General features: G+C 71.0%; 29 protein-coding genes (1 of these 29 cut by a window edge). 1 reads left to right on the forward strand and 28 read right to left on the reverse strand.

Annotation, left to right across the window (positions count from 1 at the left end):
- The 5 genes from FVS66_RS27355 to FVS66_RS27375 form a co-directional block, all read right to left on the reverse strand.
- Positions 1 to 1977, reverse strand: partial view of a galactose oxidase-like domain-containing protein gene (locus FVS66_RS27355; protein WP_149183901.1) — the 5' portion only. 447 nt of this gene lie to the left of the window's left edge; 1977 of the gene's 2424 nt are visible here — the first part of the coding sequence; it begins with the start codon at positions 1975 to 1977; its stop codon lies off the left edge, out of view.
- A complete protein-coding gene (locus FVS66_RS27360) occupies positions 1974 to 3167 on the reverse strand; it encodes a glycosyltransferase family 2 protein (RefSeq protein ID WP_149183902.1) in 1194 nt (397 codons plus the stop codon). The genes FVS66_RS27355 and FVS66_RS27360 overlap by 4 nt, the downstream gene beginning before the upstream one ends.
- Entirely contained in the window at positions 3164 to 4810 is a 1647-nt protein-coding gene (locus FVS66_RS27365; RefSeq protein WP_149183903.1) for a phospholipid carrier-dependent glycosyltransferase, read from the reverse strand. The genes FVS66_RS27360 and FVS66_RS27365 overlap by 4 nt, the downstream gene beginning before the upstream one ends.
- Positions 4807 to 6063, reverse strand: a complete 1257-nt coding sequence (locus FVS66_RS27370; RefSeq protein ID WP_149183904.1) for a glycosyltransferase — start codon at positions 6061 to 6063, stop codon at positions 4807 to 4809. The genes FVS66_RS27365 and FVS66_RS27370 overlap by 4 nt, the downstream gene beginning before the upstream one ends.
- A gap of 294 nt (positions 6064 to 6357) precedes the next feature.
- Positions 6358 to 8382, reverse strand: a complete 2025-nt coding sequence (locus FVS66_RS27375) for a thioredoxin domain-containing protein (protein WP_149183905.1) — start codon at positions 8380 to 8382, stop codon at positions 6358 to 6360.
- Between the two features lie 127 nt (positions 8383 to 8509).
- On the opposite strand from FVS66_RS27375, the gene FVS66_RS27380 reads away from it, so the two are divergent.
- Complete coding sequence (locus tag FVS66_RS27380; protein WP_149183906.1) at positions 8510 to 9946, forward strand: S41 family peptidase; 1437 nt, start codon at positions 8510 to 8512, stop codon at positions 9944 to 9946.
- A 41-nt stretch (positions 9947 to 9987) separates the two neighbouring features.
- On the opposite strand, the gene FVS66_RS27385 is transcribed toward FVS66_RS27380, so the two are convergent.
- The 23 genes from FVS66_RS27385 to FVS66_RS27495 form a co-directional block, all read right to left on the reverse strand.
- Positions 9988 to 11244, reverse strand: a complete 1257-nt coding sequence (locus tag FVS66_RS27385; RefSeq protein WP_262387237.1) for a DUF1015 domain-containing protein — start codon at positions 11242 to 11244, stop codon at positions 9988 to 9990.
- 63 nt (positions 11245 to 11307) lie between these two features.
- A complete protein-coding gene (locus tag FVS66_RS27390) occupies positions 11308 to 12771 on the reverse strand; it encodes an amidase family protein (RefSeq protein WP_222946988.1) in 1464 nt (487 codons plus the stop codon).
- Positions 12764 to 13486 carry a thioesterase II family protein gene (locus FVS66_RS27395; RefSeq protein ID WP_262387238.1) on the reverse strand — a complete coding sequence of 241 codons (723 nt, stop codon included), beginning with the start codon at positions 13484 to 13486 and terminating at the stop codon, positions 12764 to 12766. The genes FVS66_RS27390 and FVS66_RS27395 overlap by 8 nt, the downstream gene beginning before the upstream one ends.
- Before the next feature lie 217 nt (positions 13487 to 13703).
- A complete protein-coding gene (locus FVS66_RS27400) occupies positions 13704 to 15692 on the reverse strand; it encodes a BTAD domain-containing putative transcriptional regulator (RefSeq protein WP_187645716.1) in 1989 nt (662 codons plus the stop codon).
- Positions 15693 to 16246: 554 nt separating this feature from the next.
- Positions 16247 to 17023 carry a class I SAM-dependent methyltransferase gene (locus FVS66_RS27405; RefSeq protein WP_316248224.1) on the reverse strand — a complete coding sequence of 259 codons (777 nt, stop codon included), beginning with the start codon at positions 17021 to 17023 and terminating at the stop codon, positions 16247 to 16249.
- A gap of 90 nt (positions 17024 to 17113) precedes the next feature.
- Positions 17114 to 18421 (reverse strand): acyltransferase, encoded by a 1308-nt coding sequence (locus FVS66_RS27410; RefSeq protein ID WP_149183912.1) that lies wholly within the window; start codon positions 18419 to 18421, stop codon positions 17114 to 17116.
- Positions 18414 to 19409: an alpha/beta hydrolase gene (locus FVS66_RS27415; RefSeq protein WP_149183913.1), complete on the reverse strand. Its 996-nt coding sequence runs from the start codon at positions 19407 to 19409 to the stop codon at positions 18414 to 18416. Before FVS66_RS27415 ends, FVS66_RS27410 begins: the two co-directional genes overlap by 8 nt.
- A 138-nt stretch (positions 19410 to 19547) precedes the next feature.
- Complete coding sequence (locus FVS66_RS27420; RefSeq protein WP_262387239.1) at positions 19548 to 20765, reverse strand: sensor domain-containing protein; 1218 nt, start codon at positions 20763 to 20765, stop codon at positions 19548 to 19550.
- Positions 20762 to 22099, reverse strand: a complete 1338-nt coding sequence (locus tag FVS66_RS27425; RefSeq protein WP_149183914.1) for an ABC transporter permease — start codon at positions 22097 to 22099, stop codon at positions 20762 to 20764. Before FVS66_RS27425 ends, FVS66_RS27420 begins: the two co-directional genes overlap by 4 nt.
- The gene (locus FVS66_RS27430; RefSeq protein ID WP_149183915.1) at positions 22093 to 22860 is read right to left on the reverse strand and encodes an ABC transporter ATP-binding protein; all 768 of its coding nucleotides are present in this window, start codon (positions 22858 to 22860) and stop codon (positions 22093 to 22095) included. The genes FVS66_RS27425 and FVS66_RS27430 overlap by 7 nt, the downstream gene beginning before the upstream one ends.
- 111 nt (positions 22861 to 22971) lie before the next feature.
- A complete protein-coding gene (locus tag FVS66_RS27435) occupies positions 22972 to 23619 on the reverse strand; it encodes a response regulator transcription factor (RefSeq protein WP_043435572.1) in 648 nt (215 codons plus the stop codon).
- 47 nt (positions 23620 to 23666) lie between these two features.
- Positions 23667 to 24653 carry a TauD/TfdA family dioxygenase gene (locus FVS66_RS27440; protein WP_149183931.1) on the reverse strand — a complete coding sequence of 329 codons (987 nt, stop codon included), beginning with the start codon at positions 24651 to 24653 and terminating at the stop codon, positions 23667 to 23669.
- Between the two features lie 11 nt (positions 24654 to 24664).
- The gene (gene sbnA / locus FVS66_RS27445; RefSeq protein WP_149183916.1) at positions 24665 to 25675 is read right to left on the reverse strand and encodes a 2,3-diaminopropionate biosynthesis protein SbnA; all 1011 of its coding nucleotides are present in this window, start codon (positions 25673 to 25675) and stop codon (positions 24665 to 24667) included.
- Positions 25676 to 25703: 28 nt separating this feature from the next.
- Entirely contained in the window at positions 25704 to 26735 is a 1032-nt protein-coding gene (gene sbnB, locus FVS66_RS27450; RefSeq protein ID WP_149183917.1) for a 2,3-diaminopropionate biosynthesis protein SbnB, read from the reverse strand.
- A gap of 16 nt (positions 26736 to 26751) precedes the next feature.
- On the reverse strand, positions 26752 to 27729 hold the full coding sequence (locus tag FVS66_RS27455; RefSeq protein ID WP_399226415.1) for a TauD/TfdA family dioxygenase: 978 nt from the start codon (positions 27727 to 27729) through the stop codon (positions 26752 to 26754).
- Between the two features lie 2 nt (positions 27730 to 27731).
- Complete coding sequence (locus FVS66_RS27460; RefSeq protein ID WP_149183918.1) at positions 27732 to 30788, reverse strand: amino acid adenylation domain-containing protein; 3057 nt, start codon at positions 30786 to 30788, stop codon at positions 27732 to 27734.
- A gap of 78 nt (positions 30789 to 30866) precedes the next feature.
- On the reverse strand, positions 30867 to 31694 hold the full coding sequence (locus tag FVS66_RS27465) for an ABC transporter permease (protein ID WP_262387241.1): 828 nt from the start codon (positions 31692 to 31694) through the stop codon (positions 30867 to 30869).
- Positions 31691 to 32623, reverse strand: a complete 933-nt coding sequence (locus tag FVS66_RS27470; protein ID WP_149183919.1) for an ATP-binding cassette domain-containing protein — start codon at positions 32621 to 32623, stop codon at positions 31691 to 31693. The genes FVS66_RS27465 and FVS66_RS27470 overlap by 4 nt, the downstream gene beginning before the upstream one ends.
- A 4-nt stretch (positions 32624 to 32627) precedes the next feature.
- The gene (locus tag FVS66_RS27475) at positions 32628 to 32840 is read right to left on the reverse strand and encodes an MbtH family protein (RefSeq protein ID WP_149183920.1); all 213 of its coding nucleotides are present in this window, start codon (positions 32838 to 32840) and stop codon (positions 32628 to 32630) included.
- The gene (locus FVS66_RS27480) at positions 32837 to 36472 is read right to left on the reverse strand and encodes an SDR family NAD(P)-dependent oxidoreductase (protein WP_222946989.1); all 3636 of its coding nucleotides are present in this window, start codon (positions 36470 to 36472) and stop codon (positions 32837 to 32839) included. Before FVS66_RS27480 ends, FVS66_RS27475 begins: the two co-directional genes overlap by 4 nt.
- Positions 36469 to 37257, reverse strand: a complete 789-nt coding sequence (locus tag FVS66_RS27485) for a thioesterase II family protein (RefSeq protein WP_149183921.1) — start codon at positions 37255 to 37257, stop codon at positions 36469 to 36471. Before FVS66_RS27485 ends, FVS66_RS27480 begins: the two co-directional genes overlap by 4 nt.
- A 60-nt stretch (positions 37258 to 37317) precedes the next feature.
- Positions 37318 to 47331: a non-ribosomal peptide synthetase gene (locus FVS66_RS27490; RefSeq protein WP_149183922.1), complete on the reverse strand. Its 10014-nt coding sequence runs from the start codon at positions 47329 to 47331 to the stop codon at positions 37318 to 37320.
- Positions 47331 to 51965 (reverse strand): non-ribosomal peptide synthetase (locus FVS66_RS27495; RefSeq protein WP_149183923.1); only part of this gene is annotated, 4635 nt, incomplete at its 5' end. The genes FVS66_RS27495 and FVS66_RS27490, both read right to left, overlap by 1 nt.

Here is a 51965-nt window from a genome sequence, read left to right on the forward strand (position 1 = left end):
GTCGACCACCGTCATCGGCAGGTCCACGAACCGCTGGTTGGGATCCGAGGAGTGCGTGACGGCGGCCGGGCGGATCAGCTCGGCCCGTACGACCGGCCGGTCCACCTTGACGCGCTGTGTGTCGCCGTACGCCCACCGCTCCTCCGCCACGGCGGTGATCTGCGGGCGCGGGCCCTTGAAGAGGTACGGCGGGGTGTAGACGGACACCTTGTCGGTGAACGAGCCGTCGCCGGGGTTGTCGCCCACCGCCATCACGCGGCCGTCCGGCAGCAGGAACGTCGACGAGTGGTAGCCGCGGTCGGCCGGGTCCGTGGCCATCCCGGCCTGCCAGCTGTCCGTCGCCGGGTCGAACATCGACGCCTCGTAGACCGGGTCGGCCCGGTTGTGGAGGGCGCCGCCCGTCTCGAAGACCTTCCCGTCCGGCAGCAGGACCGCGGAGACGTACATCTTGCCCTGCGCGCCGGTCTGCGGCGCCGGCGGTGCGCCGTTGACCGACTGAGTGCCCTGGGGCAGCAGCGGCCCGGGCCGGTACGACGGGTCTGGCTCCTTCAGGTCGATGATGTCGACCAGCCGGTTCGCGTCCGGGTTGGTCTCGATGTTGCCGCCACCGATGGTCAGGACGCGCTGGTCCTGGGCGGGCGGCAGCAGGACGCTCGCCGACTGGTCACGCTCGTCCTTGTTCTGGAGGCCCGGCACGTCCGTGATGGTGTTGGCGTCGTAGTCGTACACCGACGCACCCGTACCCGGGGTGCCGTTGCCGAAGACATGACTGCCGGAGTAGAAGAGCCGCCCGTCCTGCATGAGGATCATCGACGGGTAGAGGCCCCAGTACGTCCACGTCTGGTTGACCTCGCCGAGCGACAGCCACCGGTTGCCGGCCGCCGACCACCTCTCCGCCGTGACGGAGCCGGTCGAGTCCTCGCGCAGCCCGCCGAAGGAGATCACGTCGCCGTTGCCGAGGACCGTCGCCGACGGGTACCAGTGCCCGTCGTTCATGTCGTTGGTCCGGGTGTACGTCTCGGTCGCGGGGTCGAAGAGGTACGAGTCCTTGTAGCCCTGGTAGCCGATCTTGCCGTCGGCGGACGGATAGCCCTTGTTGCCGCCCATGATCAGCACCTTGCCGTCGGCGAGCTGCACATGGCCCGCGCAGAACAGGTCGATGGGCGTGTCGATCTGCTTGAAGGAGCCGTCGGCCGGGTCGTACACGGCGGTCTCGAAGCTGCCCGCCGCGAACCGCTCCGGGTCGTTGCCGGACCCGGCGACCAGCAGCACCTTGCCCGTCTTGAGGACGACGGCGTGGATGGCGCGGATCGGGTTCTTGAACGGCAGCACCTCCCACGCGCCCTTGGTGCACGCCTCACCGGCCGTGCAGACCTCGCCCTCCGCGGGCAGGGTGGCGTCCTCCATCGTGTAGTCGTCGGTGGTCAGCGTGCCCGCGCCGTAGAGGGAGACGCCCCACGAGATCTGGTCCGTGCCGGGGGGCACGGGCGGGGTGCGGACCTCCGCGCGCCGGTACGTGGTGCTCGCCGGCGGGGTCATCACATCCGTCCAGTACACCCAGCCCTGGCGGGCGTCGCGACGGAACAGGGTGACGGCGATGTCGGGGCTCGTCGACTTGTACCAGACGGACAGGTCGTACTGGTGGCCCGGCGTCACGTTGGGGGCGCACGACGGGGTTTCGTACATCATCGCCTTGTGGTCGCCGTCGACCCGGCGGCTCAGGGTGACCTCCATGGCGCGGGCACCGCTGTGCGCTTCGCCGCTGACCTGGAAGGTGTGGTCGTTGTCGCCCCAGCCGTAGATGTCCCAGCAGCGGGGCGTGCCTTCCGGCTTCAGGCTCTCGAACCCGGGGTTGACCAGGAGGTTCACCCCGGCTTCGGCCCGCTCGGCGGTGGACAGCGAGAGGCCGCTCGCCGCCAGGGCGAGAAGAGCGGTGACGGCGAGGGTGCGCCGCCACCGTCCGTTTTTCCGTGTCATGAGTCGTCCCTTCCTCCTTCTCCACGGGGTGTGTTCGCACGGGGCGTGCGTCGCGGTACGTAGATCAGCGCCTGGGTCGCGGCGAAGCGCAGCACGAACGTCGCGACGAGCGCGAGGGCGGTCGCGGGCAGGACCGCCATGCCGAGACCACCGACGAGCGCGGCGATCAGGGGGATGCGCAGCAGCAGATCGGCGTTGGCGAGCAGGGCGAACCGCGCCCAGCGGTCCGCCCAGTGGCGGTGGGCCCGCTCGCGGTGGAACAGCAGGGCCTCGGTGAGCAGCAGGTTCCAGGTGACACCGAACTGGTTGGCGAGCACCTCGGCGGGCAGGTAGTGCAGTCCGGCACCGGTCAGGACGTACAGGGCGGCCAGGTTCGGCACGAAGCCGGTCAGACCGATGAGCCCGAAGACCACCAGCCGGGACAGCGCCGTGCTGGTGCGCAGCCCGGCCAGGTGCTGGAGGAAGCGGAGTCCCTCGCGGGCCGTGGACTTGGAGCTGCCGGCGAACCGCTCCCGGAAGGCGAACGGCACCTCCGCGACGGAGCCGATCGTGCGGGGCCGGCAGCGGACCACCAGCTCCAGCAGGATCTTGTAGCCCAGCGGCTGGAGCCCGTCCGCCTCGACGGCGGCCTTCCGGACCGCGAAGAAGCCGCTCATGGGGTCGCTCACCCCGCTCAGCCGGCGCGGGAACAGGGTCTTGGACAGCAGCGTGGACGCCCCGGAGACGAGCAGCCGGTAGCCGCCCGCGAGTCCGGCCCGGCTGCCGCCCCTGGCGTACCGGCTGGCCACCACCAGGTCGGCGCCGTCCTGTTCGCCGCGGGCGACGAGCGCGGGGATCAGCTCGGGAGGGTGCTGGAGGTCGCCGTCCATGACGACGACCCAGTCGGCGGCCGCCGCCCGCAGCCCCTCGACGACGGCGCCGCCGAGCCCGCCGGCCGGCTCGTCGCGGTGGATGAGCCGTACCGGGAAGCGGAAGTCGGGGGCGGCGGCGCGGACCACGTCCGGGGTCTCGTCGGTCGAGTCGTCGACGAACAGCACCTCGTACGGCAGGTCTCCGGGGAGCGCCCGCGCGATCCGGGCCAGCAGCTCGCGCACGTTCCCCGCCTCGTTGAAGGTCGGGACGACGACGGTGACGGCGGCCGGGGCGGCGGTGGCGCGGAGCCACGGCTCGTGGAAGAGGGGGATGGTCACCGGGCGCCACCGCCGACGGTGCGGCGGATCTCGACGCGCTGCTCGCCCTCGCCGAAGGTGGCGACCGGCTCGGAGTTCCGCAGGACGTCGGCGGTGGTCGGCAGGTCCGGGGCGTCACGGCGCACGGTGGGTGTGGCGACGATGTAGTCGATGTCGCGCCAGCCGCCGTCGAGGACCTCGCTGACGGCCGGGTCGAGGTCCGCCTTGTAGAACCAGATGGCGCCCGTCCCGGGCCGGTAGCCGGCGTGGACCAGGTCCAGCCAGAGAGTGTCGTCGACGAGGACCCGGGTGCGGGCCGGGTCGGTGACGTTCCCGGCGGCCGGGTCCAGCCAGGCGGCGGCCGCGCGGAACCGGGCGTTGGGGTCGTCGGTCATGGCGGTGCGGGTGCCCTCGTGCCAGTGGGGCGCGGTGTACGCCGTACTCGCCAGGAGCAGCAGGGCGAACGCGCCGGTCGCCGCGGCCTTCGGCAGCCGCCGGTGGAGGAGGCCCCGGGCGGCGACGGCGACGGCGGCCAGGCACAGCGCCAGGAACGGCAGGGCCTGGATGATGTACATGTCGGGCAGATAGCCGGAGCTGCGGAACGCGGCGACCGCCGCGAGCAGCACGACGGCGAAGGCGGGGCCCGCGGCCGCCCGCGCGGTCACCGACCAGCGGTGGCAGGCGGCGAGGAGCAGGGCCGCGGCGAGCCCGGCGAGGGGCAGCACCTTGTCGTAGTACAGCCAGGAGTCGAGGACCCTGTTCGCGCCTGTGCCCTCGACGAAGATCGAGCCGGAGCCTGGCCGGGACAGCTGGTAGACGACGCCGTCCCACAGCGACACATGGTCCCTGCCGGGCAGCAGTTCGTTCTTGAGCAGCGCGAACAGCGGATACAGCAGGCCGATGAGCGCACATGAAGTGAGGGCGCCGGTGACGGCGAACTTCCGGGTGTCGCGGTGGCTGTGACGCCACATCGTGAACATCAGCGCGGGCAGCGCCAGCAGGATGGTCTCCTTCGACAGCACGGCGACGGCGGCGCATATCCCGGCGGAGAAGTGGTGCCAGAGGTGGCGGCTCGGTGAGGCCGCCAGCACGAAGGCGGCGAGTATCCAGGCGACGGCGATGTTGTCGAGGAAGATCTCGCGGTGCAGTTCGACGGAGAGCGGGGACAGCCCGAACAGCGCGACGGCGAGTCCCGCCGCCCAGCGCGGCAGGGCGATCCGGCGGGCCAGCACGTACAGCAGGGCGGCGGTGACAAGGGTGACGCACAGCATGACCGCCCGGACGGAGCCGACGGTCATCGACTCGGGGGCGAGGAGCGCGGGGATCCAGGTGAGCAGGGCGATCTGGATCCAGCCGAGCGGCGGATGGTCGTACCAGTACTCGTAGTGGGCGAGGCCCTCGCCCTGCTGGACGGCCCACGCCTGGGCCAGATAGGTGCCCTCGTCGTCGCTGAAGGACGGGAACCCGGCGATGTTGACGCCCTGCACGATGGTGATCACGCCGAGCAGGGCCAGGCAGAGCAGCTGGTCGGGGCGCGAGGACCAGAGGCGGAAGGGCGGCGTGGGCGGGAACGGGGCGATGGTGACGGTGCGCGGCGCCGCGCCGCCCCCCTCTGACGTGGGGCGGGGCGGGGTCGCGGAGGTCAGGGTGGGCGTCGGCGTCATCGGGGCGCCTCCTCACGGGAGAGGTGGGCACCGACATGGCTGGTGAGCTCCCAGTCGCTACGGCCGCGCTGCTCGCGCCAGACCGCCCGGACGGCGGCCCCGGCGAGCAGCACCTGGTAGAAGGGGCCGCCCAGAACGAGCTTCAGGTAGTGCGTGAAGCGGACGCGCAGCCCGTACTGGGTACCGAAGTCATGCAGTCCCACGACCTCGAAGACAAAGGTGACCATTGCCGTGAGCAGCGGAAGGAAGGTGACGACGGCGATACCGACGGGCACGTCGAGGAAGACCGCGACGGCGATGTTGACCGGGATGACGACGCCGGTGAACGCCTGCATGAACGGGGTCATGAGGGTGTAGCGGGCGAGCATGCGCCGTCCCCGCGTGGGCAGCCACCGCCAGTCCTTCTTCCGGTACACCTGGAGGAAGCCCTGGTTCCAGCGGGTGCGCTGCTTGAGCAGTGCCATCAGGGTGCCGGGCGTCTCCTCTCGGGTCACCATGTCGGCGTCGTAGGCGACGACGACCCGCTTGCCGGCGGAGGAGAGCCGTACGCCGAGGTCGCAGTCCTCGGCAAGGCAGTCCTGGTCCCAGCCGTCGGCCTCGCGCAGCACATCGGTGCGGACGAAGACGGTGTTGCCGCCGAGCGGGATGAAGCCCTTGGCGGCGTGCAGGTGGAGGCGGCTGCGGAACCAGAAGAAGTACTCCAGGCAGTTGCGCAGGGAGTACCAGCTGGAGTGGAAGTTGATCAGCTGGACGCCGCCCTGGACGACATCGGCGCCGGTGACGGTGAAGGCGTGGTCGACATGGGCGAGGAGGTCGGGATGCACCTGGTCCTCGGCGTCGAAGACTCCGACGACGTCGCCCCGGCAGTACGGCAGCGCCGTGTTGAGGGCCTTCGGCTTGTTCTTCTTCTCATGGGTGTCGACGACGACCCGTACGCGGCCGGGGTCGCGGGCCGCGGCCCGTTCGGCGACCCGGGCGGTCCCGGGGTCGTCGTGGCCGACGATCACGATGATCTCGAAGTCCTGGTGCCGGGACTCCCGGAGCCGCTCGATGGTGTGCTCCAGCACCAGCTGCTCGTGCCGGGCGGGCAGCAGCAGCGAGAACGACAGCCCCTGCGCGCCCTCGGGGCTCTCGAAACGGGTGGCGGCGAGCGTCTCCGGCGTACGCCACGCGTGCATCTGCCACCACAGGGTGAAAGCGGCCATCCAGAACAGGGCCAGCGAAATGGCCGCGATGAACAGCGATAACAGCACGTATTGCCCCCTCGGTCCGCCGGGGCCGGCGCGCACAGGTGCATGCGTCGTCGGGTGTCGCGCGCAGGACGGTGCGCACGGCCGCGGCACGGACGTTTCCCACATCGGTCGCTGGACGTAGTGAGTGATCGGTTCAGGGCCGGAACGCGGCAGGACCCCCCTGGCCGGCGTCGCCCATGGTCGACATCCGCGCACGCCTCCCCAGCCGCGGCGGATCCCCCTCCTCGAGCGATGAGGATAGAGGCAAGTGGTGACAGAGAGGAGCGGGCCCGTATAAAGGCCGTGTTCCCTACGTCAGTTGGACAGTTTCTCGGAAAGCGCCGATACGTCCGTGGTAGGGGCGTCGCAGACAAAGTGCCTGCAGACGTACGCGGTGGGCCGGCCGTCTACCAGGACACGGTCGCTGAGCAGCGGAAACTCCCCGCTGTCGGGGGCTCCGACGGCGACGACGGCGCCGGGCGCCGTGCCGAGCAGGGCTGTGCGGTGCAGCTGCCGGGTGGCGCTGTCGTCGCGCGGGCCGGCGACGGCGATCTCGCGCGGCCCGTCGAGAAGTGCCTCGGCGATGGCCAGACCCCAGCCGATGAACCGGGGTACGCGCGGTCCGAGCGCCTTCACCACCGCCAGTGCGCGCTCCGCCGCGCTCCGATGCGCCTCCGAGCCGGTGTGGGCGGCATAGCCGAGGAGGGCGCCGGCGGCTGCCGTCCAGCCGGAGGGCGCCGCGTTGTCGGTCGGGTCCTGGGGGCGGCGGATCAGCCGCTCGGCGTCGTGGGCGGTGTCGTAGAGCGCCCCGCCCTCGCCCTGGAACTGGTCGAGAACGATGTCGAGCAGGAAGCCGGCGAACTCCAGCCAGGCCCCCTCCCCCGTGACGGCGGCCAGCGCGAGGAAGCCCTCGGCGACATCGCCGTAGTCCTCCAGCACGCCCGCGTTGGCACCGACGCGCCCGTCCTTGGAGGTGCGGACGAGCCTCGCGGAGTCGTCCATATGGAGCCGTACGAGCAGGTCGGCGGCCTCCGTGGCACGTTCGACCAGGTCGGGCCGGTCGAAGTAGGCGCCGGTCTCGGCGAGGGCGGCCACGGCGAGCCCGTTCCACGCGGCGACGATCTTGTCGTCGCGCCCCGGCCGGGCGCGCTCCGCGCGGGCGGCGAGCAGCCGTTCCCGGATGCGCCCGAGACGCTCGGCGTCCACGACCCCGGCGCCCTGCGGCAGTTGGAGGACGGAGGCGCCGTGCTCGAAGGTGCCCTCGTCGGTGACGCCGTAGAACCGGGCGGCGTACGCGGCGTCCTCGTCCCCGAGCACGTCCCGCAGCTGGTCGGGGGTCCACACGTAGAAGGCGCCCTCGACCACCTTGCCCGTGCCGTCGTCGGAGTCGGCGTCGAGCGCGGAGGCGAACCCGCCTTCGGCGGTGCGGAGCTCACGCACCATGAAGTCGGCGGTCTCCAGGGCGACCCGCCGGGCGAGGTCGCTGCCGGTGGCCCGCCAGAGATGTGCGTAGACGCGGCACAGCAGCGCGTTGTCGTACAGCATCTTCTCGAAGTGGGGCACGGTCCACTCACGGTCGACCGAGTACCGGGCGAAGCCCCCGCCCAGCTGATCGTAGATGCCGCCCCGCGCCATCGCCTCACATGTGTCGGCGGCCATCTGGAGCGCGCCCTCGGCCCCGGTACGGGCGTGGTGGCGCAGCAGGAACTCGACGGCCATGGACGGCGGGAACTTGGGCGCCCCGCCGAAGCCGCCGTACCGGTCGTCGTACTCGCGGGTCAACCCGAGCAGCGCCTGCGCCAGCTCCTGCTCGCCCGGCACGCCGTCGCCGCCGAGGGCCAGCGACCGCCCGGACAGCTCGCGCACGATGTTCCCGGCGACTTCGCCCACCTCGTCGCGCCGGTCCCGCCAGGCGACCGCCACACCCTCCAGGACCTGCTGGAAGGACGGCATGCCGTGCCGGGGCGCGGGCGGGAAGTACGTACCGAAGTAGAACGGCTCCGCGTCGGGCGTCAGGAACACCGTCATCGGCCAGCCGCCCTGCCCGGTGGCGGCCTGCACCGCCTCCATGTAGACGGCGTCCACGTCGGGCCGCTCCTCGCGGTCGACCTTGACGGAGACGAAGTGCTCGTTCATGTACGCGGCGGTCTCGCCGTCCTCGAAGGACTCGTGCGCCATGACATGACACCAGTGGCACGCAGAGTAACCGACGGACAGCAGAACGGGCACGTCCCGCCGTCGCGCCTCCTCGAACGCTTCCGGCGTCCAGGGCCACCAGTCGACGGGATTGTCAGCGTGCTGAAGCAGATAAGGCGAGGTCACACCAGCCAGCCGGTTCATGTGATCCAGCCTCTCACAAGGCCCGACCCGGACCCACGAAGCCCGTGTTCGGGTTCGGATTCCCGCACCCGAACACGGGTGAACACCCCATAGTGTCGGAGGTCGCGCTCTCCGTAACGTAAAAGACATGCCTCTCACGGTCCGTCGCAGGCGCGCCCCGTTCCGCGCCGCCGCACTCGCCCTCGCCCTCGCCGCTCTCCCCGCCATGACCAACGGGACGCTCGGGAACGCCGCGTCCGGGAACCCATCGCTGGAGGGACTGTGGCAGAGCACCGGGTACGGCACCGTCATCTCGGTCAGCGGACGCCACCTTCGCTCCTACGAGACGACGCGCGTCAGTTGCCTGCCCGGCAGCCTGGAAGCCGAGCAGAGCGGCTCGCCCCGGGCAGGCGGCGCCGTGGATTTCACGCCGGCCGTCAGCGAGGAGGCCGGGCGTATCACCCTGGCTCCGGTCACCGCCGGCAACAGCGATGTCATCAGGCTCCGCTTCGCGGACAACGCGGGGTTCCGCACCCTGCGTCGCGTCCACGAGCTTCCCGAGAGGTGCGGTCAAAGGCCGCCCACGGACCCTCGCGCCGTCTTCGACACCTTCTGGCAGACGTATGCGGAGAACTACCCCTCGTTCACGGCCAAGGGCGTCGACTGGGAAGCCGTACGTGACCGCTACCGGCCCACCATCACCGCCGGCACCACCGATGCCGAACTGTTCGGCATTCTCGAAAGCATGATCGAGCCGCTGCACGACGCCCACACCGCGATCAACGCAGGCGGGAATCAGCACTTCACGGGCCATCGAGCAGGCACGAAGGTGCCCACGTCCGACACCGTCACGAAGATCGAGAAGGCGACGACCGCGAGCGTGGGCACGCCCCAACAACGCTGGGGGCGGGGCGCCATCGGCTACGCCGACCTGCCCGAACGCATCGGCTATCTGCGCATCACCCGTTTTGCCGGCTTCACCGAGAACGGTGACTACGCGAGGGACCGGGCCGAACTCGACAAGGCCCTCGACGCCATCTTCACCGAAGCGCGCACACGCGGCTCCAAGGCGCTGCGCGCACTCGTCATCGATCTGCGGTTCAACGGCGGCGGATCCGACGCCCTCGGGCTACGCATCGCCTCCAGGCTCACCACCCACGCGTACACCGCTTACACGAAGCGAGCCCGCGACAACACGGTGGGTGGGGAACGGTTCACCTCCGCCCAGCCGATCGGGGTGAGCCCGCGGTCAGGCGGTCCGGTCTACACCGGCCCGCTCGCCGTGCTCACCGGCCGCCTGACCGTCAGCGCGGGCGAGACCTTCACCCAGGCCCTCATGAACCGCACCCCGGGCCCCGTCCGTATCGGTGAGAACACCCAAGGAGCTCTCTCCGACACCATGGACCGTGTCCTGCCCAATGGCTGGTCCTTCACCCTGCCCAACGAGAAGTACCTCGCCCCGAACGGCGCGGCTTACGACGGGGCCGGTATCGCACCCACCATCCGCGTGCCTGTTTTCACCGATGACGAGCTCGCGGCTCGCCGCGACAGCGCACTGACCCGGGCCCGCGAACTCCTCGGCTGAGGCAGGCACGCGCGTCCGTCCGCGTTCGGTGGGGCGGGTGCCTACTCAGGAGGAAGGCGCATGTGCTCCAGGCTGTGCAGGATCAGGCCGGAGGCCGGCTTCGGACCGAAGGAGGTCGACTTCCGCGGCATCGTGATGCCTCGGCGCGCCAGGTCGTGGACCACTTCTTCGCGTACCGGATGCATCAGCACGGCCGTGGCGTCATGGAGCTCGGCCTGTGCCACCGCCGCCTCCGCGTCGTGGATGTACGCGATGGAGTCGGCGGCATCCGGGACGCGCCACACCCGGGCCAGGAGGGTTTCGTGCAACACCGCGGCATCCAGGGCGCGCCAGTCCGACGGACGGTCCTGCCTCATCGTACGGGCGAGAAGCGCTGGGTCCGGGCTGTCGAGGAGGTGATAGGAACCGTCGCCCGCGAGAAGGAAGGCGTTGCCGGTGGAGGCGGCTTCCTCCAGGGCCGACATGGCCCGGGCAAGTGAGGTGTCCAGACGTCGGACGCGGAAGGAGTCCCCTACCGCGTCCAGCGCCTCCGAGACCGGAAGCCGGTGGAGGAGCCGGTGGATCGCGTTGACCTGGAGGGGGTACAGCGCCGTGTCTACGAGGAGAACGAGCCCGTAGTCCCAGAGGCTGGGCGTCACGGCCTGCTCCCGCTGCAGACGGAGGTACGTGGCCCAGCGGTGGTGGCCGTCGGCGATGAGAGCCTGGTGGCCGGCGAGGTGATCGGCCACCTCGCCGATATCGGCCGGGTCGGTTATCGACCACAGGCGATGGTGGAAGCCGTCCTCCGTGGTGGTGACGAGCAGGGGAGGACGGGCTGTCGCCCGCTCGACGACGGACGTGGCACCGGTCGGTCCGGCAGTGCCCCGGTAGCTGAGCAGCAGTGGTTCGAGGTGGGCGGCGGTGGCCCGCACCAGGGCCGCCCGTTCCTCGAGGACGTGCACGATGACGTCCTCGTGGGGAAGAACGATTCCTTCCTCGGGCGGAGAGAGCTCCAGGGCGCCGATGACGCCGCGCTGCACAACGTCGCCACGCGCTTGCTCGTACACGTACAGGGCCGGTTCGGCGTCGGAGGCGAGGATGCCTTCGGCGAGCCACGCGCGCAGCGTCTCCGATGCCTGCCGTCGGCGGGCCTCGGCCGTGTCCGCCTGCGGGAGGATCAGGCGGACGATGCTGTACGGATGCGCGGGCGCCTGCTCGTCACGCCGGACCACGCCGTCGAGCGGTGGCGAGGTCACGGCTGCCAGGCCGCCGACTTCTTCCGGGACGTAGCGAACTCCGCGCAGCGGGAGCAGCCTCAAACCGCGGGTCCCTGACGGCGGTGCGGGGTCGTCCTTTCCGGGAAGGAGATCGAGCACGGTCGTTCACCTGACGCCGGTCGTGGCACCGGGCGGGCGACGGGACGGCCTCGTCCGCTCGAAGACGTGCGCCAGACGGAACAGAACGGGTTCGCTGAACGCCCTACCGGTGAAGGTGATTCCGACAGGCAGGCCCTCCGTCCAGCCCGCCGGCACACTGATGGCGGGGTAACCGGCAAGGCCGGGCACGAGCGCGGCTCCGTGCGGATCGGGATCGCCCTCGACGACGTCGATCGGCCACGGCGGCGGGCAGGTGGGCATGACCAGCGCGTCGAGTCGGCGCTCGTCCATGACGGCGTCGATGCCTTCCGCCCGTGCCTTTCGCCGCACGGTGGCCAACGCGTCCCGGTAGCCCGGGTCGTCGAGGTCGGGGGCGTGTGCGGCCAGCATCTCCAGGATGTCCTGCTCGTACAGCTCCAGCTCGACCGCGGCGTTCGCCCGGTTGGCCTCCACCAGGGCGGCGATGGTACGCGGGTGGCTGCCGGGCGTTCGGGCAAGGTACTGCCCCAGGCCGTGGGCGGTCTCGTTCACCACGACGCGGCCGAAGGACGGATCGGTGGTGAGCTCGTCCACTCCCGGAATGTCCGTGTCCTCGACGATGACCGCGCCAACCCCGCTCAGGGCTTCCAGAGCGGACTCGGCAACAGCGTCGGCCGCTTCGCTGTAGCCGAAGAACATTTTTCGAGGCACGCCGATGCGCACACCGCGCAGGTCCGTGGCGCCGAGGAAGCTCAGGTAGTCGAGCACGGGCACGCCGTCCGTCGCGGCGTCGAGCGGGTCGGGCCCGGCGATCACGGAGAGGACTTCCGCGGCGTCGGCGACCGAACGCGCCAGGGGTCCGATCGAGTCGAAGCTGGGGATACCGGGGATCATGCCCGCCCGGCTGGTGAGTCCGGTGGTCGGCTTCACACCGACAAGGCAGTTCGCGGCGGCGGGCCCCAGGATCGACCCGATGGTCTCGGTGCCGATCGCCACGGCGCACAGGTTCGCCGAGGCGCCCACCGCCGAGCCCGAACTCGACCCGTGCGGCGATCGCGTCGGGTCGTACGGATTGCGCGTCTGGCCACCCCGGGCGCTCCAGCCCGCGGGCCCGAGAATCCACGACGTCTTGTTCGCCTTGCCCAGCAGCACGGCTCCGGCGGCTCGCAGCCGAGCCACGACGGTGGCGTCGCGGTCCGGCCGGGACCCGAGCATGACCGTCGAGCCGCTCGTGGTGTGCATGCGATCGACGGTGTCCAGGTTGTCCTTGAGGAGGACGGGGACGCCGTGCAGCGGACCACGGATCGGGCCGGCGTCCAGCCGGGCGGCCTCTGCCTCGGCATCCGGATTGACCTCGATGACCGCGCACAGTTCGTCATTAAAGCGCTCGATGCGGTCCAGATACCAGCGGGTCAACTCGAGGGCGGTGAGACTCCCGTCGCCGAGTGCCTTCCGCAGTTGAGCCACTGTCGCCTCGGTCGGATCAAGCACAGGACACCTCCGGCAGAGAGGAGAGCTCACGCAGCAGTGCTGCCTCGTGGTCGGCCAGGTAGAAGTGGCCGCCGGGAAATCGGTGCGCCGTGAAGGGGCCCGTGGTGACCTCGGCCCAGGCGTCGACGTCGTCCGCCCGGGTATCGGCGTCGTCCTCGCCGTAGAACGCGCGCACCGGGCAGCCGAGCAGGCTCGGCTGCCGGCCCGCACGGTAGTTCCGTACGAGTGTGAAGTCCGCCCGGATCGGCGGCAGGACGAGGTCGCGCAGCTCGGGGTCCTCGAAGAGCTGGGCGTCGTATCCGCCGAGCCGTTTGACCTCCTCGATGAGCGCTTCGTCGCTGAGCTCACCGCTTCCGTCGCCTCGGCGGGCCGATCCGGGGCGCGCCGAATTCCGTCGTGAGGGCGGTACCTGGCCGGAGACGAGCAACGCGCGCACCGGCATCCGCTGCGCCACCTCGTAGGCGATCCACGCGCCCATGCTGTGCCCGAACAGGACGAGCGGCCGGTCGCGCAGGGGTGCGAGTGCCTCCGTGACCGCCTCGACCATGGGCTCCATCCGATCGAGACAGGGCTCGGTCACACGGTCCTGCCGCCCTGGATAGCGCACGACGAGCACCTCGACGTCGGAGGGCAGCGAGGCGGGCCAGGTACGGAAGGCGCTCGGGCCCCCGCCGGCATGCGCGAAGCAGACCAGGCGGACCCGGGGCTGTTCCACCGGTCGGTATTTCCGCAACCAGATGCTGGTCTGTTGAGCGGCAATCAAGGTACGCCTCCGAAGAAGTGTTCGAGTAGGGGGCGCGGCGCGGCCCGGACCCTCCCCGCCGCTCACGGAGACCGGCGCCGCGGCCCGACGGCGGTGTCCGCCGCGGACGGGGACGCGGCGGACGGGCACCGTGGAAACCTGCCGAGTCGCGGGCTCGGCGAGAGGGCGGTCAGTCGACCATACGAAGGGCCGGTATCGCCCTGCTATCGGCCGGGCACTTCAGGTGGGAAGTGCCCGCTGCCAGCACTCGGTCGCACGCCGCCTTGCGGACGGAGGCGGCCACCTCCGTATGAGCCGTCTCTTCCGCGTGGAGAGCGTGCAGCGTGGGCAGACGGTACCGGAACCAGCCGTCCGGGCCGGTGTCGGCCACTTCGATCAACGTGGCGTCCACCAGCTCCTCGAGCAGCCGCTGTGCGGCCATCGCGCCGACTTCGAGAAGGGCCTGAGCCTCCCATACCGCTATGCACTCGCCGTTGATGAGACCGAGCCGGGCGTACAGGTCGGCAGCCGCGGGCGACAGCGTCCGGTACACGCTGTCCAGGACCCGACGGAGCACGGGGGCGCCCGCGCTGAGTTCTTCTAACCGGTGCCGGCGATCGCCGAGCCTGGTCAACAGATGGGGAAAACGCCAGTGGGGCTTGGCGACGAGGCGTGCGGCCGCCGCGGACAGGGCGAGCGGCAAGTGGTCGCACAACGAGGCAAGGCGGTGCGCGGCGGCTTCGTCTTCCTCGACCCGTCCGTCGTCCACGAGAGAGCCGAGCAGCGTCACGGAGTCCGCCGGGGTCAGTTCCGGCACGCTCAGCCGGACCTGTGCTGCGGTCGCCAGTACGCGTCGGCTCGTCAGCAGAACGCAGCACCTCCCCGCCTTGGGGATGAAGTCATGGGCAACGTTGTCGTCGGGGACCCCATCGAGAATGACCAGGAGCCTCAGGTCCCCGATCTGTCGGTGGAACTCCCTGAGTCGGTCCCGGTAGTTGCGAGGTATTTCAGGGTCAGACATGCCGAGGGCTCGCAGGAGGGCGGCAGGGGCGTCGGCGGTGCCGGTCCTCTCGAAGTCGACATAGAGCTGCCCATCGGGAAACGCGTGTGCCGCCCTGCGCGCCCAGTGCAGCACAAGGGCGGTCTTGCCGATTCCGGGGCGGCCCACCACCAGGCCCACGGACGACATGCCTTCGCGGGCCCGGCGAAGCAAGGCGTCGAGAGATCGGATCTCGCTGTCCCGGCCGACCAATTCGCCTTCCGGCGACTCGAGTTGCGGCGAAGCGGTGACGATGTTTAGTGGTCCGGTCGTGTCCGTGGGCGGCATGAGGTCGGAGGCTTCCCGAAGGATGGCCGTGTGCAGATCCTGAAGGACACGGCCGGGTTCGAGGCCGATCTCCTCGCGGAAGACCCGCTGCGCCTGGCGGAAGAGGGCGAGAGCCTCGGACCGGTGACCTGAACGGTAGTGGGCGAGCATGAGCGCGGCTCGCGCCTGCTCCCACAACGGCCGGTCGTGCACGAGGGCCCTCAGCTCGGCGATGACCTCACGATGCCGGCCAAGCTGCAGTTGCAGGGTCGCGTACTGCTCGTAGGCGGTGAGCCTCCGGTGATCCAGGAGTTCCGCCTCCGTCTCGAGAACGGGGCTGGACATGTCGGGCAGAACCGGGCCTCGCCACAGCCCGAGCGCCTGTCCGAGCCGGTCGGCGGCAGCACCGACGTCCCCGTGGCGTGCGAGCGTCTGCGCGGAGTCCACTCCGGCCGCGAACTCGGTCGAGTCGATGTGGTGTCCGGCCGAGTGCAACAGGTATCCGGGCGCGGAAGTGCCGATCAGCTCCCCTGTGAACCCAGCGGTCCTGAATGCCTTGCGCAGGCTGGCGACGCAGATGGCGATCTGGGTGCGGCATGTGGTGGGCGGCCGTCCGTTCCAGACGGCTTCGACCAGTTGATCGATCGATACGACCCGGTCCGGTGCCAGGAGCAGCATCGCCAGCACGATGCGCTGCCGGGGCCCGCCGATCTCGACCTTTCGCGGCCCCACCCACGCCTCCAGCGGGCCGAGGACCTGGAACGAGATGTTCGGCTCGGCCCGGCCGGCGCTTCTCTGCTGCGCCCGGATATGCGGAGGAGTTACCTCCGCTTTTGGTGGTTTCGCCAATGAAACTGCGGCCGCATGATGCATTACTGAAGTCCCCGTTAAATACCGCTTGAGTAAAATCTTGAGCTCGTCCTGGGCAAGCTCGGTCAGTTCACATACCTTCGCAATCCGAAGGGTTCCCCGACGTGTTCGGCAGCTTTTCCGTCGCCTCCTCTTCGGCCGCATCCAGACCGCGCCGAGGCGGATTCACAGGACGAAACTCCAACACTTTCCTTTACTGCGCGTCCGATCGAAGGACACCGACCGCCGCGGAGGCGCTTCCCCACCTCACGGCCGCTCCCCTCTCGCACACGCCCGCTTGCGACCGCCCCACACCTTCGCCATCAGGTCAAACGGCACCGAGGTAGGGGGCGATGTCGCCCTCCACAACTTACTTCCACCGGTCAACCCGGCCGTACGGAGGATGGCCGAAACCATCGTGATCTTGGTCTCACATCCCCCTTCCTCCCCGTCGCGACCCTTTGCGTTTACAGTTCCGACACTTTTTGTCCACATCACCACTGCTCGCGGAACGAAGTTTCGGTGGTGGGCGCGCCCTGAACCGGGCGCACTCACCACCGAAACCTGATCACGCGGTGTTATCCGAGAGTGAAGAAAACCATCGGGTTGTGGCGGCTCTCGCGAACAGGGGTGTCGAGCCGCAGTTCCTTCTTCACCTTGCTGAGGTGCTCGATGACTTCAGGAGCCTTCGCGGCTGAAGGGGTGAAGAAGCTCTTGTTCTGCGCGACGAGCCACTTCATGAGAACCGAACCCTCGCTGATCGGCTTCGGCCGGCGACCGTGGAAGACATCGTGCACACTGGTCGGGGTTCCGGGGCGAACCATCGGAAAGACGTTCTCCACGTACCAGCGACCGAATCGGGCACCGTGGTCAGCGTCGATGAAGAGATAGTCCGCGCTGCCGGGGATATCTCCGAGCGTCTCCCGGACATCTCCCTTGGTGAACGTCCAGCGGTGGGCGGAAAGATCAGCCGGAACATTGCTGACCACGTGGTCGACGATGTCGAACGAGTACAGGTGCCCCACACCGTTGTCCCGCAAAGCACTGAGAATCCACATGGTGGACCAGCCGTAGAACGTGCCGATCTCGACCACCGTCTCAGGCCGGTACTCGCGCAGCAGCAGGTAGGTGATCTCCGCCTCGTAGTCGTCGAGTTGCGCCTTCATCGACTTGCCGCGCTGCCGAAGGAAGGTCCGCTGCTGGTCCCTGACGGCACGCAGGTCGTCCTGATACTTCACATAGAGCTCTGACACTGCTTGCACGGTGAGGTCTCGAAGAGAATTCACGACACCACGTGCGGAAGCCACGTCGGTGCCGCTCTCCACCGGGCCCGGGATATTGTTCGAGATGGCCACGAAATTCCTCCTGAGGTATGCTGCGCCGAAATTTGAGCAAGAAATGCAGGAAACCATAGGCCAGTGCGGCATTATTCCCTTATCGGCCGATTATCGGCGGTGCCTCCGGGCGGACTTTTCCACGTCCTTGAAAGCCAGCCAAAAGACAGCGAGTACGCACGCGAAAACAAGAATCCAGCCGAGACGGAAAGCCACCCAGAATGGATCTTCCGGCGCCGTGTGGAGCCCGGGCCAGCGTTGTCCGAACCCGAGCGAGAACACGGTGGTGGCGAGCATGGACGTCTGGTGCCAGAGGAAGATCGTCATGGCCGACAGGTTCAACAACGCCACGGCCGCCCAGCAGAACTGCCCTGCGGTGGCACGCGCCCCTGCGGCGTCGGACGCGTGGGCGGGGAGGGACGGGACCGGCTCTGCAGGCTGGCCGGTCAGCCGACGGAGCGGGCCGCACAACAGCAGTCCGAGACCGCACTGGGCCAGACCGAAGCAGACAGCCGCGAGACTCGGTGGGTTGAGGTTGGACAGGGCGGCCCCGGGGACACCGACCATGCTCGCCGGATAGCCACACCAAAGCACCAGGCCGGTCAGGCCGGCCGCGCCGCAGACGAGCATGCCGACCGCGTACCTGCGGCGGGCGAGGCCGCCGGCCGCCCAGAACACCCCCAGGGCGTAGGGCACCAACCAGCCGGTGAAGACGTTCAGCCAGCGGAGCGAATCGACCCATCCCAGGTCGCCGACCAGCCCGCGGACCAGATCCGTGGCCACGACCAGCGCGAAGGCCACCAGCACCAGCCGGCCCGCACCACACCGCCTGATCAGCGGAGTGGCCGCCGTGATCACCGCGTAGACGCAGAGGAACCAGAGCGGGGACACCGCGAGCCGCAGCAGGGTGCGGATCGTCTCGAACGCCACTCCTTCGAAGGCCAGCCCGATCAGCACCAACCCCCACACGCCCAGCAGGGCCAAGGTGGGACGCACCAACTGGCGCAACCGCTGGGCCAACCAGGTCCGGTAGCGGGTTCCGGTCGCGACCGCGGAGGCGTAGCTCTGGAATCCGACTCGGCCGCCGACGAAGAAGAACAGGGCGAGCGGCTGCAACAGCCAGGTCACCGGCGTGAGACCCGGCATGTGGTTGAGGGGGCTGTCGCCTCCCAGATGGCCGCCTGCCCGTAGCACCACCGCGCTCACCAGCCAGTGGCCGAGCACCACGCCGAGGATGGAGTAGGCACGCAGGACATCGACCGCACGGTCGCGGGAAAACGGAGTCGCCGCATCGATACGCAGCACAGCCCGGTGCAGTCGCCGCACCGGCGTCAGCCGGACAGGCGGTGCCGGTGCCAGGTCCTTCCAGGCCACGGGGGTGGGGCGCTCGTTCTCCGTCCTGACCCGTACATCAGCCATGGGACACCTGCCGGCCTCGGTCCAGGCCGATCAGCGCGATACTCCGGAGCGAAAGGCTGCCGGGGCGCAGGTAGTCGCCGTGCCGGCTGTCTCCGGTGGGGAGCCGTCGGGCGCCGAACTCCACGGACGCCGGGTCCGGGCCGAACCCCACTCTCTCACCGAACACGCCGTACTGAGCGTGCGGCACATACGAGATCCAGTCCTCGCTGCCGCGCCCTGCCCACACCGGGACGCGCGCGCCCAGTTCAACGGCCGAGTCGACGCCCATCCCCGGACTGCCGAAAACCGCGACACCCGACAGCGTGGACTGCGCGGACCGATCCATTCCGCGCACCGCTTCCCCGCACACCACGGACCCGTACGAATGGCACATCAGAGCCACGGAGGCATCGGGGTTGATTCCCCGTAGCCGGTCGATCTGGCGGCGGAGCAGTCGGCCGCCCTCCTCCGCTCGCTCCTGGGTCACGGTGTCGCGGCTCTTGGTGCGGGGCGCCCGGTAGCCGTACCACCCGATGACGGCAACGCGTGTCTCCGGTGCGACGGCTCGCATCTCGGCGTACAGCGCTCGGCTTCCCCCGGCCACCGAACCGTGCCGGGAGCCGAGGTGGTCGAAGGTGTCGATGGTGGTGTCCGAGCCCGGCACCAGAAGGGCGATCCGCTGCGCGTGCGCCAGGTCTCCGAGCACCTCCACCGCCTGGCCGTCACCATCGGCGGAGGCCTCCAGGAAGTGGCGGTCGGGGGAGGCGAGAGCGCCCAGTGCCCGGGCCCGCTCACCGTCACCCATCCGGCGTGCCGCATCGGCTGCGCGGGCGAGATAACGCCGGTTCTCGCCGTAGAGCTCGGGCAGGTCCTTCGCCGCCACGGCCACATGTTGGGGCGCGGGCGGCAGGCCGAGCACCCCGTTCGCAGCCGCGGCCGTGACGGACGCGACGATGCTTCCGGCGACGGTGGCTATCAGCATTCCGAGTCTGATCCGCGCAGCGCGCATGGACAGCTGTCCCTTCTCTGGGCATGGGCCGACGCGAGGCGGCGGGCCGGGGGAAAGCGGCGTCGAGGACGCCGAGGTGTTGGGGTGGGGAGAACCGGGCCGCGGCGAGATGTGAGCGGGCCCGTCATGGGCAGAAGGTCAGATCCGGACCGGCATCTCGAGTACGACGGTGGTCGGGCCCGCGGGCGGGCTGTGGAGACCGAGAGTTCCGTCGACCGCGGTCAGCCGTTCCCTCAGGCCCGACAGGCCACTGCCCGCACCGATCCTGGCGCCTCCGCTGCCGTCATCCTGGACCTGGATCCGCAGGACCTTTCCGACGACGCGCGCGTCCACCGACGCCTTCGTCGCTCCGCTGTGCTTGGAGACGTTGGTGAGCAGTTCGGCGACACAGAAGTACGCCACCCGCTCGATCACCGGATCCGGTCGCTGTGACATCTCCACCTGCAGAGCCACCGGCACTCCGGCCTGCCCGGTCAGATGCGGCAGCGCCTCGGCGAGTCCCCGGTCGAGTACGGCGGGGCTCATCCCGTCGATGAGCCGCCTCAGCTCCGCGATGGCCGTGTCGGTCTGCGTGCGGGCCCGTGCGACGAGGGCGCCGGTGCGTCCGGTGGACGCTTCGCCGTCCAGGGTGTCGGCGGCCAACGACAGCGTCATGGCGATCGCGACCAACTGGGCCTGCGTGCCGTCATGCAGGTCCCGCTCTACCTGCCTCAGGTCGCGCGTGCCCTCGGTGAAGGCAACAGCGCGCGCCCGCTCCAGCGTCCGGACCCGCAGCTGGGAGGCGCTGGGGCCGAGCAGCTTCCGGCCCAGCAGCCGGTGCACCCGCATCATCGTGCGAGCCGTCACCGGGGTGAAGGCCAGGACGATCAAGGCGCCCAGGACCGCTGTGACCGCCAGCCAGAGCTCCGGGCTTCCGATCACTGTCCACACGATCGACCACACGGCGAAGGCGGGCAGCGCGATCGTCACCACGAAGGCGAGCAGGTCGAGGGGGAGCCGCAGCATCAGGTAGAGCACGCTGCGCCAGGCGGTCACATCGGACAGATTGCTCCGGATCCACCGGAACGCGCCGGGTGCCGCCGCCGGCGGCGCGGGGGGAACGATGTCCTCGCCGAGCAGTGTCCGCATCAGCCAGGCGTGCCCCCGGCCGAGGTGGCGGGCCCCCGACAGACCGGTCGCGAGTACCGGCAGTCCGATCACGGTCAGCGAGAGCAACCCGCCGACGTAGAGGACCGCGAGGGCGTAGGCCATACCGAGGAGGGAGAGCGGCACCCCGGTGACGGCGAAGACGATCGACCCCGGACGCACCGTCCGTCGTCCGTCGCGGTCCTCGTCCGCGAGGCGGGGCGCGGTCACTGCGCGGCCACGGCGGTGACCGCCGGCTCCGAGGTGGCCCGCGCACCGGTGAACAGGATCGTCAGCACGGTCAGCGCCACCGGTCCCAGCACCAGAGGGGCATATGTGTGGAACGCGATGGTGGGAAGCAACTCGCCCGTCGCAGCGCTCGCGAACGCCATGCTCATGGGCGCGGCGACGAGAATTCCGAGCACCACTCCGGCCAGGGCGGTCAGTATCGCCTCCGTGCCCAGCATGCGGATCAGCTGCCGCCGGGTCGCGCCGGTCAGGGCGAGCAGCGCATACTCGCGCCGTCGCGCCGTGGTCAGTGAGGCGAGGGTGTTCACCGTGGCCACAGCTCCGAAGCCGGCCAGCATGGCGAGTTCCACCCCGCGGAGCCAGTTGTCGCTCTCGGCATAGGCGCCGGGCGGGGCAACCTCCTGAAGGGTGCCGCTGACCGAGGCGAACGTTGTCGAGAGTCCGACCAACAGGGCGATCGGCACCACGGCGGAGGACAGGCGGTAGGCGTGACCGCGCAGGTTGTCGGCGGCGAGAGCACCACCGGCGTCTCCCCCGTGCCTGCGGCCCATCAGCCGGAACGGCACACCGAGCAGCACGATGGACAGTCGTGCCAGCAAGGGTCCGAGCAGTCCGGCGGCGACCAGGAAGATCAGCGATCCGAGCAGAGCCAGTTGGGCGGACTTGTCGGCCGGCTGCCCGGCGGTGAACACCACAAGGGGTACGGAACCGGCGATCACGAGCAGACCGGCGATGCATCGAAGCCAGCCCATCTTCGTCTGCTCGGCCGTCTGCGCGAGCACAGTGGACGGCCGGCCGCGGACGATCCGGCGCGCGGCGATCCTCGCCGCGCCGACTCCGACCAGCAGTGTCACCACCGTACCGATCAGCAGAGGCCAGGGCGACCACACCACCACCGCGTCCGCCGGGACGATGTCCCGGGCGGCAAGCTCTGCCAGGAACCGCTTGGCGCCCCACGTTCCGAGCAGCCAGGCCGGCGGCGAGACGAAGAGCGTCAGCCAGAGGACCTGGCACCTGACCAGGCGCTTGATCTGTGCCGGCGTCGCCCCGCTGGTCCTCAGCAGAGCCATGTCCCGGGCCTGGCCCCGCACGGAGAACGAGAGCGTGTTGGTGACCGTGAACAGCGCCATCAGCATCGCGATCTCGCCGAACGCTCCGCCGATCATCCCGAGCCGCGAGCCTCCGCGGCCGCCGATCGCCGTGGCGATGAGGGATCCGAACATGGTGATCACGGCGACGGCCATCAGGAGCGCCGCAGCCGGCCCCGCGTACAAGGAGGGCTTGGCACGCAGCAGCCCAAGGGCAAGCCTCAGCATGCGAGCTCACTCAGCTTCTCGGAGATCTGCGCGGCGGACGGGCGTACCAGCTCGTCGACCAGGACTCCGTCGGCGAGGATGACCACTCGGTCCGCGAAACTCGCCGCGACCGGGTCGTGCGTGACCATGACACAAGTGCGGCCTTCGTTCTCGACCCCCTCGCGCAGGAGCCACAGCACCTCGCGCCCGGTCGCGCGGTCGAGGGCGCCGGTCGGCTCATCGGCGAACAGAACGCGCGGACGGGCGTACAACGCCCGTGCCACGGCGACGCGTTGCTGCTGGCCACCGGAGAGACGGCCGGGCCGTTCCTTCCTCCGGTCGGCAAGACCCACCCGCTCGAGGCAGTCGGCGACCGCTGACCAGTCCACGCGCTCGCCCGCCAGCCGAGAGGTCAGGGCGACGTTCTGCTCGACCGTCATGGCCGGCATCAGGTTGTACGACTGGAAGATGAAGCCTGCCTCTGCGCGCCGCAGTTGAGCCAGGCGGCGCTCGGGCAGCGCGGTGATGTCGGTCGTGCCCCAGTGGATTGTCCCGGCGGTCGGTCGGTCCATTCCCGCCACGCACTGCAGCAGAGTCGACTTGCCCGATCCGGACGGGCCCATCACCGCGGTGAAGGTGCCCGGAGCGAAGCCGATGTCCACTCCACGCAGAGCGTGAACCGCGGCACGGCCACGGCCGTACGAGCGGTGCAGGTTCTCCGCGTGAATTCCCGGACCGCTTTCCACGAGAGGTCGGGCTTGGGCCTCAGTGCTCAGTGACATGCCTTCATTCTCGGCAACACGGCTGCTCAGGGCCATCGTGCTACCTCCCGTTCACGAGGTTCGGATATCCGCCCCCTCGCCGGCGTCCATGGCCACGCCCCTGGCCCGAGGTCAGGGCTTGGACTCCTGCAAGTACGCCACGACCGCCTTGACACGGCGGTTGTCCGCAGCGGTCGGAGGAAGATCGAACTTCGTGAAGATGGATGCTGCGTGCTTCTCCACCGCCCGCTCGGAGATGACGAGCAGTTCGGCGATGGAACGGTTCGAGTGGCCCTGGGCCATCAGGTCCAGGACCACTCGTTCGCGCTCGGTCAGCCGGTCGAGGGGGCGGCTGCCGGTGTTGAACATACGGCTGACGATCTCCGGGTCGAGAGCCACACCGCCGGCCGCGACCCTGTGCAACGCCTCGATGAAGTCGGCGGTGGCCGAGACGCGCTCCTTGAGCAGGTACCCGATGCCCGACGCCTCGCCGGCGAGCAGCCGGGCCGCCCAGGCCGGTTCGGCGTGCTGGGAGAAGACGAGGACGCCCACCCCGGGGTGGGCGGCGCGGAGTTGGATCGCCGCGCGGATGCCCTCGTCGGTGTGGGTGGGCGGCATGCGGATGTCGACCACGGCGACATCCGGGGCATGCGTGGCCACCGCGGCCAGCAGTCCGTCCCCGTCGCCCACGGTCGCGATGACGTCACAGCCTCGGGCGGTCAGTAGTTCCACCATGCCCTCACGGAGAATGACCGAGTCCTCGGCGATGACTACCCGCACTGCGCGCTCCCTCGTTACCGGTCAACCCGGCGCGGTCGACCTCGATTTCATTCAACCAGCACGTAAACGTCGCCCGGACGCTGCCCCCGCGAGCGTCGCAGAGAGGTCAGCGCGAAGGTGCGCTGCAGCCAACGGTCCCGGCCGTCGTAGCGAGGGGTGAACGCGGTACGGCCGTGCGCGGTGACGTGGTTGTCGACGATGACCAGGTCGCCGGGAAGCAGTTCCGACGTCGTCGACACCTGCTCGAAGAGTGCGCCCAGTTCGGCGAGGGCGGTGGCCCCCTCCTCCGTGGTGGCCCGGGTGGCGGCGAAGTCGACGCGCAGATCCGGGTCGGTCCAGGATCCACCCAGCACCGGGTGGTGGAGCGCGCCCTTACTGCCGGCTCCGAAGGACGGTGGAGCCTCGGTGGTGAATTCGGGCAGGCTCAGCGTCTTCCGTGCCGCCGGGCTGAGCAGGTCCAGAACCTCGCGCACGCAGGCGGTACGCGTGCCCGCGACACCCTCGTGGTCGGCGCGCAGACACAGCAGCATGACGTGGTCCGGGCGGTGTTCGTGGAACGCGTTCTCGGTGTGGAAGGAGAGGAGGACCGATCCGGCGTTTCCCTGGAACTCCTCACGGCCCGGGACGGGCACGACGTCCTGCACCAGGGCTCCGGATTTCTCCTGGAGATACGCGGCGGGGTCGCCAAGTCCGCAGGCCACCATGAGGAGGATCGCGGCGGCGACGGACGCCTCCCGCTGGACCGAGTCGGCGGTCGACGGGGTGGGCCGCGATTCGTCGCCCACCGGAAGCCCCCGGATCAGCAGGCGGCCGCAGGGGCCGGAGTGCCGGCGGAACCGGCGGATCTCCTGGCGAAGCGGGGCTGGGAGGTTGTCCCAGGCGTCACGGGCGGCTGCCACGAACTCGGGGGAGTCGACCCGGCCGTCCGCGGCGTGGAGTATCTCCCGTGCGACCGCCTCCACGGTGGCGGCGTCGCCGCCGAGTGTGAGGGCGGCGTCGTCGCGGACACCGCTGTCGCGGATACCGTTTTCCATCAGCTCCGTCATCAGGCAACACCTGTTGTGGACATCATCGAAAGTTCCTCGAGCTCCTCGAATTCACCTGCGAGCGCCGCGCTGCCGTAGATCTCCTCGACCCAGCCCCGGTGATAGACCGAGTCCAGGTATCTCTCGCCCATATCCGGTGCGACGGCCACGGCGGTGACGTCCGCGCCCGGTGCGTACTCGTCGAGCCAGCGCAGGGCGCCGCTGATCACCGTCCCCGTGGATCCGCCGAAGAGGAAGCCGCGTCTGGCCAGCCGGCGGCAGGCCCGTATGGTGTCCACCTCGTCCACGTGGACCACGTCGTCCACGTAGGACCGGTCGAGGAGCGGCGGGCGGACACCCGTGCCGAGGCCGGGGATCTGCCGCGGCAGGGATGGCCCGCCGAAGGTCACCGAGCCGACCGCGTCGACCGCGACGACCTTGACCTCGGGACGGTTCTCCTTGAAGTAGCGGGCGCACCCCATGAGGGTGCCGGTGGTGCCCGCACCGATGAAGGCCACCTGCAGGTCGGGGAAGCGCTCGGCGATCGCCGGCGCCGTCCCCCAGTAGTGGGCGAGCGCGTTGTTCGGATTCGCGTACTGGTTGAGCCAGACATGGCGGTCGTCCGATTCACACAGCTCCTTCACCAGGTGCAGCCTCGCGCCGAGGAAGCCGCCGTCAGCCGCGGGTTCCGTAATGGTGTGGACCGTGCCGCCCATGGCCTCGATGAGCTGCTTCGTGGCCAGATTGCATCTGCTGTCCGTGACGCAGACGAAGCCGTAGCCCTTGCTGGCAGCGAGAATGCTCAGCGCGACGCCGAGGTTGCCCGACGACGACTCCACCAGAACCGAGCCGGGTCGCAGCACCCCGCTGGCCTCCGCCGCCTCGACCATGGCCCGGGCGGCCTTGAGTTTGATCGAACCCGCGAAGTTGAACCCTTCGCACTTCAGGTAGAGCCTGCGTCCGAAGGTCCGATGGAGGTCGACGAACAGGTCGTTCTCGTGGTACTGCTCCGGCTCTGAAATTATTGGCACAGCTCTCTCCCGTTCCGGGCAGTCGCCCCTAGCCGCCGTACCGGCTCATCTCGTGGAAAAAGTCCTCGACGACGTGAAGGTCACCGCTTCGCGACACCTGGTCGTAGACGTGGGCGCTGACTGCCAGGTCGAGCACACCCAGACCGAACGGCGAGAACACCACCGTGCGATCCGTCGGCACCGTGGTGCGGCCCGTCATGACGTCGTAGAGCGTCCCGTCGAGGAAGTCCCGGTTGCCGGACAGCTGTTCTGCCAGGTGCGGCGACGTGTCGGCCTTCAGGCAGTGCTCGACGTCGTCGACGTAGTTGACCGAATCGAGGATGATCTCCGGTGCCAGATCACGCAGCGAGACATGGAGCACGAGCGGGTGATGGGCGAACAGCCGCGGGTCGGTGATGTGCGGAGCACCCGCCACCGTGGCGAAGACGACCAGGTCGCTGGCGCGGATCAGATCGTCCACGGAGTTGTACACACTCACCTGGCCGTTCTCACCCGAGCGGTCCAGGTAGTCGGCGAATTTGGCAGCGTGATCGTCTGACAGGTCGTGCACACCGACCTCGTCGAAGCTCCACCCCGTGCCCGCCAGGTAGGTGTGCAGATAGCGGGCGATCAGACCGGTGCCGACGAAGCCCACCCGGGTGGGGCGGGCCCGTCCGCGGGTGAGTCGATCGGCGGCCAGCGCGGCTGACGCGGCCGTCCTGCTCGCGCTGATGATCGAGCTCTCCAGGCAGGCGTACGGATAGCCGGTGCGCGGGTCGTTGAGGATCAGGACCGCGGAAGCGCGGGGCAGCCCTGAACTCACGTTCTCCGGGAAACTGGAGATCCACTTGAGTCCGTCCACGGCGGCGTCGCCGCCGAGCGACGCCGGGAGAGCGATGATCCGGGCCGTGGGCCGGTCGGGGAATCGGAGGAAGTACGACGGCGGGTTGACCGTCTTCCCCGTGCCGTGCGCGAGGTAGGCCGCTTCGACTATCTCTGTGACCAGCTTCTCCTGCCCGCTCAGCGCACGTTGCACCTGGCGACCGGAGATCACTGCGAAATCTGGGCTGTGCTGGGTCATGTGGATTCTCGAACCTCTATACGGAACGGGTGGTGGGATTCGCCATCGCGACGAGCACCTCGCGGGCTCCGTCGTAGGGCAGCCGGCTGTGCGCCGTGCGGAGGTTGTCGACGAGCATCACGTCTCCCGCGCGCCACGGCTCGGCGACGGTGACGGAGTCGTACACCTTGTTGATCAGCGCGACGACGTCCTCGGTGACCTCGCCGCCGTCGCCGTAACTCGTGTTGAAGGGCAGGCCCTCCGGGCCGTAGACGTCGACCAGGTACTCACGCACCTCGGGCGCCATCGTCCACTGGTTGAGGAAGGCGATCTGGTTGAACCAGAGCCTCTGGCCGTCGGCGGGATGGTGCAGCACCGCCGGCCGGCGCTGGCTGGTGCGCAGTTCGTCGCCGCGCCACTCGAAGGAGATGTCGTTGGCCGCGCAGTACCTCTCGACCTCGGAGCGATCGGTGGTGCCGAACGCCTCCGCCCACGGAACACCGATGTCCTCGTTGTAGCTGCGGGTGAGCAGCCATCCCTCCCGTTCGAAGCGCTCGACGAGGTCGGAGGGCAGTTCCTGCAGGACACGACCGGCGTCGGCCAGGGCGGTGGCCCCGCCGGTGGTGGGTGCGCTGAGGCAGGCGAAGGCCATGGTCGCCGGAAACTCGACCGCGTAGCTCAGCTCGTGGTGCATGCACATCGGTTGGTTCGGCGGCCACTTGGACGACGAGTAGATGCGGTCGTCATACGTCCAGCGGGGCGCGAACGCCTCGCGTTCGGACATCAGGTCGTCTCCCAGGACCTTGAGCACCGCGGCCGCGCCGGCGGCGTCCGCCAGTCCCAGACCACGTACCAGTATGGCGCCCTCTGAGGCGACGATTCGGTACAGCGCTTCGCGGTGCTGGGCGGCCCAGGCCGCCGGGTCCGGCGCGTCGGCAACGGTGATGACGGCCGGGCGGCCCTCGTCACGGCGCCCTTCGAGTCCGGCGTAGAGGTCCGTATCGATCGGCGGCACTTTCACACTCGCTCTCGTTGGTGCATGTCGTGGACAGCCCGCACCACGGCGGCGGTCTGCGCCGGCCTGGTGCGGAAGAAGTGGTGGCCGCCTTCGGGCAGCTCGCGGACCTCAACGGTCCTGGCGATGCCGCGCCAGGCCGCGAGATCGCCCTCGTGGCCCCGGGTGGCGGGATCGTCGGCGGCGGTGACGAGGATCAGCGGGGCCTCGATGAGCGCGACCGGGAGGTTCTCCGCCGCGTCGGCGAAGAACGCGTTCGCTTCCAGGACGTCGTGCCGGTACGCCGCGCCGACCAGCGCCGCTCGGGTCGTGTCCGTCCCGGCGAGTTCGGCGTAGCCGCTGTCGCCGTTGAGCCGCGCCGCGACCTCCAGGGGGGTGAGCGCTTCGAGCTCGGCGCTGTGCCTGCGCCGCGCGTCCGGGGATCCGACGAGTTGGCCACCGATCAGGACGGCCCGCACGTCGTGACCCGTCCGCTCGAGAAGGCGCGCGGTCGCCACGGCCAGGGCCGCCCCGGATGAGTGTCCCCACAGCAGGATCGGGCCGGCGGCACATCGGCCGATCTCGCTCGCCGTGGTCCTGGCGACCTGCTCCAGGGAGACGAACGGCTCGGTCTCGGCTGTGAGGTCGTGTCCGGGCAGCTCCACTCCGTGTACGGCCAGCCCGCTGTCCGCCATCTCGCCGGCCAGGGCGTGGAAGTTGACGGCGTTACCGCCCGCGTAGGGAAAGCAGACGAGCGTGCCGGTCGCGGAGGGAGGCTGGAGGAGGGGGTTCAGAACGCCCGTCCCGGCATCCGCCTCCTCGGGCGTGCCGGTTCCGTCGATGAACGCCGCCAGGTCGCTCAGCCGCGGGTACCGGGTGAGATCCTTCAGCGACACGGCCCGCTCGAGCTTCACGACGAGGCGTACAGCGGAGAGGGAGGTGCCACCCGAGTCGAAGAAGTGACTGTTGCGGCCGACCCGCTGGGGCTCAAGGCCGAGCACGGCCGCCCAGGCGGCGGCGATCCGCTGTTCCGTCGGGGTGACCGGCGGCTCCGGGCCGTCCTCGTCCGCCGCCGCGAGCTCCGCCAACCGCTTCTTGTCAATCTTGCTGTTGGCGGTGAGCGGCAGGGCGTCGAGGCGATGGAAACGGCTCGGCACCATGTACTCCGGCAGCGCGGCCGCCAGCCACGTCCTCAGCTCGTCGACGGGCACGGCGGCGGCGGCGGCGTAGAACGCCGCCAGGCTCTCGCCGACGACGACCACGGCGGTGTCACGGACCCCGGCGACGCCGAGCAACCGGTTCTCGATCTCGCCGAGCTCGATGCGGAAGCCGCGCAGCTTCACCTGCGCGTCGCGGCGGCCCAGGAACTCCAGCTTGCCATCGGGACGCCAGCGGCCGAAGTCGCCGGAGCGGTAGAGCCGTTCCCCCGGCCGGTGCGGATCGGTGCCGTACGCGGCGGCCGTGCGCTCCGGGTCGTTGATGTAGCCGCGGCCGACGCAGATTCCGGCGAACACGATCTCGCCGGGCGAGCCGAGCGGCACCGGTTCGAGGTCGGGGTCGACGACATAGACCCGCACGTTGGCGACGGCCGGCCCGAGGGGGACCCGGTCACCGTGCGGCGGCCCGGTCATCACCTCGTGGTTCGTGTCATCGGAGGTCTCGGTGAGCCCGTACGCGTTGACGAGCGCGGTGCCGGGGAAGGCCGCGAACCAGCGTTCGACGAGCTCCTTCTTGAGCGCCTCACCGGTGGCCGAGAGGCAGCGGATCCGGCCGAGGCCGCCGCCGTGCTCCTCCAGGTGCGACAGCACCACTTCCAGGTAGGAGGGGACCAGCTGGGCCACGTCCGCGCCGCGGACGACCTCCACGAACCTCTCCACGTCGAGGATCGCCTCCTGCGGCACGATGAGTGTCGTGCCGCCGACCAGCAGGGCCGCGACGAGCTGCCAGAGCGAGATGTCGAAGCACTGGGGAGCGATCTGCGCGAGAACGTCGTCCTCGCCCACGCCGAGATCGTCGGTCTTCGCGTAGAGGTGGTTGAGCATTCCCTCGTGCTCGCACATCACCCCCTTGGGCTTACCGGTGGAGCCGGACGTGAAGTAGATGTAGGCCAGCCGGTCGGCGCCGATCTCGATACCGAGGTCCGTCGGGTCGGCCCCGTCGCTCTCGTCGACGCGGAGCACGGCGATGGACGGGCGGTGGCTCAACGCCTCGTCGAGGGTGGCGGTGCTCCCGGGTTCCGTGAGGACGAGGGTGCAGCCGGCACGGTCGAGGGTAGTGCCGATACGGTCCGCCGGGAAGTGCGGCTCGATCGGCACGTAGACACCGCCGGCCTTGAACACGGCGAGGACGGAGGCCATCCAGTCCAGGTTGCGCTCCGTCACCACGGCGACGGGATCCTCGGCGGTCAGGCCGCGGGCGAGGAGGGTCCGGGCGATCCGGTTCGCGTGGGCGTTGAGTTCGGCGTACGTGATCCGGCGCTCGCCCGTGATCGCGGCGGTCTTCCCGGGGTGCAGACGCACGCGCTCCTCGAAGAGCTCGTGGAAGCGGCGGTCCGGAAGCTCCCGCGCCGGACCGGCCATGCCGACGAGCTGGTGGTGCCGTTCCTCGGCGGAGAGCAGGCTGCGGCCCTCGTGCGGGGCGTCCGGTTCGGTGGCGATGCGGTGGAGAGCCGTGTGGTGATAGCCGGCGACCCGGGTCGCGTGGTCGGCGTCGAAGTCTTCGGTGCGGTACGTCAGCACCAGGGCGCCGTCGGAGACGGACACCCCGAACACCACGCCGTCGGGCAGTGTGCCCGGCGTCCCGCCGACCACGGTCTCGAAGCCGTGGCGGGGTGCGGCGGCCGCGTCGCGGACGCGGTCCACCAGGCCGGCCCAGGTGGTGCCGGCCACCGGCACGAGGTGGGGCACGGGGCCGAAGGCCACCTCGTCCTCACCGCTGAGAGTCGCGACGACCTTGGCGTGGGCGGCGGACAGTTCCGCCGGCGTCGGTTCGGATTCCAGCGGAATGCCGACGGTCGCCGTGCCCGGTGCCGAACCGATTGTCGCCTGCCACCGCGGAACGGCGGTATGACCGGACCTCATGAGAGGGCTCCTCCACTAGCGGAGTTGGAATGAGAAAAAGGTATGGGCGAGGGTTTCCCTCCCGTTATCGATCACATTTCAGCGACGTCGATAGCGGGATATCGCCAGCGGAACCGCGAAGCACATGAGGCCCACGCTCCACAGCACGGTGCCGAGGACAGGGCCGGCGATCGGCCCCCCGGCGAGCAGGTTGCGGCACGCGTCCGTCACCAGGGTCGTGGGGTTGGCCTCGGCGAAGGCCCGCAGCCAGCCCGGCATCGTGCTGGTCGGCACCAGCATGGAACTGCCGAACTGGAACGGGATCATCCAGAGGAAGCCCACCGACTGCACGGTGTTGGGACTGCGGATCGTCAGGCCGATGAAGGCCGACACCCAGGCCAGCGCGGTGCCGTACAGCAGCGTGAGCAGCACAGCGGCCACCGCGAACAGGAAGTTGGTCTCGACCCGGAAGCCGATGGCGAGCGCGAAGAGGAGCATGGCGACCTGGCCCAGCAGGAGCCGGCTCATATCTGCCACGATCCGGCCGGTCAGGACAGCCGAGCGGGCGATGGGCAGGGACCGGAACCGGTCCATCACACCGTTGTCGAAGTCGACGGCGAGCAGGTAACCGGTCGAACGGGACGCGAACATCAGCGTCTGCACCATGATGCCCGGCAGGAGGAACTGCCGGTAATCTCCGGGGCGGTCTCCCCAGATGGCGCCGCCGAAGACGTACAGGAAGATCAGGGTGAAGACCATCGGCATGACCACGGAGTCGAGGAGCTGTCCGGGATCGCCGCGCAACTGGAGCATGTTGCGCCTGGCGAGGGCGAGCGATTGCCTGACGACGTCCCGCGGCCCGTTCCGTGCGGAACCGGCGAGGGGGGGTGCCCCGACGATCGGCGCGATGTCGGTGGTCGGGGTCACGCGGTGCTCCTGGTCAGTTCGATGAAGGCCTCGTCGAGGCTGGCGACCCTGGTGTCCACGGCCAACACCTCCACCGCCGAGGCGGTGACGGCCCGCACCGCACGGGTCAGTTCGTCCGGTTCCACGAGCGGCAGCCGGACCGCGCAGGCCTCCTGGTCGATCCGGCCGTCCAGCCCTTCCAGGGCCAGGCTTCCCGCGAGGGCTGCCAGATCCCGAGGGTGCGCGGGCCGTATCTCGAGGGTCCGGCCGCCCACCCGGGCCCGGAGCTCCGCGGCCGTGCCGGCGGCGATGACCCGTCCCTTGTCCACGACGACCACCGAGTCGGCAAGCGCCTCGGCCTCCTCCATGTACTGGGTGGTGAGCAGAACGGTCGCGCCGGCCCGGGCGCGTTCCTCCACCATGGCCCATAGCTCGTTGCGGCTGTGCGGGTCCAGACCGGTGGTCGGCTCGTCGAGGTAGATGAGCCTCGGCTCGCCCATGAGCGATGCGGCGAGGTCGAGACGCCGGCGCATTCCGCCGGAGTACTCGCGGGCGGGCTTGCCGCCCGCCTCGGCGAGACGGAACCGCTCCAGCATCCCGTTCGCCTCCGACCGGGCCCGCCGGGCGGGCACGCCCAGGAGGCGGGCGATGAGATACAGGTTCTCCCTGCCGGAGATGTTGCCGTCGACCGAGGCGAACTGCCCGGTCAGCGCGATGCAGCGGCGGACCTGGTGGGGCTCCTTCACCACGTCGTACCCGAAGACCCGGGCTCGCCCGGCATCGGGTTGCAGCAGAGTCGCCAGGACACGCACCGTCGTGGTCTTTCCCGCCCCGTTCGGGCCGAGGAGGCCCAGGATCTGCCCGGCCGGCACCGCGAGGTCGACTCCGTCGAGGGCCCGGTGGGCGCCGAAGCGCTTCACCAGGCCCTCGACCTCGATAGCCAGAGTCATGGTGTTACTGCGCGTCCATCGCGGTGGCGAGACTACGCGGGCGCATATCGGTCCAGTTGGCCTCGATGTAGGCGAGGCAGGCGTCGCGGGCGTCGGCCGGGTGGGCGGTCAGCCAGCCGGCGGGCACGTCGACGAACGTCGGCCAGAGGGAGTGCTGTCCCTCGTCGTTGACGAGCACCACATAGGTGCCGTCCGCGTCCTCGAACGGATTGGTCATCCTCGTTCTCCTTCCAATTGCGGGGAAAGCACTGCGGCGAGTGAGCCGACAGTGGGGTGTTCGTAGAGGTGGTGCACTGACAGCCGGGCGGTCAGCGCGCTGTTGATGCGGTTCACGAGCTGGGCGGCGCGCAGCGAACTGCCGCCGAGGTCGAAGAAGCGGTCGTCGCGGCCGACATCGGTGCCGAGGACGTCGGTCCAGAGGGCGGCCAGGGCCTGTTCCAGCTCGGTGGCAGGCGGTACGAACTGCCGTCCGCCCCGTTCCAGCGCTGCGACCGCGACGGTGAGCAGCTGGTCCCGGTCGGCGGGCAGCCTCTCGACGCGCAGACAGCGCATGGAGTGGTCGAGCTCCCTCGCCACCGGTGCCACGGCCGCCCGGACGTCGGCCTCGGAGGCCGGCCCGGTGTACACGACGATCGCCTCCGCGATGTGCAGGCTGTCCGGGGCGAGGGCGCGCGCGATGTGCTCGTTGCGGCCGTCGAGGCCGACCAACACGGTGGCCCGGTCCTGTCCCAGCACGGTGAGGAGCGAGGCGAGGCCCTCGTCGGGGTCGAGGGTGCGGAAGCCGCGGGCCTCGGCGGCGCCCTCGGGCGCGCCCCGGTTCATGCCAAGGCCGCTCCAGGTGCTCCACGCCAGGCAGTGCACCGGCCGGCCGCGTTCGCGGCCCCAGTGGTCGGCGAATCCGTGCAGGAAGCTGTTAGCCGACGAGTACGCCGCGAAGGAGCTTCCGCCGAACTCGCCGTTGACCGACGAGAAGAGCACGAGGGGTGTGTCGGGCCGGTCCTCCAGCAGTTCGGCGAGCGCCAGGGTGCCGGTCACCTTCGCGCGGTAGGCGTCGTGGAAGGCCTGGGGGGACTCGCGGGCTACCTGGTGGAGTTCCAGTCGCGCCCACTGGTGGGAGACGTCGGCGCCGGCCAGGTGCAGCACACCGTCGAGCGGTGCTCCCCAGCGTGCCTCCGCCTCGCGCACCGCGGCCCGCAGCGCGACCGGATCGGCCACGTCGAGCGCGCGATAGGCCACGTCGCCCAGGACCCCCAGGTCGTCGAGGCGCTCGGCGCGCTCGCCCCGGTCGGCCGGGCTCCGTCCGACCAGCAGCAGTTTCGCGCCGTGGGCGGCCAGGAGGTATTCCGCGACCGGATGGGCGACGCCGCCGAGACCACCGGTGACGAGGTAGCGGCCGCCGGTGACGAACGCGTCCCTCCCCCGTTCGTCGAGGGCCATCGGCCGCAGCCGGGGCACGAGGCGTCGCGTGCCTCGGTGGGCCACGAGGTCGGCGGCGTCGTGGCAGGCGAGTTCCGTGACGATCGCGGCGGCGCGGTCGGAGGGGTCGGACACGTCGAGTTGCCGGACGGACGGCAGCACCCGCTCCGCCGCGGCCGTCCGCAGAAGACCGGGCAGGCCCGCGGTGGCGAGGTCGAGGGTGTCGCCCGCTGCCGTCCACAGACCGCCGCTCGTGACGACCAGGAGCGGGGGCGCGGGATCGTACGCGGCCAGGTCCTGGACCAGCCGCACCACGTCGAGGGCCACGCTCTCCGCGTCGGGGCCCTGTGCCAGGTGGACGACGGCGCCGGCGTGTCCGGCCGGGGTGGCACCGCCGGCCGGGGAGGCGAGGAGCTCGGGGACGCCGGGTACGGCGACGAGCTCCTCCCGGAGGGCCTCCGAGACCAGCCACGGGCCGGGGGGCACCGCGCCGCGTTCGGCGGGAAGGTCGATCCAGGTCCGCTCGAAGTACCAGGGGCCGTCCGGCTCGTCGCACCACTCGGCGTACTTGCCCGCGTCGAGGTCGGCGATGAGCTGGGCTCGCTGGATCTTGCCGCTGCCCGTCTTGGGGAAGTCCTGCCGCTCGACCGGGATCACCAGGTCGGGCTGGAGGCCCAGGGCCTCGGCCACCCGCGCCTTGATCGCGGCGATGGTGTCGTGGACCGAGGTCCGGTCGTCAAAGGCCGGGACGAAGAAGATCACCAGTTTGTCGGTGCTGTCGCCCGCGCCGGACCAGCCGCAGGCGGCGACGTACGTGACCTCGGTGCCCTCCACCTGCTCGGCGATGGACTCCACGTCGTAGCTCAGGATGTTGGCACCCTGGACGATGATGAGGTCCTTGTCCCGGCCGGTGATGGTGAGCCGGCCCTGATGCAGGAACGCGAGGTCGCCCGTGCTGAACCAGCCGTCGGCGGTGAACGCCTCCGCGTTCGCTTCCTCGTTGCGGAAGTAGCCCTCCATGATCGTCGGTCCCGTGACCTGGAGCCGCCCCACGTGGTCCTCGGGCAGCACGGCGTCGTTCGGGTCGATGATGCGCATCCGCACGCCCGGGATCGGCGGGCCGACTTCCGTGAACGTGACGGCGTCGGGGTCGGTGGACCAGCGCAGCGCCCCGCCGAGCGAGCTCTTGTCCACCCGCAGCCGGCCCTTGTCCGGATCTCCGGCGCGCAGCGTCGAGTACGTCACGCCCGAGCTGGTCTCCGACATCCCCCAGGAGGGGCGCATCGCGTCGGCCGGCATCCCGTGCGCCGTGAGCAGCTCGATGAAGCGGTCCGCGGTGCGGCTGACGACGGCCTCTCCCCCGTTGAGGAGGTGCCTCAGCGTCGACAGGTCCCAGGACCGGCCCGTCATCGCGGCGGCACGCTCGTTGACGAGCGCGAAGGCGAAGTTGGGGGCCCAGGTGTTGGTGACGCCGTACCGGTCGACCCAGTCGAGCCAGCGCAGCGGGTCGGCGAGGAAGGCGTCGATGGTGGCGTTGACGTGCCGGCAGCGCAGCACCACGTCCCGCACGCTCCACATGATGATGCCGCCGACGTGGTCGAGCGGCATCCAGTTCAGCGCGACCTCGTCGGAATCGAATCCGTGCACCGCCGCGATGGCCCGGGTGCGGGCCAGGATGCTGCGGCTGGCGTGCCGGACCACCTTCGGCACCCCTGTGCTGCCGGAGGTGAGCAGGTGCACGACCGGGCTGTCCGGGGTCGCCGGGAACCAATCCGTGCTCCGGGGGCCGTCGCACAGTTCCTCGACGACGGCCACCCGCAGGTCGTCGACGTCCCACAGGGCGGACAGCTTGGCCACCGCCGGGGCGAGGGAGGCGTCGGTGAGGATGAGCGGCCGGTCCAGCAGCTGCCAGACGTTGCGCAGTTTGGTCGTGACGGCGTTCTCACGGTCGTAGCCGGGTGCGGCACCGACCGGGGTGGGCAGGTATCCGCCCAGGACGCACGCCCAGAACGCGGTGACGAAAGCGCGGTTGTCGCCGAACTGGAACAGCACGGACTCGCCGGGGGCGATGCCGGTGGAGCGCAGGCCGGTGAGCAGCCGCTGTGCGTCGTTGAGCAGCCTGGAGTAGCTCTGGAACTGCTCGTCGCCACCCGTCAGGTAGATGATCCCCTGCTCCGGGGCGAGTTCGGCGGCCAGCCGGAGAGCTTCCTGCAGGGTGGTGGGGAAGCCGGGGTCGGCCGGCAGGTCGCCGCCGTACGCGACGGCCGGCGGCCCCGCCGCCGCGGGCGGTGCGTCCGCGGGGCGGGGTGCGGTCGGGCGCACACGGTCGAGCCTGGCCTCCCTGCGCAGCAGGGGCGCGGCCTCCTCCACCCCTGTGACGGATTCGGCCGCCGCCCGCAGCAGGGCCACGGCGTCGTGTCCGGGCATCGTCATCGGTTCCGCCCCTCTTGGCCGGTGTACGCCGGCTCACGGCCCAGCAGCGTGCCGCCCAGGAGCGCGGCGAGCTCCGCTTCGGAGTCGTGGAGGTAGAAGTGGCCGCCGGGGAAGACCTCGACGGAGAACGCCCCGGTGGTCTGCTCCTCCCATGCGCGGAGCCCGCTGACGGGGACGCGCGGGTCGGTGTCCCCGCCGAGTGCGGTGACCGGTACGGAGAGCGGCTGGTCGGGGCGGTGCCGGTGGTTCTCCCACAGGACGAAGTCGGCACGCAGCGTCGGCAGCAGCAGCTTCATCAGCCCGGGGTCGGTGAACACCCCGTCCGACGTGCCGTCCAGGCTCCGCAGAGCGGCTTGGAAGTCGTCGTCGGACAGCCGGTGCAGCTCCGGCGCGGCGACGTCGTGGCCCGGGGCCGACTGCCCGGACAGGAACAGGTGCCCGGGCTGGGTGCCGCGCTTGCGCAGCGCCCTGGCCAGTTCGAACGCCAGCAGCGCGCCGCCGCTGTGGCCGAAGAACGCGTACGGGCCCTGGAGATAGGGCCGCAGCGCCACGGCGACCATGCGGACGGCGACGTCGACGGACGCGGGGTGCGGTTCGCCGACGCGGTCCTCGCGGCCGGGCAGTTGCACGGCCACGATTTCCACCTCCGGCGGGAGGAGATCCGGCCACGCGGCGAAGGCGCTCGCCCCTGCTCCCGCGTGCGGAAAGCAGAACAGACGGACCCTCCGGCTCGTCCGCCGGGCGCGGCGGACGAATGGAGTTTCTGTTATGAGCCTGTCAGGCATGACCGAGCCGCCTCGAAATCCGCGGGACAACAGGAATACGTGGCACGGTATTGAGCCGCCTTATCGGTCCTCTATTACGGCCATTTCCGGCCCGCATTCGAAGGACCCGGCGATACGTGTAGCCACGTCGCGCAGCAGGGCCGGCTCCAGCAGATCGTCGTGCCCGCAACCGAACGGGGTGACCTTCAGCTCCCCGTCCACGTAGGGAGCCCAGGCGGTGGCGAGCTTCGCGGCCCTCTCCTCGCCGCCCGAGGTGATCAGCGCGACCTCGCCCTTGTACGCTGCGGGCCGGTGCGCCGTGGCCACCATGATGGTGTTGATCATGACGTCGAAGAGCCGCTCGTCGGCCGCGCCGCCGAGGATCTCTCCGACCAGGCCCCGTGCCCGCGCCCGCTGTTCCGCCTCGTCGCCCCGGTTGTCGGGGTCACCGCCCGCGTCGTCGCTCAGGACGGCGAGCACGTCGGCGGAGGTGAGCAGCCGCTGCTCCGCCACAGGGCCCTCCTGAGCGGGGTCGCCCGGCCGGGAGTCCATGATGGCCAGCAGGGCCACCTGCTCGCCCTGTTCCTGCAGGGTGGTGGCGATGGCGTGCGCGATGTTGCCACCGGTCGAGTACCCCAGCAGGTGGTACGGGCCCTGCGGCTGCACGGCGCGCATCTGCTCGACCGCGTCGAGCGCCCACGCGGCCAGCGAGTCCGGCAGCGGTCCCGGGCCGTCGAGTCCCCACGCCTGCAGGCCGTACAGGCCCACGTCCTCGGGCAGCCCGCGCAGGAGTCCCGCGTAGCACCAGCTCAGGCCGAGCGCCGGCGGAGCGCAGAACAGGGAGGGGCGGTCGCCGCCACGGCGCAGCACCGCCATGGGGCCGGTGTCGTCGGCGCTGTCGAGCCGCGCCGCGAGCAGGGCCGGGGTGGGCGCCTCGAAGAGCGTCCGGATGTCCGCCACGACGTCGAGCGCGGTGCTGATCCGGGTGGCGAGGCGCATCGCGAGCAGCGAGTGGCCACCGAGCTCGAAGAAGTTCCCGTCGACGCCGACCCGGGGCAGTTCGAGGGCTTCCGCGAAGAGGCCGCAGAGCAGTTCCTCGCGCAGGCTGCGCGGATCGCGCCCGGCCGTCGCCGCGCTCACCTCCGGTACGGGCAGGGCCTTGCGGTCGAGCTTGTTGCTGGGACTCAGCGGCAGGCCTTCCAGCACCACGACCGCACCGGGCACCATGTGCGCCGGCAGCACCACTGCGAGCCGGCTGCGCAGTTCCCCGGGGTCCAGCTGTACTCCGGGGGCCGGGACGGCGTAGCCGACGAGCCGGTCGGCGTGGACGGCCGCGGCGGCGTGGGTGACACCGGGCTGCTCGGCGAGCGCCGACTCGATCTCCCCCAGCTCGATCCGCAGGCCGCGGAGCTTCACCTGCGTGTCGGCCCGGCCGACGAACACCAGCCGGCCGTCGCGGTCCCACCGGACGAGGTCGCCGGTGCGGTACATCCGGCAGCCGGGTGCGAACGGGTTGGCGACGAACCTCTCGGCGGTCAGGGCGGGGCGGTCGAGGTAGCCGCGGGCCAGGCCGGGACCGGTCGTGTACAGCTCTCCCGCCACGCCGGGCGGGACGGGCCGCAGGTACCGGTCGAGCACGTACACACCGGCGTTGGCGATGGGCCGGCCGATCGGGACCGTCTGCCGGCCCGGAGCGTCGTACACCCAGGACGCGACGTCGACGGTCGCCTCGGTCGGGCCGTACGCGTTGACGAGCCCGCGGCCCTGGGACCAGTGGGCGATCACATCCGCCGGGGGCACGTCGCCGCCGGTGATGATCATCCGTAGGGCGGGCAGCGCGACACGCGGCAGGCCGGACATCACGGCCGGCGTGAGGTGCGCGTGCGTGACGCGCCGGTCGGCGAGGAACGCGGCGAGTTCGTCGCCGGCCAGCATGCCCGGGGGGATCACGAGGCAGGAGCCGGTGAGCAGGGCGAGGCACAGCTCGGAGACGCTCGCGTCGAAGCTCGGGGAGATCAGCTGTGCGACGCGGTTGCCCGTCCCGGCTTCGTACCGCTCGGCCTGGTTGGCGACCAGGCCCGCGATGCCGCGGTGGGACACCACGACGCCCTTGGGGTGGCCCGTCGATCCGGAGGTGTAGATGACGTACGCGGCGTCGTCGAGGTGCCGGGCGACGACCGGTTCCGTACCGGGCAGCCCCTCCGGGACCGGGAAGGAAGCGGGCGAGAGCTCGCATACCGGCCGGGCGTCGTCGAGCATGAACGCGATCCGCTCGGCCGGGTAGTCCGGGTCGACCGGCAGGTACGCGGCGCCGGCCTTCAGCGTCGCCAGCACGGCGATCACCAGGTCGGCCGAGCGGGGCAGCCGCAGCGCAACGATCTCCCCCGGTCCCGCGCCCCGCTCGCGCAGCAGGTTCGCGAGCCGGTTGGCGCGGAGGTCCAGTTCGGCATAGCTGAGCGTTTCTGCACCGTGCTCCACGGCCGGGTGGTCCGGGGTACGGGCCACCTGCCGCGCGAAGAGCTCCGGCCAGGTGAGCGGGAGCACGTCGCGGGCGGTGTCGTTCCACCCCTCGAGGACCCGCCGGCCCAGCTCCGGACCGAGGACGTCGAGCCGGTCCAACGGCGCGTCCGGCTCGGCCACGGCCGCGGCGAGCAGCCGGACCAGGGAGTCGGCCAAGCCGCGGGCGGTTTCCGGGTCGAACAGGTCGGTGGCGTACCGCACGATCCCGTTCAGCCCCGAGGTCTCGTCCTCCTCCAGGACAAACGCCAGGTCCACCTTGGCGGCTTCCGAGTCGACCTGCTCCCCGCGGACCACCAGGCCCGCCAGCTCCGGCTCCGAGATGTCGAGGTTCTGCAGGGTGAGCATCACCTGGAACAGGGGGTGGTGGGCCAGCGAGCGGGCCGGGTTGAGCACCTCGACGAGCCGCTCGAACGGCACGTCCTGGTGGGCGAACGCGGCCAGGTCCGTCTCCCGCACCCGGTCGAGGAGCTCGTGCAGCGTCGGGCTGCCGGAGACGTCGGTGCGCAGCACGACCGTGTTGACGAAGAAACCGACCAGCTCACGGGCCGCCTCCTCGTCGCGGCCGGCGACCGCGCAGCCGATCGGGATGTCCGTGCCGCTGCCGTACCGGGCGAGCAGGGCGGCGAGGGCGGCCTGCAGCACCATGAACACGCTGGCGTGCCGGCGGCGGGCCAGGTCCGCGACGGCGCGGTACAAGGCGGGACCGATCGTCAGCGGCACCGAGCCGCCATGGTGGCCGAGGGCGGCCGGCCGGGGCCGGTCGACGGGGAGATCCAGCAGGTCGGGGGCGCCCGCGAGGGTGTCGCGCCAGAACGCCGTCTGGCGTGCCAGCACGCTGTCCGGGTCGTCCTCCTCGCCGAGGACCTCCTGCTGCCAGAGGGCGTAGTCGGCGTACTGCGCCGGAAGCGGGGCCCAGTGCGGGGCGCGCCCGGCGCGGCGGGCCTCGTACGCGGTGGCCAGGTCGCGCAGCAGCGGTCCCATCGACCAGCCGTCGGTGACGATGTGGTGGACGAGCACGAGCAGGACGTGTTCGTCGCCGCCGGGGGAGAAGAGCCAGCAGCGGATGGGAAGTTCGCGGTCGAGCGCGAACGCGTACCCGGCAGCGGCGGCGATGTCGTCGCCGGCCACTTCCTCCAGAACCGGCTCTCCGGTCACGATCCGCTGGTACGGCACGCCTGACTCGTCACCGAAGACGGTGCGCAGGCTCTCGTGCCGTCCCACCACGTCGGCGAGGGCGGCCCGCAGCGCGGCCCGGTCGACCCGGCCGGTGAGCCGCAGCGCCAGCGGGACGTTGTACGTGGGCGACGGGCCCTCGAAGCGGTACATGAACCACAGACGGCGCTGGGCGGCCGACAAAGGCACCTGCTCGGGCCGCGGCCGCGGGGTGAGCGCGGGTCGGGACCGCCCGGCGGCCGGTCCCGACCCGGCGATCCGCGCGGCGAACCCGGCGACGGTGGGTGCCTCGAAGAGGGTCCGGATGCCGACGTCGACGCCGAGCTCGTCCCGGACGCGGGCGACGACCCGGGCGGCGAGCAGCGAGTGCCCGCCGAGGTCGAAGAAGACGTCGTCGACGCCGACCGAGGGCACGCCCAGGCACTCGGCGAAGATCGTGCAGAGGGCTTCCTCGCGGGCGTCCCGGGGGCCCTGGGCGGACGTGACCGTCGCCTCGGGCTCGGGCAGCGCGTCCCGGTCCAGCTTTCCGTTGGCGGTGAAGGGCAGTCGGTCCATCGCCACGTACGCGGACGGCGCCATGTACTCGGGAAGCCGCTCGGCGGCGTACGCCCGCACGTCCGCCAGGTCGAGCCCGGCGGGCGTCACGTACGCGACGAGACGCTTGTCCCCCGGCCTGTCCTCGCGCAGCACGACGGCGGCGTGCGACACGTCCGGGTGGTTGCCGACGGCCGACTCGACCTCGCCCAGCTCGATCCGGAAGCCCCGCAGCTTCACCTGGTGATCGACACGGGCGACGAACTCCAGCTCGCCGTGCCGGCTCCAGCGGCCGAGGTCGCCGGAGCGGTACATCCGCGACCCCGGAGGGCCGTACGGGTCGGCGACGAACTTGGCGGCGGTGAGGCCGAGCCGGTTGAGGTAGCCGCGGGAGACCAGGTCGCCCGCGATATAGAGCTCGCCCGTCACTCCGACGGGCAGCGGTCGCAGCCTCGCGTCGAGCACATACATCCGGGTGTTCCAGACCGGCCGGCCGATGGTGATGACACCGCTGGGGACGGCGTCGCCGGGGGCGATGCGGAACTCGGTGCAGCCCACGGTCGTCTCCGTGGGCCCGTACTCGTTGACGACGGTCACGCCGGGGTTCCGACGGCGCCATTCTTCGAGCAGTTCGCCCATCAACGACTCTCCGCCGAGCACGAGTTGCTCGGTGGGGGAGAACGCCTCCGGCAGGTTCAGCAGCAGCGAAAGGTGGCTTGGGGTGGCCTTGACGAAGGCGGGGCGCGTGCCGGGGGCGTCGCCGTTCAGGTCGACGAGGTCCACGGCGCCGCCTGCGGTCAGGGGCGCGAAGACGCCGGTGACGGTGAGATCGAAGGAGATCGGCGAATGCACGAGCGCGCCGCGCTCCACGGAGTCGTAGGCATCCCGGGCCCACGCCAGGTACGAGTTGAGCGAGCGGTGCTCGACCACGACGCCCTTCGGCCGTCCGGTGGAACCAGAGGTGAAGATCACGTACGCGGCGGCACTGTCCGGTACGAACCCGGGCAGCGGCTCCTCCCGTTCCGTGTGCGGGAGGAGGTCCGCGTCCAGGTGGAGGCGCGGACGCGCGCCGGGGAGTTCGATCGCCCCGGTGGTCAGCACCAGCACCGGATCGACGTCGTCGAGCACGAAGGCGAGCCGGTCCGCCGGGTGCTCCGGGTCCAGCGGCAGGTAGGCCGCCCCGGCCCGGAACACGGCGAGCACCGCCACCACCAGGTCGACGGACTTCGGCAGGGCGATGGCTACGAACGTCTCCGGGCCGGCGCCCCGTGCGACCAGGATCCTGGCCAGATGTTCGACCCTGTCCGCCAGTTCGGCGTACGTGATGCGGTCGTCGCCGCACACGACGGCGGTGGCCCCGGGGGTCCGGGCCGCCTGGGCGGCGAACAGCTCCGGCACGGTCGTCCGGGGCACGTCGCGCCCCGGGTCGTTCCAGCCGACCAGAACGCTGTGGCGTTCCTCCTCCGACAGGATCGGCAGGTCGCCGACCGGGAGGTCGGGGTCGGCCGCGGCCGCGGTGAGCAGACGGACCAGACGGTCGGCCATCGCCTGCACGGTCTCGGCCTCGAACAGGTCCGTCGCGTACTGGATCGCACCGTGCAGACCGTCCGGACGACCGTCCTCGGTGTGCTCCTCGGCGAGGAAGAAGGACAGGTCGAGCTTGGCGGTGTCCGCGCCGACCTGCTCGCGGACCACGTCGAGGCCGGCCATGTCGAAGTCTCCGCCCGCCGTGTTGGCGAACGTCAGCATCACCTGGAACAGCGGGTGGTGGGCGAGTGACCTGGCCGGGTTGAGCACCTCGACCAGCCGCTCGAACGGCACGTCCTGGTGGGAGTACGCGGCCAGGTCGGCGGTGCGGACGCGGCGGAGCAGCTCGGCGAAGGACGGGTCGCCCGACACGTCGGTGCGCAGCACCAGTGTATTGACGAAGAACCCGACGAGGTCGTCGAGCGCCTCGTCGGTCCGGCCGGCGATCGCCGTGCCCATGGGGATGTCGGCCCCCGCCCCCATACGGGTGAGCAGGGTGGCTATACCGGCCTGGACCACCATGAACAGGCTCGCCTGGTGGGCCCTGGCCAGCGCCACGAGCGCCTCGTGGGCGGCGGCGGGCACGGCCAGCTCCACGACACCGCCGCCGTTCCCCGCGACCGCGGGGCGGGGGCGGTCGGTGGGCAACTCGAGCAGTTCGGGGGCACCGGCCAGCGCCGTCCGCCAGTAGGCAAGCTGACGGCTGATCAGGCTGTCCGGGTCCTCCTCACCGGCGAGGAGTTCGTGCTGCCACAGGGCGAAGTCCGCGTACTGCACGCGCAGTGCCGGCCAGGCGGGGCTCTCACCGGCGCACCGGGCCGCGTAAGCGGTGGCGAGATCGGTCGCGAGCGGGGACGCGGACCAGCCGTCACCGGCGATGTGGTGCAGGAGCAGCAGCAGCGTGTGTTCGTCGGGACCGGAGTCGAAGAGCGTGACGCGCAGTGGGGCCTCCCGCTCGAGGTGGAAGGTGTACCCGGCCGCAGCGGCGAGCGCCTCCGGGGAGCAGCGTTCCACCCTCAGGTCGACCTCGGCGGGCAGGACCTGCTGGTAGGGCGTGCCCGCGAAGTCGGGGAAGGCTGTCCGCAGGGCCTCGTGCCGCTCGACCACGTCGGTGATCGCGGCCCGCAGCGCGGCCCGGTCCAGCCGGCCGGTCAGGCGCAGCGCGATCGGCAGGTTGTAGGTGGCGGCGGGCCCCTCCAGCCGGTACAGGAACCAGAGGCGTCGCTGCGCGTACGACAGCGGCGGGTGCTCCGGTCGCGCGCCCACGAGGATCGGCGGGCGGGCGGTGGCCGCCGTGTCGAGGCGGGCGGCTATCCCGGCCGGGGTCGGCGCCTCGAACAGCGCGCGGATCGGCAGCTCGACGTCGAACGTGGAGCGGATGCGGCTGACCAGCCGGGTGGCGAGCAGTGAGTGTCCGCCCAGCGCGAAGAAGTCGTCGTCGACACCGGCCCACCGCAGGCCGAGCACCTCGGCGAACAGACCGCAGAGGATCTCCTGCTGCTGCGTCGCCGCGGCTCGCGCCGCGGGGGCGGCTCCGAAGTCGGGGGCGGGCAGCGCGGCGGTGTCGAGCTTGCCGCTGGGGGTCAGCGGCAGGGCGTCGAGGAGCACGATCGCGCCGGGCACGAGCACCTCGGGCAGCCTCGCGGCGAGGTGCTCCCGGACCGTGCGGATCAGGTCGTCGCCGACCCGGTCGTCCCCGCCGGGTACGACGTACGCGACGAGTCGCTCGTCGCGTACGGTGACGACGGCCTGGCCCACCTCGGGCAGTTCGGCCGCCGTGGCCCGGATCTCGTCGAGCTCGATCCGGACGCCGCGCACCTTGACCTGGCGGTCGGCGCGGCCGGCGAACTGGAGGGAACCGTCGGGGTTCCACCGCCCCAGGTCGCCGGAGCGGTACATCCGCGACCCCGCCGGGCCGTACGGGTCGGCCACGAACCGCTCCGCGCTGAGGCCCGGACGGTTCAGGTAGCCGTGCGCGAGCTGGACGCCCGCGAGGTAGAGCTCTCCCATGACGCCGGGCGGAACCGGGCGCAGCGCCCGGTCGAGCACGTAGACGCGGGTGTTCCACACGGGGAAGCCGATCGGCGCGTTGCCCGGGCCTATCTCCTGGCCGCCGTCCCACGCCGTGACGTCGACGGTGGCCTCGGTCGGGCCGTACAGATGGTGCAGCGGGACGCCGAGCAGCTCGCGGAAGTTTTGGTGCAGGTCCGCGGGCAGGGCCTCGCCGCCGCAGAACACGCGGCGCAGGCTGGTGCAGTCGGCGGCCTGCGGCGTCTGCACGAAGGCCGAGAGCATCGCGGGGATGAAGTGGACCGTCGTCACGCCTTCGGCCCGGATCAGCTCGGCGAGGTACTCGGGGTCACGGTGCCCGTCCGGCTTGGCCATCACCATCGTGGCGCCCTGCAGCAGCGGCCAGAAGAACTCCCAGACCGATACGTCGAAGCTGGTGGCGGTCTTCTGCAGCACCCGGTCGTCGGCCGCCAGGGGGTAGGCGCGCTGCATGCCGTCGAGCCGGTTCACGGCCGCGGCGTGCGGGATGACGACGCCCTTGGGGCGGCCCGTCGAGCCGGAGGTGTACATGACGTACGCCGGGTCGGACGGGTACAGCGGACGGAGCCGGTCGGCGTCTGTGAGCGGGGTGTCCTCGTACCCCTCCGCGTCCGTGCCGGCCAGGTACGCGCTGTCCAGCACGCGGATCGGGGCGGCGTCGGCGAGCATGTGGGCGATGCGGTCGGCCGGGTAGCCGACGTCCACCGGCAGATACGCCGCACCCGTCTTCACGATCGCGAGCAGCCCGACGAGGAGGTCCACCGAGCGGGGCACGGCGAGGGCCACGAGCTCCCCCGGACCCGCGCCCCGGTCGACGAGGTGGCGGGCCAGCCGGTTGGCCCGCGCGTGCAGTTCCCCGTACGTGACCTCCTCGCCCTCCAGGACGAGGGCGACCCGGCCGGGCGTGCGAGCCGCCTGGGCGTCGAGCAGCTCGGGCAGGACCGCGGCGGGCAGTTCGAGACCCGTGGCGTTCCACGTCTCGACGACCTGTTCCCGCTCGGCGGGCAGGGTCACGTCGATGCGGCCGACGAGAAGGTCCGGGTCGGTGGCGACGGTTTCGAGGACCTGGAGGAACCGGGCGGCGATGGCGGTGCCCTGCGCCCTGTCGAACTGCTCGGGACGGATGTCGAGCCGGACGACGAGCCGGTCTCCCGCGATGCCGGTGATGAGGCTGAGCGGGTAGTGGGTCGCGCCGCCGCCCTCGATGTCGGCGATTCTGAGCTTCCCCGCCGGGCTCTCCTCCGCCTCCTCGAAGGGGTAGTTCTCGAAGACGAGGATCGAGTCGAAGAGCTCTCCCAGACCCGCCGCCCGCTGGATCTCGGCGAGGCTGACGTGATGGTGGTCGAGCAGGTTGCCCTGCCGGCGCTGGAGGTCGCCGACGACCTCGGCGAACGTCGCGGCGGGGTCCAGCCCGACGCGCACCGGGAGCGTGTTGATGAAGGAACCGATCATGGCCTCGACGCCGGGTAGATCGGCCGGGCGGCCGGAGACCGTGGCACCGAAGACGACGTCGTTGCGGCCCGTGAGCTGCCCGAGCACCATCGCCCAGGCGCCCTGCACCAGGCTGTTGACGGTCAGGCCGCGGTCGGCCGCCATCCGGACCAGGCGGGCCGTGGTCCCGGGCGGAAGCTCGGCGGCGATCCGCTCGGGCAGTACCTTGCCCGCGGGAGCGCCGGGAGCCACCGCGGTCGGCCCGTCGAGGCCGGCGAGCGCGGTCCGCCACGCCTCCGCGCCGGCGTCCGCGTCCTGCCGGGCGAGCCAGCCCAGATAGTCCCGGTACGGGGTGACCCGGGGCAGCCCGTCGGTGCTGCCCCCCGCCTCGTAGACCTCGAAGAGCTCGTCGACCAGCAGGGGCGCCGACCAGCCGTCGAGCAGGATGTGGTGGTTGGTCACCACGAGCCGGTGCTCCTCCGGACCGAGGTGTACCAGGCTGAACCGGATCAGCGGCGGCCGGCCGAGGTCGAACCGGGTGGCCCGTTCGGCCGTCAGGAACGCGTCCAGCTCCTCGGCCCGAAGGGTCGACTCGGACCAGCCGGGCGTCACGTCCCGGGGGATGATCTGCATCGGCCGGCCGTTCGCCCGCAGCCGGAAACCGGCCCTGAGGTTGGCGTGCCGCCGCAGGACGGCTTCGGCGCTGCGGCGCAGCAGGGCCGCGTCCACCTCACCGGAGAGCGCCAGCACGAGCTGGGTGTTGTAGACGTCCACGGCCTCGTCGTCGTAGAGGGAGTGGAAGAGCAGCCCCTCCTGCAACGGTGTCAACGGCAGTACGTCTTCGAGGCGCGAGCGCTTCATTACCAATCCCCCAGTTCAGCCTCGAGGCTGTCGATCTCGCTCTGTGTCAGGTCGTCGCTCAGGTCGGACGGCGTCAGTCCGACCACGTCCGGCCGCTCGTCCGCGAGTGCGGTGAGCGCGTCGAACCACGCGTGTGCAAGCCGCCGTACCTCGGACTCGGCAAGCAGTCCGGACGCCCAGGTCCAGGTGGCGACGAGGTGCGGACGGCCCTCGTGGTTCTCGGTGACTGCGGTGATCTCCACCGCGTGTGTCATCGGCATCTCGGGCGACCGCGGCGCGGGCGTCGGCCCGTCGACGGTCTGCCAGTCGCCCGTGTCGTCGCCGTCGATGTACCGGCCCAGGTAGTTGAAGCCGATCTGCGGCGCGACGGCCAGACCGGGCTCGCCCCTCAGGTGGCGCAGAATGCCGTACCCGACGCCGTTGTCCGGGAACGCACGCATCTGCTCCTTGACCTGCTTGAGCCGGTCGGTGGGCGTGCGGCCCTCCGGGTCGAGCCTGACGGGGTAGAGGCTGGTGAACCAGCCGACCGTCCGGGAGGTGTCCACCCCGTCGGCGACATGTTCACGTCCGTGCCCCTCGAGGTCGACGAGGACCGGTCCGGCGCCGCGTCCTTCCACGACCGCCGTCGCCAGCCCGTACAGCAGCGCGTCGGTGACGTTGCCGTTGACACTCGCCGGGACCCTGGTGAGCAGCGCCTCGGTGACGTCCGGTGCCAGGGTGAGCTCGATCTCCCGGGCGGTGGCGGCGGTGTCGACCGCCGGGTCCAGCCGGCGGGTGCCGAGGAGCGGCTCCGCGGTCGCGGCGATCCCCTGCCACACCGGGAGCTCGGCACGCCGGTCCGCCGCCTGCAGGCGCCCGGCCCAGGTCCGGTACGACGTGGCGACGGGGGCGAGCTCGGGGGCCCGGCCCGCTGCGGCCGCCTCGTACGCGGCGGCGAGGTCGGGCAGCAGTATCCGCCACGACACCGCGTCGACGACCAGGTGGTGCAGGACGATCAGCAGCGTGCCCGGCACGTCGGGTCCGGCGTCGAACCAGACGAACCGTGAAACATCGCCGGCTGCCGGGGACAGTTCCCGGCGGGCCGTCTCCGCGGCTTCGCCGTCGCCCGGGCCGACGCGCCTGACCGAGACCGGTACGGTGCCGCGCTCGCGCACCTCGTACGTGCCGTCCGGATGGTGGCGCAGGCGCAGGACGTCGTGGTGGTCGATCAGGGCCTGGGCGGCCCGGACCAGTGCCTGCTCGTCGAGGTTCGCCGGGACGCGTACGGTCATCGACTGGTTGAAGCCGTCGGTGGCCTCGTACTGCTCCAGCCAGCGCATGATCGGTGTGGGCGCGAAGGTGCCCGTACCGGCGTCCCGGTCCTCCGTCGTGGTCACCACCGCTGTGGCCACCCGGGCCAGGAGGGCGGGAGTCCGCTCCCTGAAGACGTCGCGGGCCGAGACCAGCAGCCCGCCCGTGCGGGCGCGGCTGACCACCTGGATCGACATGATGCTGTCGCCCCCGAGGTCGAAGAAGCTGTCGTCGGGGCTGACGTCGGGCAGGCCGAGGACGTCGGCGAAGATCCGGCAGAGCAGTTCCTCACGGGCGTCGGCGGGCCTGCGGCCGCCGCCGGTGGTCGTGGACCACTGCGGTGCGGGCAGCGATGCCCGGTCGACCTTGCCGTTGGGCGTCAGCGGGATCTCGTCCAGGGCCACCAGGGCGGCCGGGACCATGTAGTCCGGCAGTCCGGTGGCGATCTGTGCCCGCACGGCCGCCGGGTCCGCGTCGCCGACGTAGTAGGCGACCAGGCGCCGGTTCCCCGGACGGTCCTCGCGCACCACGGCGGTCGCCCGGCCCACGCCTGTCACGGCGTTCAGGGCGGACTCCACCTCACCGAGCTCGATGCGGAAGCCGCGCACCTTCACCTGCGTGTCCGCCCGGCCCTGGTACTCCAGCTCTCCGTCGGCGGTCCACCGCACGAGGTCGCCCGTGCGGTACATCCGTGAGCCCGCGGGGCCGAACGGATCGGCGAGGAACCGCTCGGCCGTCAGCGACGGACGGCCCAGATAGCCACGGGCCAGACCCGTACCCGCCACGTACAGCTCGCCGGTGACGCCGGGAGCCACCGGCCGCAGGGCCGCGTCCAGCACGTACACCCGGGCCCCCGCGATCGGACGGCCGATCGGCGGCACGGCCTCGCCCGACAGCGGCGCGCTCATGGTGGCGCACACGGTCGTCTCGGTCGGACCGTAGGCGTTGATCATGCGGCGCCCCTCGGACCAGCGGGCGACCAGCTCCGGCGGGCACGCCTCGCCCGCCACGACGACCGTCGCGCCGGCCGGCAGCGCATCGTCCGGCAGCACCGCCAGCGCCGTCGGCGGCAGGGTCACGTGCGTCACGTCCTGCTCGGCGCAGAGTGCGGCCAGGTCGGGTCCCGGCATCAGCCGCTCCGCCGGGGCGACCACCAGGGTCGCTCCCGACAGGAGCCCCATCACGATCTCCCAGGCCGCCGCGTCGAAGCTCAGTGCCGCGAACTGCAGCACCCGACTGCCCGGGCCCACACCGAACGCGTCCCGCTGGGCACGGGCCAGGGAGGCGATGCCGCCGTGCGGCACGACCACGCCCTTGGGCCGGCCCGTCGAACCCGACGTGTAGATCACATAGGCCGGGTGGTCCGCACGCGGCTGCACCCGCGCAGCCATGGGCGGCCTGGGTTCGTCGGCGAGTCCGTCCACGAGCACCACCGACACCCCGCACTCACCGAGCCCCGGCAGCGTCGCGCTGTCGGTGACCAGCAATGCCGGCCGGGAATCCGAGAGCATGTACGCCACCCGGTCCGCCGGGTAGTCCGGGTCCACCGGCACATACGCGCCACCGGCCCGCAGCACCGCCAGCAGCGACACCACCAGGTCCACGGAGCGCGGCAGCGCCACGGCCACCACGGCCTCCGGGCCCACACCGCAGGAGGCGAGGTGCCCGGCGAACGCGTCCACCCGCGCCGCCAGCTCGCCGTACGTCAACTCGACACCTTCGAACGCCAGCGCGGGCGCCGAGGGGTCCGCCGCCACCCGGGCCGCGAACAGCTCGGGGAACGACAGGCCGTCACTCGGCTCACCGGAAGGCGCGGGACCCGCCCACTCCTCCAGCACCCGGCCGCGCTCGCCGGCCGACAGCACGTCGACCGCCGAGATCCGGCCGTCCACGTCCGCGAGCAGCCCCTCCAGCACGCGGACGAACCGCTCGCCCAGACCCTGCGCACTCGCCTCGTCGAACAGGTCCGAGGCGTACTGGACCTCTCCACTGAGCCCGTCGGGGGTTTCCTCCAGGTGGAAGGTGAGGTCGAACTTGGCCACGCCGAGGTCGGCACCCTCGAAGGAGGCGTCGACGCCGGGGAGGTCGAAGGCGGCCTCGACGTTGTTGTCGAGGACGACCATCACCTGGAACAGCGGGTGGTGGGACAGCGAGCGGTGCGGGCTGACGACCTCGACCAGGCGCTCGAAGGGCACGTCCTGGTGCGCGTACGCGGCCAGGTCCGTCTCGCGGACCCGGGCCAGCAGCTCCCGGACCGAGGGGTCGCCCGACACGTCCGTGCGCAGCACCAACGTGTTCACGAAGAACCCGATCAGACCGTCCAACGCCTGATCGGAACGGCCCGCCACAACCGTGCCCAACGGCACATCCGTGCCCGCACCCAACCGCGACAGCAGCACCGCGACAGCGGCCTGCACCACCATGAACGGCGTCACCCCGCACTCACGAGCCACCGCCAGCAGACGACCGTGCAACTCCGCATCCAGAGCCAGATCAACCGCACCACCGCGATAAGAGGCCACCGCCGGACGCGGCCGGTCCGCCGGCAACTCGATCAGCTCAGGCGCACCAGCGAGCGCACTGCGCCAGTACTCGATCTGCCGACCCGCAGCACTCGACGCATCACCCTCGTCACCCAGAACCTCCGCCTGCCACAACGCGTAATCCGCGTACTGCACCGGCAACGGAACCCAACCCGGCGCCCCACCACCGACCCGCGCCGCATACGCAGCCGACAGATCATCCGCCAGCGGAGCCAGCGACCAACCATCACTCACGATGTGATGCATCAACACCACCAGCACCGACGACCGCTCACCCACCCGCAGCAACGTCACCCGCAACGGCAACTCCACGGACAGGTCGAACGCATACCCCGCGGCACCATCCACAGCAGCGGCCAGCCCCTCCTCCGAGACCCCCACCACCTCCAGCACCACACCGGCATCCACCACCGGCAGCACCCGCTGATACGGCACACCATCCACATCCGCGAACACCGTCCGCAGACTCTCGTGCCGGCCCACCACATCACCCAGGGCCAGCTCCAGCGCAGCCGCGTCCAGCTCACCCTCAAGCCTCAGCACCAGCGGAACGTTGTACGTCGCCGACGGCCCCTCCAGCTCATGCAGGAACCACAACCGACGCTGCGCCGCCGACAACGGCACCCGCGCAGGCCGCTCCCCCGCCACCAACGCCCTCCGCGCCACATCAGCACCCACCAGACGCAACGCCAACCCCGCCACCGTCGGCGACTCGAACACCGCACGGATACCGAGCTCCCGCCCGAAGGCGGAGCGGATCCGGCTCACGAGGCGGGTGGCGAGCAGCGAATGCCCCCCGAG

Source organism: Streptomyces sp. TRM49041 (assembly GCF_008271805.1).
Lineage (GTDB): Bacteria > Actinomycetota > Actinomycetes > Streptomycetales > Streptomycetaceae > Streptomyces.

What these genes read in the sequence shown, in the direction of transcription:
- FVS66_RS27365 (WP_149183903.1), bottom strand. Translation starts at nt 4,810, where the DNA reads ATGACGCCGACGCCCACCCTGACCTCCGCGACCCCGCCCCGCCCCACG.
- FVS66_RS27375 (WP_149183905.1), bottom strand. Translation starts at nt 8,382, where the DNA reads ATGAACCGGCTGGCTGGTGTGACCTCGCCTTATCTGCTTCAGCACGCT.
- FVS66_RS27380 (WP_149183906.1), top strand. Translation starts at nt 8,510, where the DNA reads ATGCCTCTCACGGTCCGTCGCAGGCGCGCCCCGTTCCGCGCCGCCGCA.
- FVS66_RS27400 (WP_187645716.1), bottom strand. Translation starts at nt 15,692, where the DNA reads ATGCATCATGCGGCCGCAGTTTCATTGGCGAAACCACCAAAAGCGGAG.
- FVS66_RS27410 (WP_149183912.1), bottom strand. Translation starts at nt 18,421, where the DNA reads ATGGCTGATGTACGGGTCAGGACGGAGAACGAGCGCCCCACCCCCGTG.
- FVS66_RS27415 (WP_149183913.1), bottom strand. Translation starts at nt 19,409, where the DNA reads ATGCGCGCTGCGCGGATCAGACTCGGAATGCTGATAGCCACCGTCGCC.
- FVS66_RS27425 (WP_149183914.1), bottom strand. Translation starts at nt 22,099, where the DNA reads ATGCTGAGGCTTGCCCTTGGGCTGCTGCGTGCCAAGCCCTCCTTGTAC.
- FVS66_RS27430 (WP_149183915.1), bottom strand. Translation starts at nt 22,860, where the DNA reads ATGTCACTGAGCACTGAGGCCCAAGCCCGACCTCTCGTGGAAAGCGGT.
- FVS66_RS27440 (WP_149183931.1), bottom strand. Translation starts at nt 24,653, where the DNA reads ATGGAAAACGGTATCCGCGACAGCGGTGTCCGCGACGACGCCGCCCTC.
- sbnB (WP_149183917.1), bottom strand. Translation starts at nt 26,735, where the DNA reads ATGACCCAGCACAGCCCAGATTTCGCAGTGATCTCCGGTCGCCAGGTG.
- FVS66_RS27460 (WP_149183918.1), bottom strand. Translation starts at nt 30,788, where the DNA reads ATGAGGTCCGGTCATACCGCCGTTCCGCGGTGGCAGGCGACAATCGGT.
- FVS66_RS27470 (WP_149183919.1), bottom strand. Translation starts at nt 32,623, where the DNA reads ATGACTCTGGCTATCGAGGTCGAGGGCCTGGTGAAGCGCTTCGGCGCC.
- FVS66_RS27475 (WP_149183920.1), bottom strand. Translation starts at nt 32,840, where the DNA reads ATGACCAATCCGTTCGAGGACGCGGACGGCACCTATGTGGTGCTCGTC.
- FVS66_RS27480 (WP_222946989.1), bottom strand. Translation starts at nt 36,472, where the DNA reads ATGACGATGCCCGGACACGACGCCGTGGCCCTGCTGCGGGCGGCGGCC.
- FVS66_RS27485 (WP_149183921.1), bottom strand. Translation starts at nt 37,257, where the DNA reads ATGCCTGACAGGCTCATAACAGAAACTCCATTCGTCCGCCGCGCCCGG.
- FVS66_RS27490 (WP_149183922.1), bottom strand. Translation starts at nt 47,331, where the DNA reads ATGAAGCGCTCGCGCCTCGAAGACGTACTGCCGTTGACACCGTTGCAG.